The following is a 57,671-nucleotide window of genomic DNA, read 5'->3' as shown; positions in this document are numbered from 1 at the left end:
GACCCTCGAAGTACGCCCGCAGCTGGCGTATCGGCTCGGCGAGCCGACCGGTCGCCGTCTCGACCGGTCCGGCCCCGAGCCGGTCCGCCAACTGCTTCAGCGCCCGATCCCGCACCGCGGGCAGGGCATGGAACACCACGCTCACGAGACCGTCGCCGGTCGCCGCGAGCAGCAGCGGCCCGATGTCCGTGGCGACGACGCTCCACTCGAAGGTGTTCCTGCCGGTGGTCTTCATACGGACCACCGTACGGCCGGGCACCGACATCGACGCCGGACCGCCACCGCAGCGGCCCTCAGTCGACAGCGTCCCGTACGACGTCGGGGTTGTTGGTGATGATCCCGTCCACCCCGAAGGCGTCCACGCGCGCGGCACCCGCCGCGTCGTTCACCGTCCAGGTGTTGACCCGCAGAGGCTTGCCGTGTGCGCCGTTGAGCGCGTGGACGGCCGCGACGTACTCGGCGGTGAGGGAGGTGTGCGTGGGGTTGATCTGGTCGGTGAACGCCGCGTACGCCGGCAGATCGGCGACGGCCGGCGTACCGAGGAAGCCGGTGGTGACGTCAGGCCGCTGCTGGTGCACGGCCCTCACGCTGTCCGCGCCGAAGCTCTGGATGACGAGCCTGCCCGCCACATGCCGGCGGTCCAGCCAGCCCTCCTCGCCCAGCACCCGGAGCGTGTCCAGCTCGATGCCCGGGTACAGCTCGGGCTTCTTGATCTCCAGGAGGAGCTTCTGGTTGTTGGTGTCGACGCGGTTCAGGTACTGCTTCAGCGTGGGCACCCGCGCGCCCGCCCACGTGGCGCCGCGCCAACTACCCGCGTCGAGGCGGGCGATCTCGGCGGCGGTGAAGTCCTTCACCTTCCACGGCGCGCGGTCGGGGAAGATCCGCTCCACGTCGGTGGTCCGGGCGAGTGAATCGTCGTGCACGACGACCAGTTCGCCGTCCTTGGTGCGCTGGACGTCGTTCTCGACCCACACGAAGCCCATGCTGTCCGCGAGATCGACCGCCGCGAGGGTGTTCTCGGGGGCGTAGGCGGAGGCACCGCGGTGGGCGATCACGAGCGGTTCGTCGTGCTGCGCGGCGGTTTCGGGCGTGGCGGATGCCGAGCCGGGAGCCAGGAACGCGGCGATTCCCAGTGCGGTGGCGGCCAGGGCTGCGACGGGGCGTGCGTGCACAGGACTTCCTCACGTCGTCGGGTCACGGACGGGCCGAGAGTGACAGTCGTCGGTCAACGTGGGACAGGCGAAGTATGGCCACAACGTGAACGGATCCGCCCTCCGGAGACCACACTCCTCGCGTGTGTCGACAAATCGCTGCCCCGGCGTTTGCATCCCGTTCCCCTGGCCGTACTCTCGCCCACAACCGGACGTTCCCTCTCGATCGCGGTGGTCACAGGGGAACAGAGGGCGCGGGCACAGGGGATCACGCGTTGAAGGGCCAGGGGATGCAGGGCACGGTGGACGGTTTCGGCTACGGCCTCGTCACCCCGGTGGCGGCCTATCTCATGGCCTGCCTGGGCGGCGCCCTGGGCCTGCGCTGCACCACGCGGTCCGTGCGCCACCACGGCCGCTTCAAGGCCGGCTGGCTCGCGCTCGGCGCCACGGCCATCGGCTCCGGGATCTGGACGATGCACTTCATCGCGATGATGGGGTTCACCGTCGAAGAGGCACCCATCAGCTACCACAGGCCGACGACGTACGCGAGCCTGGCCGTGGCCGTCGTCATGGTCGGCATCGGGATATTCATCGTCGGCCACCGCGGCACGTCCGTGATGGTGCTGGTCACCGGCGGAACGCTCACAGGGCTCGGCATCGCCTCCATGCACTATCTGGGCATGGCCGGAATGCGCCTGCGGGGCACCCTCGAATACGACACCCTCACCGTGGCGCTCTCCGTGGTGATCGCCGTCGTCGCGGCGACCGCCGCGCTGTGGGCGGCGGTGTCCGTGCACGGCTTCCTGGCCAGTCTCGGTGCCGGCCTCACGATGGGCATCGCCGTGAGCGGCATGCACTACGTCGGGATGGCGGCCGTGAGTGTCCATCTGCACCCGGTGATCGACCTGACGGCCGCGGGCGAGTCCCCGGCCGGCCTCCTCGCGCCCGTCCTCGTCGGTCCCGCCGTCTTCCTGCTGCTCGCCGCCGTCGTGGTGATGTTCGACCCGCTGCTCGTGCTGGGCGAACCGGAACGGGGGTGGAGCGCCCGCGACGGGGGCCGGCGCGCGGGAGTGCCGGCCGGCCGCGGGACGGTGTCGAGCCGTCGCCCCGCCGCCTGGGCCGCCGACCGCGACCTGGCTCGTGGCCGGGCTCGTGACCGTTACCGCCGCCGGCGTCTCACGGGGCGTGCCGACGGCCGCTGAGCACCTTTCCAGGGGGCGTGGCCTACGCAGCACGGCGGGAAAGCTGCTGGTAGGCACGGGTCCTGTCGGCGATCGGGGCCTGGCGGGGGACCGGAGTCCCGGCCGTTCAGGCCCGGCTGTCAGTGGTGGGTCGTACGGTGGATTCCATGCGGCCCGTTTCCAAGATCGAACGTACGGTGGCGCCTTTCGAGGTCGTCAGCCCCTACCAGCCCAGCGGCGACCAGCCGACGGCCATCGCCGACCTGGAGCGGCGTATCCGCGCGGGCGAGAAGGACATCGTCCTGCTCGGCGCGACGGGCACCGGCAAGTCGGCGACCACCGCCTGGATGATCGAGAAGCTCCAGCGCCCCACCCTGGTGATGGCGCCGAACAAGACTCTGGCCGCCCAGCTGGCGAACGAATTCCGCGAGCTCCTGCCGAACAACGCGGTGGAGTACTTCGTCTCGTACTACGACTACTACCAGCCCGAGGCGTACGTCCCGCAGTCGGACACCTACATCGAGAAGGACTCCTCGATCAACGAGGAGGTCGAGCGCCTGCGCCACTCGGCGACGAACTCACTGCTCACCCGCCGTGATGTGGTGGTCGTCGCCTCCGTTTCCTGCATCTACGGCCTCGGCACGCCGCAGGAGTACGTGGACCGCATGGTCCAGCTCAATGTCGGCGACGAGATCGACCGGGACCTGCTGCTGCGCCGCTTCGTCGACATCCAGTACACGCGCAACGACGTGGCCTTCCAGCGCGGCACCTTCCGGGTGCGCGGTGACACCATCGAGATCTTCCCGGTCTACGAGGAGCTCGCGGTCCGCATCGAGATGTTCGGCGACGAGATCGAGGCCCTGTCCACCCTCCACCCCCTCACCGGCGAGATCCTCACCGAGGACCAGTCGCTGTACGTCTTCCCCGCCAGTCACTACGTGGCCGGCCCCGAGCGCATGGAGAAGGCGGTCAACGGGATCGAGGCCGAGCTGGAGCAACGCCTCGCGGAGCTCGACAGGCAGGGCAAGCTGCTGGAGTCCCAGCGGCTGCGCATGCGTACGACGTACGACATCGAGATGATGCGCCAGATCGGCTCCTGCTCGGGCATCGAGAACTACTCGATGCACTTCGACGACCGTGAGCCCGGCTCCCCGCCGAACACCCTCCTCGACTACTTCCCCGAGGACTTCCTGCTCGTCATCGACGAATCGCATGTGACGGTCCCGCAGATCGGCGCGATGTACGAGGGCGACGCCTCCCGCAAGCGCACGCTGGTGGACCACGGCTTCCGGCTGCCGTCCGCACTCGACAACCGTCCGCTGAAGTGGGAGGAGTTCAAGGAGCGGATCGGCCAGACCGTCTACCTGTCCGCCACTCCGGGTGCCTACGAGCTCTCGCGCGGCGACGGCTTCGTGGAGCAGATCATCCGTCCCACCGGTCTCGTCGACCCGGAGGTCGTCGTCAAGCCCACCGAGGGCCAGATCGACGACCTGGTGCACGAGATCCGGCTGCGCACGGAGAAGGACGAGAGGGTCCTCGTCACCACGCTCACCAAGAAGATGGCCGAGGACCTCACGGACTACTTCCTCGAGCTGGGCATCCAGGTCCGTTACCTCCACAGCGACGTCGACACCCTGCGCCGCGTCGAGCTGCTGCGCGAACTGCGCGCGGGCGAGTACGACGTCCTCGTCGGCATCAACCTCCTGCGCGAGGGCCTCGACCTCCCCGAGGTCTCGCTGGTGGCGATCCTGGACGCCGACAAGGAGGGATTCCTGCGCTCCGGGACCTCCCTGATCCAGACCATCGGCCGCGCGGCGCGCAATGTCTCCGGCCAGGTCCATATGTACGCGGACAAGATCACAGCCGCGATGGAGAAGGCCATCGAGGAGACCAACCGCCGCCGCGAGAAGCAGATCGCGTACAACACGGAGAGGGGCATCGATCCGCAGCCGCTCCGCAAGAAGATCAACGACATCGTCGCGACCATCGCGCGCGAGGAGGTCGACACCGAGCAACTGCTGGGCTCCGGCTACCGCCAGGCGAAGGCCGAGAAGGCGGGCAAGGCCGCCAAGGCCCCCGTTCCGGCTCTCGGCACGTCGGGCGGCAGGAAGGGCGAGGTGCTCAGCGACCGTCCCGCGGCCGAACTGGCCGGAATCATCGAGGAGATGACCGAGCGGATGCGGGCCGCCGCGGCAGAGCTGCAGTTCGAGGTGGCCGCACGACTGCGCGACGAAGTGAGCGAGTTGAAGAAGGAGCTCCGCCAGATGAAGGAGGCGGGTCTCGCGTGAAGCAGCCGGGACGCTGTGTTGCAAGACCGACACAAAATCGGGCGGACGGTCCTGCTCCGCCGTCATGACTGCGTAGGGTGCAGGTCAACCGCACATTTGGGCGGTGGCAATTCTCAAGAAGGGGACAGCGCGTGACGGTCAACATGACCAAGGGCCAGGCCATCAGCCTGCAGAAGAGCGACGGGGGCACCCTCACTGCTGTGCGGATGGGGCTCGGCTGGCAGGCGGCGCCGCGCCGCGGTCTGTTCGGCTCGCGCACCCGCGAGATCGACCTCGACGCGTCGGCGGTGCTGTTCGCCGACAAGCAGCCGGTGGACGTGGTCTTCTTCCGCCACCTCGTCAGCGACGACGGCTCCGTCAAGCACACCGGTGACAACCTGGTCGGCGGCGCCGGTTCCGGCGGGGACGACGAGGCGATCCTCGTCGACCTGCAGCGGGTGCCGGTGCACATCGACCAGATCGTCTTCACGGTGAACTCCTTCACCGGCCAGACGTTCCAGGAAGTGCAGAACGCGTTCTGCCGCATCGTCGACGAGACCAACGGTCAGGAGCTCGCCCGTTACACGCTCGACGGCGGCGGCCAGTACACGGCGCAGATCATGGCCAAGGTGCACCGCGCCGGTGCCGGCTGGCAGATGACCGCCTTGGGCAATCCGGCCAACGGCCGTACGTTCCAGGACCTGATGCCGGCGATCCTGCCGCACCTGTAGGCGTTCACCGCAGGCACGGACCGTATCGACGGACCCGCAGCTCCCGGAGGCATCGCCGCCGGGAGCTGCACCGCTTGCACCACACGGCACCGCCGGCCACCCGCACACCGGCAACCGTGCACCGGCCGCCTGCGCACCGGCAACCGTGCACGACGCACACACCACGAGTACCGCACAGCACTGAGGGGACAGAGCGATGACGGCCGAGCTGGTCCGGGGGCAGAACCACCCGCTGCCGCACACCCGCCTGGACGTACGGGTGTCGGCCGGTCATCCGGTCGTGGCCTGCGCGAGCTACGTCGACGACCGCGGCGTCGCACGCGAGGAGTGGATCGCCCATCCCGGCGCCCGCACGCGGCCCGGGATAGAAGTACCGGAACGGGCCGAGCGGACGCCCCGGTTCACGCTCCACCTCGACGCCGTGCCCGAGGCGGCCCAGCAGATCAATGTGCTCCTCGCACTCACCGGGGCCGGCGGCCCCGACCGGTTCGGCGCCACCGCGGCGCCGTTCGTCGCCGTCGTCGGCGAAGACGGCGACGACATCGCCAGCTTCACCGTCACCGGACTGGACACCGAGACCGCGCTCGTGGCGGTCGAGGTCTACCGGCGTCAGGGCGCCTGGAAGATCCGCGCCGTGGGCCAGGGGTACGAGGGCGGGCTCGCGGACCTCCTGGCCGACCAGGGCCTCGCCCGGGCACGGCAGATCGCCGCGGACATACACGCGACCGCCGCTCCCGCCCCACGCACCGAGCCCGCGAGGCTGGGCACGGGCGCCGACGCGGGGTCGGCCGCTCCCACCGCGCCCGGCCCCGACCAGCCCGCCACCCCGGACACGACCACGTCCGGCGGCCGTTCGCGCCCCGACGGCCTCTCCGTGCCCGCGGCCCAGGCCGCGGCGGCCTCGTCGGGGCCGCAGCAGACCCCCGGCCCCGACGCACCGCAGGTGCCCGGCGGCCCCGTCAACTACTCCCACCCCCGGCGGCAGTCGGCGCCTCCGACACCGCCCCCGGCCGCACCACCCGGTGAACCCGGCCGCCCCTCCGCGCCCGTCGCGGGCGACGCCACCGGCTGGTCCATGGAGGAGCGCCTCTACAACCAGATCTGGGGTATGTTCGAGGATCTGGCCCGGACCGTCGCCGCGTACCGCAGCGCCGTCGAGTTCGCCGAGTCCCGCATGGACAAGGAGCTCGACCGGGTCCTGTCCGACCCGCGCAGCCGTATCGGCAGCGGCGGCGACGCCGCCAGGGCAGCCGCGCGCGCCAAGTACGAGGAGCTGACCGACCAGGCCCGGCAGGTCCTCGACCGCGACCTGGCCCAGCTCACCGCTGAGGCGGAAGTCGTGGAGCCCGCGCTTCCGCCGGCCTTCGCGCGCTGGGACAATCCGGCCTGGCACGCCTACCGCGTCCCGATGGAGATCCCCATGGCGCTGCGCATCGGGGACATCCACCTGCCCGAGAGCCCCGAGCTGCGCCTTCCGCTGCTCGTACGGCTCCCACTGGAGCGTGGGCTGTGGGTGGACAGCGGACGGTCCGGCTCGGACGCCGCCATGGCGCTGGACGAGGGGGTCCTGCGCCGACAAGCCGCCGACACGGCGGTCGCGCTCGCCGCCCGGCTCATCGCGGTGTATCCGCCCGGCGAGTTCACGGTGCACGTGATCGACCCCGCGGGGGCGGCGTCCGGATCGCTGGCCCCGCTGGTCGGCTCGGGCGTGCTCGCCGACCCCCCGGCGGCCGGCGCCCAGGGCGTGAGTTCCGTGCTTGCCCAACTGACCCAGCGCGTCGACCTGGTGACGATGGCGCTGCGCGGCGGCGCGGCCGACTCGCTCCCGCCGGACCTCGACCGGGGCGAGCATCTGCTGATCGTCAACGACTTCCCGCACGGCTTCGACGACCGCGCGGTCACCCAGCTGCGGTATCTGGCCGATGAGGGCCCGGCGGTCGGCGTCCATCTGCTGATGGTCGCCGACCGCGAGGACGCCTCCGCCTACGGACCGGTGCTCGATCCCCTGTGGCGCTCGCTCCTGCGGATCACGCCCGTGCCCGACGACCATCTCGCCGACCCGTGGGTGCGGCATGCATGGACGTACGAGCCGCTGACCGTGCCGCCCGACAGCGCCGTTCTGCGTCAGGTGCTGGACCAGGTGGCCGATGCCCGCCGCTCATGGGGCCGCTGACCTGGCCACTTGGTGCGACTTTCCTTTCCCTTTACCTTTCCTTGGTCTTTCCTGTACTCTTCTTCGAGCGGAGGGGAGTACTCCCGACTCGCGGCGTGCTCGTCAGTACGGACCCACAGAGAAGGTCCCGGGGCGCCGGCCCGTGGTGCGGCACGACGCCGCGCGGGTGGAGGAGACCTCCGGCAGCGACGACGCTGATTCAGTAGCCGTACGAAGCCGGAGGCACAGTGGACGTTTCCCTGACCCTGTGGGTGCTGACCATTCTCGGTCTCAGCGCCCTGATCGCGATCGACTTCTTCATCGGGCGCAAGCCCCATGACGTGTCGATCAAGGAAGCCGGTATCTGGACCGTCGTCTGGATCGTGCTGGCCGCGCTCTTCGGCCTCGGCCTGCTCGTCGTTGGTGAGAGCCAGGCCTCCGGCGAGTTCTTCGCGGGCTTCATCACCGAAAAGTCATTGAGCGTCGACAACCTCTTCGTCTTCGTCCTGATCATGGCGAAGTTCTCGGTGCCCTCGCACCTTCAGCAGCGGGTACTGCTGATCGGTGTGCTGATCGCGCTGGTGCTCCGGGCGATCTTCATCGCCGCCGGCGCCGCGATCATCGCCAGCTTCTCGTGGGTGTTCTACATCTTCGGCGCCTTCCTCATCTACACCGCCTGGAAGCTCATCCAGGAGGCGCGCTCGGACGAGGAGGATGAGGAGTTCGAGGAGAACAGGCTCCTCAAATCCGTCGAGAAGAAGTTCGGTGTCGCCGACAGGTACCACGGCACCAAGCTCTTCATACAGAACAACGGCAAGCGCGTCCTGACCCCGCTGATGGTCGTCATGCTCGCCATCGGCACCACCGATGTGCTCTTCGCGCTGGACTCCATCCCCGCGATCTTCGGCCTCACCCAGGACCCGTACATCGTCTTCACGGCCAATGCCTTCGCGCTGATGGGTCTGCGCCAGTTGTACTTCCTCATCGGGGGGCTGCTGAAGAAGCTGGTCCACCTCAGCTACGGCCTGTCGGTGATCCTCGGCTTCATCGGCGTGAAGCTGGTGCTCCACGCACTGCACGAGAGCGGGGTGCATGTCCCCGAGATCTCCATCCCGTTCTCGCTGACCGTCATCTGCGGCGTGCTGGTCATCACGACGATCACCAGCCTCATCGCTTCGAAGAGGCAGGCCGAGAGGGAAGCCGCCGAGTCCGGCGAGAAGACCGGCGTCGAGGTCTGACGCCCCGTGCCCGATGGCCGGCCCGGAGCGCGCTCCGGGCCGGCCTCGCGCTACCAGCCGCGTTCGCGCCACTCCGGCAGCTTCGGCCGCTCGTCGCCCAGCGTCGTGTCCTTGCCGTGGCCGGGGTAGACCCACGTCTCGTCGGGCAGCTGACCGAAGAGCTTCTCCTCGACACCGTTCAGCAGGTCCGTGAACGCCTTCGGATCGTCATGGGTGTTGCCCACACCACCGGGGAAGAGGCAGTCCCCGGTGAACACATGGGGATGCCCGTGCGGGTCGTCGTAGACCAGGGCGATCGAGCCCGGGGTGTGGCCCATCAGGTGACGGACGGTCAGTTCGACGCGGCCGACCCGGATCGTGTCCCCGTCCTCCACCGGCACATCGGTGGGGACGGGGATGCCCTCGGCGTCGTCACGGCCGGCGTAGGTGCGGGCGCCCGTCGCCGCGACCACGTCGGCGAGCGCCTGCCAGTGGTCGCCGTGGCGGTGCGTGGTGACGACCGACGCGATCGAGTCGTCACCGATCAGGCGCAGCAAGGTGTCCGGCTCGGCGGCGGCGTCGATGAGCAACTGCTCGCCCGTGGCCCGGCAGCGCAGCAGATAGGCGTTGTTGTCCATCGGGCCGACCGCGACCTTGGAGATCATCAGGTCGGTCAGTTCGTGCACATCCGCAGGGCCGCCGACCTTCACCACACCGCTGTATGTCATGTGTCTCAGCCTATAGCGGGGGCAACGCCGGAAGCGGGCCTCCCACCGTCTCAAGTGCCGCGCCGTCCCGTCGTCCCGCGAGCCAGCCCAGCACGTCCGCCGGGGTACCGGAGACCGTCACCCCGGGGGCTTCGGTACCGCCCGTGCGCCACTCGCCGCCGGAGGTGACAATCCGGGTCGGCGGGACGCCCGCGGCCCCGGTGAACCGCTGGGCGAGGAACTCGGTCTCGCGCTCGGTGAAGTCCTTGGGCAGATCCTCCAGTTCGTAGCCGATGCCGAGATCGACATGGTGCAGCTCCACCTCCACGAGGCGGCGGAACGGCACCCGCGCCGCCCGGTCCTTCACGCCGTTGCGCAGCTCGACCGTGCGCTCCCAGTCGGCCGGTGCGGAGCCGGCGTCCTGGAAGCGCGCGGCGCTCGTGCGCAGGTCGTCGAGCTGTCCGGCGAGGGGGCGGGGTGCGTCCCGCTCGATGTCGGCGTCGCGCGCCTCGCCGCTGACGTACATGGCACGGCCCTCGAGAACATTCACGAGCGCGTCGGCGTTACGACAGAGGTGGGCCAGCACATGGCCGCGGGTCCAGCCCGGCAGTCGTGAGGGTCCCGCCACGGCGGCGTTGTCCAACGCGGCGACCGCCGTGAGGAGCCGCTCGGTCGCCTCGCGCACGGAGCGCAGGTCGCTGTGAGGATCGATCATGAGGCCGACCCTAGCCCTCGGCACTCGATCGGGTGAAGGAATCGGCAGGCGTCAGTAAATCGAATGCGCGTGCTATACGCTCGGTGGAGGCATCCTTGAAAGTCAGGCATTCATCCTTCCGGCGGCCCCCCTAGGCTTGGCACAGTCTGGGACGGGGGCCGTGCCCCCGCTTCTCTCAAGAAAGGTGCGGACCGGCGTGGCCGACCGTCTCATCGTCCGTGGCGCGCGCGAGCACAATCTGAAGAACGTCTCGCTCGACCTCCCTCGTGACTCCCTCATCGTCTTCACCGGGCTCTCGGGGTCGGGGAAGTCGTCCCTCGCGTTCGACACGATCTTCGCCGAGGGGCAGCGCCGCTACGTCGAGTCCCTCTCCTCGTACGCCCGGCAGTTCCTCGGCCAGATGGACAAGCCGGACGTGGACTTCATCGAGGGCCTTTCGCCGGCCGTCTCGATCGACCAGAAGTCGACCTCGCGCAATCCGCGCTCCACGGTGGGCACCATCACGGAGGTCTACGACTACCTCCGTCTGCTGTTCGCCCGCATCGGCAAGCCGCACTGCCCCGAGTGCGGCCGCCCCATCTCGCGCCAGTCGCCGCAGGCCATCGTCGACAAGGTGCTGGAGCTGCCCGAGGGCAGCCGCTTCCAGGTGCTCTCGCCGCTGGTGCGCGAGCGCAAGGGAGAGTTCGTCGACCTCTTCTCCGACCTCCAGACCAAGGGCTACAGCCGCGCCAGGGTCGACGGGAAGACGATCCAGCTCGCCGAGCCGCCCACGCTCAAGAAGCAGGAGAAGCACACCATCGAGGTGGTCGTCGACCGCCTCACCGTCAAGGACAGCGCCAAGCGCCGGCTGACCGACTCCGTCGAGACCGCGCTCGGCCTCTCCGGCGGCATGGTCGTGCTCGACTTCGTCGATCTCCCCGAGGACGACCCCGAGCGCGAGCGGATGTACTCGGAGCATCTGTACTGCCCGTACGACGACCTGTCCTTCGAGGAGCTGGAGCCCCGTTCCTTCTCGTTCAACTCACCGTTCGGCGCCTGCCCCGACTGCACCGGCATCGGCACGCGCATGGAGGTCGATCCCGAGCTGATCGTCCCCGACGAGGAGAAGTCCCTCGACGACGGCGCGATCCATCCCTGGTCGCACGGCCACACCAAGGAGTACTTCGGGCGCCTGATCGGCGGGCTCGCCCAGGCGCTCGGCTTCTCGACCGACATGCCCTGGGCCGGACTGCCGCAGCGCGCCAAGAAAGCCCTGCTGTTCGGTCACAAGACCCAGGTCGAGGTCCGCTACCGCAACAGGTACGGGCGCGAGCGGGCGTACACCACACCCGCCTTCGAAGGCGCCGTCCAGTTCGTGAAGCGAAGGCACTCCGAGGCTGAGAGCGACTCCAGCAGGGAGCGCTTCGAGGGCTATATGCGCGAGGTTCCCTGCCCGACCTGTGAGGGCACCCGCCTCAAGCCGATCGTCCTCGCGGTCACCGTGATGGAGAAGTCCATCGCCGAGGTCTCCGCGATGTCGATCAGTGACTGCGCCGAGTTCCTGGGCCGCCTCACGCTCAGTGCCCGCGACAAGAAGATCGCCGAGCGCGTCCTCAAGGAGGTCAACGAGCGGCTCCGCTTCCTCGTCGACGTCGGCCTGGACTACCTCTCCCTCAACCGCGCCGCCGGCACCCTCTCTGGCGGCGAGGCACAGCGCATCCGGCTCGCCACCCAGATCGGCTCCGGACTGGTCGGCGTGCTGTACGTGCTGGACGAGCCGTCCATCGGCCTTCACCAGCGCGACAACCACCGCCTGATCGAGACGCTGGTGCGCCTGCGGGACATGGGCAACACCCTGATCGTCGTCGAGCACGACGAGGACACGATCAAGGTCGCCGACTGGGTCGTGGACATCGGCCCCGGCGCGGGTGAGCACGGCGGCAAGGTCGTCCACTCCGGCCCGCTCAAGGAACTGCTGGGCAACAAGGAGTCCATGACCGGGCAGTATTTGTCCGGCAAGCGGTCCATCCCCACGCCCGAGCTGCGCCGCCCGATGGACCCGACGCGCCGGCTCACGGTGCACGGCGCCCGGGAGAACAACCTGCGGGACATCGACGTCTCCTTCCCGCTCGGTGTGCTCACCGCGGTCACCGGTGTCTCCGGTTCCGGAAAGTCGACCCTGGTCAACGACATCCTCTACACCCACCTCGCTCGTGAGCTGAACGGCGCGAAGTCGGTGCCGGGCCGGCACACCCGTGTCGACGGCGACGACCTCGTCGACAAGGTCGTGCACGTCGACCAGTCGCCCATCGGCCGCACGCCGAGGTCGAACCCGGCGACGTACACCGGCGTCTTCGACCACGTCCGCAAGCTCTTCGCGGAGACGATGGAGGCGAAGGTCCGCGGCTACCTGCCGGGCCGTTTCTCCTTCAACGTCAAGGGCGGCCGCTGCGAGAACTGCTCCGGCGACGGCACCATCAAGATCGAGATGAACTTCCTCCCGGACGTGTACGTCCCGTGCGAGGTCTGCCACGGCGCGCGGTACAACCGCGAGACCCTGGAGGTCCACTACAAGGGCAAGTCCATCGCCGAGGTGCTGGACATGCCGATCGAGGAGGCGCTGGAGTTCTTCGAGGCCGTCCCCACGATCTCGCGCCACCTGCGCACGCTCAACGAGGTCGGCCTGGGATACGTCCGGCTCGGCCAGTCCGCGCCGACGCTGTCCGGCGGTGAGGCCCAGCGGGTGAAGCTGGCCTCCGAGCTCCAGAAGCGTTCCACCGGCCGGACGGTCTACGTGCTGGACGAGCCGACGACCGGTCTGCACTTCGAGGACATCAGCAAGCTGATCAGCGTGCTGTCCAACCTGGTCGACAAGGGCAACACGGTGATCGTCATCGAGCACAACCTCGATGTCGTCAAGACGGCCGACTGGGTCGTCGACATGGGCCCGGAGGGCGGCAGCGGCGGCGGACTGGTCGTCGCCGAGGGCACCCCGGAGCAGGTCGCGGGCATCCCGGCGAGCCACACCGGCAAGTTCCTGCGGGACATCCTGGACGCGGAGCGGATCAGCGACGCGGTGTCCGTACCGGCGGCGCGGAAGCCGGTACGGAAGGCGGCGCCGAAGAAGACGGCGACGGCGCGGGCGCGCCGCGCCTGACGGGCAGGGGAAGGCGGGGTACGGGCCCGGTTCCGGGGACTCCGAACCTCCGCCTCTCCTCCGCGTACGGCGGACTCCGAGCCTGGTCTCAGGCCGGCTCCGCCGCGTGCCCGGCCTCCGCGCCTGGTCTCAGGCCAGCTCCGCCGCGTACGGCGGCTCCGCTCCTGTACGGGAGCACGTCACGGCCGCCGCCCGCGCGGCGAACGCCAGCACCTCGGTCCAGGTCTCCGCGTCCAGCGACGACAGCGCGGCGGGGGAGAGCGCGTCCCGGGTCGCGAGGACGTGCAGCAGCGCCGCGTTCACCGTGTCGCCCGCCCCGATCGTGTCCACGACCGTCACCGGCGCGGCCGGGACCGAGACGTCGACACCGGACCGGGTCCGCACCGTCAGCCCCGCGCCGCCCCGCGTCAGGACCACCGCCTGGGGGCCCTCGGGCACGCCGCCCAGCCAGTCGGCGTCGTCCTCCGAGAGCTTCAGCAGCGTGACGAACGGCAGCCAGCCCGCGAAGCGCGCCCGATAGGCGTCCGCGTCGGGGATCAGACCGGCCCGGATGTTCGGGTCGAGGAGGGTGAAGACCCCGCGGCCGGCCTCCCGCCGCAGCAGCGCCTCGTACGCGCTCGCGCCGGGCTCCAGCACCAGCGAACACGTGCCGAGCGCCAGCGCCCGCACCTCCTCGGGAAGCGCGCCGGGAAGGCTGAAGAGGCGGTCCGCACTGCCCTCCGCGTAGAAGCCGTACCCGGCCGAGCCGGCCGAGCCGATCGCGGCCACCGCCAGCGTCGTCGGCTCGGGGCCGCGCTGCACCAGTGAGACGTCGACACCGGCCGCGCGCAGCCCGCCCAGCAATGCCTCGCCGAAGGCGTCGGTCGACACCCGTGAGCAGAACGCCACCGGGGAGCCCAGCCGGCCGAGAGCCACCGCCGTGTTGTAGGGGCCGCCACCGAGGCGCGGCAGCAGCGGGGGCAGGGGAGTGCCGGCCCCCTGGGGGACCAGGTCGATCAGCGACTCACCGGCGATGACGATCACGGCCCAGAACGTAGCCCATGGCGCAGTGCGCCGACCAGGGAGCCCGCCCAGGGCACCACAGGTCTGCGCCGGTATCGTCGTTTCCGTCACCAGCACGCGCCCTCGGACGCACCCGACGCCCTTGAACTGTGGAGTTCCCATGCCCGGCCAGCCGCCCGCCCGCCGTACCGTCCTGAAGGGCGCCGCCCTCGCCGGGGCCGCGGGGCTGGGCGTCGCCGCCTGCTCCACCGAGTCCAAGGTCGGCCATGCGGAGAACCCCACGCCCACCGCGCCCGTCGACCTCGGCGCCGCCGACGCCGTCCCCGTCGGCGGTGCGAAGCTCTACCGCGAGCAGCGGCTGGTCGTGCACTGCCCGGCGAAGGGGCAGTACAAGGCGTTCAGCGCTCAGTGCACCCACGCCGGCTGCGTACTCGACAAGCTGGAGGGGACGGAGGGCAACTGCCCCTGCCACGGCAGCCGCTTCGACGTGACGACCGGCAAGGCGCTCGTGGGCCCGGCAACCGTGCCGCTTCCGGAGGTCCCGATCACGGCGGAGGGCGGCAGGCTCGTCGCGGGCCCGGACGCCTAGACCACGCCTAGACCGCCTGAATCGGTGAGCTCGGTGAGCCCGGGCCGTCAGTCCCAGTCCCAGTCGATCCCGAGGATCCCCGGCCGCACCCCCTGCTCCACCAGATGCACCGTGCGATGGCGCCCGAGCGTCAGATCCGTACGGGCGCCGCGCGGTGCGCCCGTCGTCGCCCGGGCGAACCGGTGGCAGCGCACCGGCAGCGCGCTCTCGTCGAACCGCACCTGGAGCATGTACTGCCCGCCCGCGAGGCCGAAACCGCGCACGTACTCACTGCTCCGGCCGCCGGTGCCGTCCACGAAGCCGTAGCCGAAGACATATGTCTCGCCGACGCGCAGCCGTGTGTCGAAGAGGAGCTCTGCGACCACCACGCGGGAGTCGGTGTCCCACCGCACGCGGCCCGTACGGCAGTTCTCCAGCGCGTTCACCCGCACGCGAGCCGGATCACAGCCCGGATCGCCGTGGTGTACGGCCAGGTAACGGTCGATGCCGTCCCGCTGGGCGCGTACGACGTGGTGCGAGTCCCGCCCCGCGAGGCGCCGGTCGGCGCTGATGCGCACCCGCTCCTGGTGTCCGACCGTGTGCAGTCCGCCGTCGGCAGGCGGCGTGAGACCGGCGAAGAGCCGTTCCACCGTGCCGGAGGTCTCCACGAGCGAGCGGTAGGAACGCGCGCCGGGACGGTCGGCGTCTGTGTGGGCGCTGTCCGTCCCGGGGCCGAGCAGCCGGACCAGCGACTGCGCGGGCAGCTCCAGCACCTCCTCCAGAGCGCGCACGGCCCGCAGCGACTCGGGACGCTGAGGGCGGCGCGCGCCCTGCTGCCAGTAACTGAGGCTGGTCACCCCGACCTTGATCCCCCGGTGTGCGAGGTGGTGCTGGACGCGCTGGAGTGGCAGACCGCGCACCGCGAGGGCGGCGCGCAGGGCCAGGTGGAACGGGCCGCTGTTCAGCGCCTGTGCCAGCTCTGCCTGGGTGTGGCCCATGGACTCCTCCGGGGGCTCATGGCGTGCGGTGGACGATCACGTGGCGGGGGACGCCGCTGGGGGTGGGCGGCGGCATTCCGGGCGGGGAAGGACGGAGGTCTTCACATCCGGGCCGTACCGATCACAGCGCCGCGTCACCCCGCATTGAAGCGTGTTGATCTTCCCGCGACAAGGAGGGATGCAGGGGTGGAGGCCGAGATCCGGCCTCCACGGCCGGCTTCCCGGGACCGTGCCCGGCCTCCACGGCCGGCTTCCCGGGACCGTGCCCGGCCTCCACGGCTGGCCTCCGGCCCTCCACAAGCAGCCCGTACCGCGCCGGTCTCCGCAGCCGGCAGCACGTACCGGCCTCCAGCCCTCCGCACAGGCAGCCCGCACCAGCAGCGTGTCCCGGCAGGCCGTCCTCCACCCCCGCGCCCGGCCGGCACCCCGGTCGGACTGATCATGTCCCTGTCCGGAGATGACCACGCTGTCACCGCCCGCAAGTAGGGTGGTTGGCATGGCAGACCCCTCCAGCTACCGCCCCAAGCCGGGACAGATCCCCGACTCACCGGGGGTCTACAGGTTCCGCGACGAGCACCGCCGGGTGATCTACGTCGGCAAGGCCAAAAGCCTGCGCCAGCGCCTTGCCAACTACTTCCAGGACCTGGCGGGCCTCCACCCGCGCACCCGCTCCATGGTCACCACCGCCGCCTCCGTGGAGTGGACGGTCGTCTCCACCGAGGTGGAGGCGCTTCAGCTGGAGTATTCCTGGATCAAGGAGTACGACCCCCGGTTCAACGTCAAGTACCGCGACGACAAGAGCTACCCGTATCTCGCGGTCACGCTGAACGAGGAGTTCCCCCGCGTCCAGGTGATGCGCGGCGCCAAGCGCAAGGGCGTGCGCTACTTCGGGCCGTACGCGCATGCGTGGGCGATCCGCGAGACCGTCGACCTGATGCTGCGCGTCTTCCCCGTCCGCACCTGCTCGGCGGGCGTGTTCAAGAACCACGTGCAGAAGGGCCGGCCCTGCCTGCTGGGCTACATCGGCAAGTGCTCCGCCCCCTGCGTCGGCCGGGTCACCCCCGAGGAGCACCGCGAACTGGCCGAGGAGTTCTGCGACTTCATGGCCGGCCGCACCGGCACCTACATCCGCCGCCTGGAGAAGCAGATGATGGCGGCCGCCGAGGAGATGGAGTACGAGAAGGCCGCCCGGCTTCGCGACGACATAGAGGCGCTCAAGCGCGCCCTGGAGAAGAACGCGGTGGTGCTCGCCGACGCCACCGACGCGGACCTGATCGCTCTTGCCGAGGACGAGCTGGAAGCCGCCGTGCAGATCTTCCACGTCCGCGGCGGCCGGGTGCGCGGCCAGCGCGGCTGGGTCACCGACAAGGTGGAGAACGTGGACACCGCCGGCCTGGTCGAGCACGCGCTCCAGCAGCTGTACGGCGAGGAGAGCGGCGACGCCGTCCCCAAGGAGGTCCTCGTCCCCGCGCTGCCCGAGGACGACGGCGCGGTCACCCAGTGGCTGAGCGGCCGCCGCGGTTCCGCCGTCTCCCTGCGGATCCCGCAGCGCGGCGACAAGAAGGCGCTGATGGAGACCGTCGAGCGCAACGCCCTGCAGGCCCTCGCGCTCCACAAGACCAGGCGCGCCAGCGATCTGACCACCCGCTCGCGGGCCCTGGAGGAGATCGCCGAGGCCCTCGGTCTCGACTCGGCGCCGCTGCGCATCGAGTGCTTCGACATCTCCCACCTCCAGGGCGAGGACGTGGTGGCGTCGATGGTGGTCTTCGAGGACGGCCTGGCGCGCAAGAGCGAGTACCGCCGCTTCCAGATCAAGGGTCGTGTCGGAGACACGCAGATCTGGCACGGCGAGGGCCAGGACGACGTCCGGTCCATGCACGAGGTGATCACCCGGCGCTTCAAGCGGTACCTCGCCGAGAAGGACAGGACGGGGGAGTGGATCGGCGGCGACGACCCCGAGACCCAGGTCCCCGAGGACGACGGCCGCCCCAAGAAGTTCGCCTATCCGCCGCAGCTCGTCGTCGTCGACGGCGGTCGGCCCCAGGTCGCCGCCGCCCAGCGCGCCCTGGACGAGCTGGGCATCGACGACGTCGCCGTATGCGGCCTCGCCAAGCGCCTGGAAGAGGTCTGGCTGCCGCATGACGACGACCCGGTCGTGCTGCCCCGCTCCAGCGAGGGCCTGTACCTCCTGCAGCGGGTCCGCGACACGGCTCACGACTTCGCCATCCGCTACCAGCGCTCCAAGCGGACGAAGCGCATCAGGATCAGCCCGCTGGACGCCGTCCCCGGCCTGGGGGAAACGCGGAAACAGGCTCTGATCAAGCATTTCGGCTCGGTGAAGCGGCTGCGGCAGGCGACAATCGAGCAGATCTGTGAGGTCCCGGGCATGGGCCGCAAGACGGCCGAGTCGGTCGTCGTGGCTCTCGCCCAGGCGGCCCCGGCCGCACCCGCCGTGAACACGGCGACAGGAGAGATCATTGAAGAGAACGACGGGGGCAGGGCGACATGACTGAGCACGACGGAGACGGAGCAGCAGACGTGAGTACGGGCAATACGGCCGAGCCTGCCGACGCCGCCGGCGACGTGGCCATCCCGGAGCTGGTGATCATCTCCGGCATGTCCGGGGCCGGCCGCAGTACGGCGGCGAAGTGCCTGGAGGACCTCGGCTGGTTCGTGGTGGACAACCTGCCGCCCGCGCTGATCCCCACCATGGTGGAGCTCGGCGCCCGGTCGCAGGGCAATGTCGCGCGCATCGCCGTCGTCGTGGACGTGCGCGGCCGGCGCTTCTTCGACAATCTCCGCGAATCCCTCGCCGACCTCGACGCCAAGCAGGTCACGCGCCGGATCGTCTTCCTGGAGTCCTCGGACGACGCCCTCGTGCGCCGCTTCGAGTCGGTCCGCCGCCCGCACCCGCTGCAGGGTGACGGCCGGATCGTCGACGGCATCGCGGCCGAGCGCGATCTGCTGCGCGAGCTGCGCGGCGACGCGGACCTGGTGATCGACACCTCCAGCCTCAACGTGCACGAGCTGCGGGCCAAGATGGACGCCCAGTTCGCCGGCGACGAGGAGCCGGAGCTGCGGGCGACCGTGATGTCGTTCGGGTTCAAGTACGGACTGCCCGTCGACGCCGACCTCGTCGTCGACATGCGCTTCCTGCCGAACCCGCACTGGGTCCCCGAGCTGCGCCCCTTCACCGGCCTGAACGAAGAGGTGTCGAACTACGTCTTCAACCAGCCCGGTGCCAAGGAGTTCCTGGACCGCTACACCGAGCTGCTCCAGCTGATCGCCTCCGGTTACCGCCGCGAGGGCAAGCGGTACGTGACCATCGCCGTGGGCTGCACGGGCGGCAAGCACCGCTCGGTCGCCACGTCCGAGAAGCTGGCAGCACGACTGTCCTCCGCCGGCGTCGAGACCGTGGTCGTGCACCGGGACATGGGGCGCGAGTGACCGGACGGACTCTCCGTCTGCGTCGGCTGCGCAGGTCCACGCGCACGCCCTCGACACGGAAGCGCGGCGCACAGCCCAAGGTCGTCGCCCTCGGCGGCGGCATGGGGCTGTCCGCGTCGCTCGCGGCCCTGCGCCGCATCACCGGTGACCTCACCGCGGTCGTCACGGTCGCCGACGACGGCGGCTCCAGCGGCCGCCTCCGCGAGGAGCTCGGCGTGCTGCCGCCGGGCGACCTGCGCAAGGCACTCGCGGCCCTGTGCGGGGACGACGCCTGGGGCCAGACCTGGGCCCGCGTCATCCAGCACCGTTTCCAGTCACAGGGCGAACTGCACGAGCACGCGGTGGGCAATCTGCTGATCGTGGCGCTGTGGGAGCAGTTCGGCGACCATGTGCAGGCCCTGGACCTGGTGGGCAGGCTGCTCGGCGCTCACGGCCGTGTGCTGCCCATGTCGGCCGTGCCGCTGGAGCTCCAGGCGCTCGTGCGCGGGCACGATCCGGCGCGCCCGGACGAGCTGTCCACGGTGCGCGGTCAGGCGACCGTCGCGCTCACCCCGGGCGAGGTGCAGTCGGTGCATCTCGTGCCGAACGACCCGCCAGCCGTCCCGGAGGCCGTCGAGGCCGTCCTGGACGCCGACTGGGTGGTTCTCGGACCCGGCTCCTGGTTCTCCTCGGTCATACCGCACCTGCTGGTGCCCGAGCTGCTGGATGCCCTGGTCGAGACCAAGGCACGGCGGGTCCTCTCCCTCAACCTCGCGCCGCAGCCGGGCGAAACAGAAGGCTTCTCTCCGCAGCGTCATTTGGAGGTTTTGGGACGACACGCGCCTAAACTCGCCCTGGACGTGGTGCTGGCCGACGAGGCCGCCGTGCCCGACCGCGAGTCCCTCGACGACGCCGCGCAGCGGCTCGGCGCCGCGGTCGAGCTGGCGCCCGTGGCCTCGCCCGACGGCGTTCCGAAGCACGACCCGGAGCTGTTGGCCGCCGCGTACGACCGTATTTTTCGGATGCATGGAAGGATCGGCCCATGGCGATGACGGCAGCGGTGAAGGACGAGATCTCCCGGCTTCCCGTCACCCGGACCTGCTGCAGAAAGGCGGAGGTCTCGTCGATCCTGCGGTTCGCGGGCGGTCTGCATCTGGTCAGCGGCCGCATCGTGATCGAGGCGGAGCTCGACACCGGGATCGCGGCGCGCCGCCTCAAGCGCGACATCCTGGAGATCTTCGGCCACAGCTCCGAGCTGATGGTGATGGCCCCCGGCGGGCTGCGCCGCGGCTCCCGCTTCGTCGTGCGGGTCGTGGCGGGCGGTGACCAGCTGGCGCGGCAGACCGGGCTCGTCGACGGCCGCGGCCGCCCGATCCGCGGCCTGCCGCCCCAGGTCGTCTCCGGCGCCACCTGCGATGCCGAGGCCGCCTGGCGTGGCGCGTTCCTGGCCCACGGCTCGCTGACCGAGCCCGGCCGGTCCTCGTCGCTGGAGGTCACCTGCCCGGGCCCGGAGGCCGCCCTGGCTCTGGTCGGTGCCGCACGCCGGCTCTCGATCGCCGCGAAGGCGCGCGAGGTCCGCGGCGTGGACCGCGTGGTCGTCCGGGACGGTGACGCGATCGGCGCGCTGCTGACCCGCCTCGGGGCGCATGAGTCGGTGCTGGCCTGGGAGGAGCGGCGGATGCGCCGCGAGGTGCGGGCGACCGCCAACCGCCTGGCGAACTTCGACGACGCCAACCTGCGCCGCTCCGCCCGCGCCGCCGTCGCTGCCGGGGCCCGCGTGCAGCGTGCCCTGGAGATCCTCGGCGAGGAGGTGCCCGAGCACCTCGCCGCCGCCGGCCGGCTGCGCATGGAGCACAAGCAGGCGTCCCTGGAGGAGCTGGGGGCGCTCGCCGACCCACCGCTGACGAAGGACGCGGTCGCCGGGCGCATCCGGCGGCTGCTGGCGATGGCCGACAAGCGGGCGCAGGACCTGGGCATTCCGGGTACGGAGTCCAATTTGACCGAGGAGATGGCCGAGGGACTCGTCGGCTGAGCCCTCCCCGGCATGCAGCTCAAAAGCTTTGCTGCCGACGCCCGTTGGGGCGTCGGCAGCGGCGTTTCCGGAGGGCCGCCGGCCCATCCGATGCCCTATTGACATGATCATGGAGAGTCATGAGCCTTGCGCGTGTCCATTCACCGGGCAGACCACAGCAAAAAGGGGGGCGTATGAGACGCAGGGCGAGAACGATCCTCGCAGCGGCTTCACTGCTCGTCGCGGGACTGGCGGCGCCGATCGCGCAGGCCGAACCGGGTGGAGACGACAGTGACGAACTGTCGGTATGGCATGCGGAAGTCACCAGGGCCCAGGTGCCGCTGATCCTGGCGGCGGGCGCCGACGGCCACGAGCTCACCGAGCAGGTGCCGGAGAAGGGCACCGCCACGGTCGAGCTGTACCTCACCGAGCGTCAGGCGGACGAACTGCGCGGCCAGGGCGTCGGCGTCACCGAGCACACCGTCCCGCCCGCGGCCGAGCGCCGCGTCGCCGCCGCGGGTGACGGCGTCTATCGCCCGTACAGCGGCGAGGGCGGTCTCATGAGCGAGATCCTGGCGACCGCCGCCGCCCACCCCACGCTCACCAAGCCCGTCAGCATCGGCAAGACCGTCAAGGGCAAGGACATCCTCGCCCTCAAGATCTCCAAGAACGCGGACAGCGTCCGGGACGGCAGCAAGCCGGCCACCCTCTACCTGTCCAACCAGCACGCCCGGGAGTGGATCACGCCCGAGATGACCCGGCGCCTGATGCACCACTACCTCACGAACTACGGCAAGGACCCCCGGATCACGAAGATCGTGGACTCCACCGAGCTGTGGTTCGTGCTCTCCGCCAACCCGGACGGCTACGACTACACCTTCACCGGGACCGCCGAGCGCCAGTGGCGCAAGAACATGCGCGACAACAACGGCGACGGGAAGATCGCCCCCGGCGACGGCGTCGACCTCAACCGCAACTTCGCCTACAAGTGGGGCTACGACAACGAAGGTTCCTCCCCCGACCCGTTCGACGAGACCTACCGTGGCACCGGCCCCGCCTCCGAACCCGAGACCCGCGCACTGGACTCCTTCCAGAAGCGCATCGGCTTCGAGTTCGGCATCAACTACCACTCGGCGGCCGAGCTGATCCTTTACGGGGTCGGCTGGCAGGTCGCCACCCCCACGCCCGACGACGTCCTGTACAGGTCGTTGGCCGGCACGCCCGAGAAACCGGCCGTCCCGGGCTACCGCCCCCAGGTCTCCTCCGAGCTGTACACCACCAACGGCGAGTCCGACGGCCACGCGGCCAACGTCAACGGGATGATGATGTACACCCCCGAGATGTCGACCTGCGCCACCGCGTCCCGCATCGACCCCGACGACCCCTGGAACGCGGCCGACTGCGCCTCCGTCTTCACCTTCCCCGACGACGAGAAGCTGATCCAGCAGGAGTTCGCGAAGAACATTCCCTTCGCGCTCTCCGTCGCCGAGGCCGCGGCCCACCCCGACCGGCCGTCCTCCTCGATCGGCCTCGACGCCGCGGACTTCACCCCCGACACCTTCACGACCTCCTACGCCCGCGGCGGCGACCAGGAGGTGTCCGTCGTCGCCCGCAAGTCGCTGCGGGACAAGGAGCTCAAGTACCGCGTCAACGGCGGTACCACGCACGATCAGGCGCTGCGCCCCTGGAAGGGCGGCGAGACCTTCGGAGGCCACGACAACATCCGCTTCGACGAGTACCGCGCGCTCGTGCAGGACGGCGACGTCGGCGACAGCGTCGAGGTCTGGTTCACCGGCCGTACGGCAAGCGGAGAGAGCACCTCCAGCGAGCACTTCACCTACCGGATCGCCGAACGGCCCCGGGCCTCCACGCTGGTGGTCGCGGAGGAGGGCGGCAGCGGACCCGCCCAGCACACCGCCGCATACACCGGGGCACTCGCCGACAACAAGCGGCGCAGCGCAGTCTGGGACGTCGCGACCCAGGGCGTCCCGCACCCGCTCGCGGTGCTCGGCCACTTCGACACCGTTCTCTGGTACACCGGCGCGAAAGCGCCGTCCTGGGCCACCACGCAGGCGGTTCGCGCCTATCTCAACGAGGGCGGGAAGCTCGTCACCACCGGTGAGCGCGCAGGCGGCGACGCGGACCTCGGCCGGGCCCTGAGCGACGACTTCGCCCAGTACTACCTCGGCGCGTCGGGCCGCGCCTCTCTCGCCGGAGCCGGCGCCTTCCTCGGCACCGGGCGCCTCGCCGGCGCCTCGGGATCCCTCGCCGCGGCGCCCGGCAACGCGCTGGACGCGGCCGGTGCGTACACCATCACGTCCGACACCCTGCCACCCGACGACTTCCCGCAGTTCCGCAGCGCGCCGGCGGGCGACTACCCCGGGGTGCGGATGCCCTTCTCGCCGTACGAGGGCGACTGGTACGCGGCGGCGGGCCACCGCAACGCCTCCTGGATGCGGCTCTCGCGCACCATCGACCTGAGCGGTACGAGCGCGGCCGACGCGCCTGCGCTGAATCTGCAGCTGAGCTTCAACACCGAGCCCGGCTACGACAACGCGGTCCTGGAGGTCCACACCGTCGGCCAGGACGACTGGACGACCCTGCCAGACGCCAACGGGGCCACCTCCACCCGCGTCCCCACCCAGTGCGACGGCGGTTTCTACGTCGCCATGCACCCCTTCCTGAAGCACTACCTCACCGTCGGTCCCGACGGGTGCACGGCCAGTGGCACGACCGGCGCCTGGAACTCCTTCACCGGGGCGTCCGACGGCTGGCGCGCCGCCTCCTTCGACCTCAGTGCCTACGCCGGCAAGCGGATCGAGGTAGCCGTCTCCTCCATCACCGACCCGGGCGACGGCGGCCGCGGCATCTTCGTCGACGACACCCGTCTGGTGACGGCCGGGGGGTCGCAGGGCGCCGAGGGCTTCGAGACCTCGCTCGGCCCCTGGACCGTCACGGGGCCGCCGCAGGGCAGCCCCGCCCTGCGGGGGAACTGGGTACGCAGCGAGGACCTGTACCCCTCCGCGTCGGCGGTCACCACGCGTGACAGCGTGCTGATCGGTTTCGGTCTCGAGCACGTGCCCGCCGCCACCGACCGGGCGCGGATCATCGGCAGGGCGCTCGCCGCCCTGCGGCGCTGACCGGCACGAAAGGGCCCGTACCGGGCCGATGAGCAGCCCGGTATCCGGACAGAACGAGGCGGTCCGTACTCCTACTGGCGGGTACGGGCCACCTTGTCGCAGACGTGCCCCTCTCGATGTCACCACGAGCACGTCGGAGGGGTAGGGTCGTAGGCGGTCGGGGACATCCCATACAGCTCGCCGGCGTCGAAACCGGCGTACCAACGAGGAGATCGGTTCGTGACGATCCGCGTAGGCATCAACGGCTTTGGCCGCATCGGTCGTAACTACTTCCGCGCGCTGCTGGAGCAGGGTGCAGACATCGAGATCGTGGCTGTCAACGACCTGGGTGACACTGCGACCACGGCCCACCTGCTGAAGTACGACACCATCCTCGGCCGTCTCAAGGCCGACGTGACCCACACCGCCGACACCATCACCGTCGACGGCCACACCATCAAGGTGCTCTCCGAGCGCAACCCCGCCGACATCCCGTGGGGTGAGCTGGGCGTCGACATCGTCATCGAGTCGACCGGCATCTTCACCAAGAAGGCCGACGCCGAGAAGCACATCGCCGGCGGTGCCAAGAAGGTCCTGATCTCGGCTCCGGCCACCGACGAGGACATCACCATCGTGATGGGCGTCAACCAGGACAAGTACGACGCGGCCAACCACCACGTCGTCTCCAACGCCTCCTGCACCACCAACTGCGTGGCGCCGATGGCCAAGGTCCTGGACGAGAGCTTCGGCATCGTCAAGGGCATGATGACGACGGTCCACGCGTACACGAACGACCAGCGCATCCTGGACTTCCCGCACAAGGACCTGCGCCGCGCCCGTGCCGCCGCGGAGAACATCATCCCGACCTCGACCGGTGCCGCCAAGGCCACCGCTCTGGTCCTCCCGCAGCTCAAGGGCAAGCTGGACGGCATCGCCATGCGCGTCCCGGTCCCCACCGGCTCCGTCACCGACCTCGTCCTGGAGCTGGACCGCGAGGTCACCAAGGACGAGATCAACACCGCCTTCCAGAAGGCCGCCGAAGGCCAGCTGCAGGGCATCCTGGAGTACACCGAGGACCCGATCGTCTCCTCGGACATCGTGAACTGGCCGGCCTCCTGCACCTTCGACTCCTCCCTGACCATGGTCCAGGGCACGCAGGTCAAGGTCGTCGGCTGGTACGACAACGAGTGGGGCTACTCCAACCGCCTCGTCGACCTCACGGTCTTCGTCGGCAACCAGCTCTGATCCGTACCTTCTGATCCGAACTGCAACGAGAGCACCACGATGTGAGCGACAGGGCTCGGGCAGCGCAATGTGGCGCCGTTCGAGCCCTGTCGCGCGTGCAGTCCCCCGAGGAGCCGTAAATCACCATGAAGACCATCGACCAGCTGCTGGCCGACGGGGTCGCGGGCAAGCGGGTATTTGTCCGCGCCGACCTCAATGTGCCGCTCGACGGCACCACCATCACCGACGACGGCCGCATCCGCGCCGTCCAGCCGACGATCGCGAAACTGGCCGAGGCCGGCGCGCGGGTCGTCGTCGCCTCCCACCTGGGCCGCCCCAAGGGCAGCCCGGACCCCGCCTTCTCCCTCGCGCCCGCCGCCGAGCGGCTCGGGCAGCTGCTGGGCGCCGACGTCGCCTTCGCGACCGACACGGTCGGCGAATCCGCGCAGGCCGTCGTCGCGGGTCTGGCCGACGGCCAGGTCGCCGTTCTGGAGAACCTCCGCTTCAACGCCGGTGAGACCGCCAAGGACGATGCCGAGCGCGGCGCCTTCGCGGACCGGCTCGCGGCCCTCGCGGACGTCTACGTCGGCGACGGCTTCGGCGCCGTGCACCGCAAGCACGCCTCCGTCTTCGACCTCCCGGCCCGGCTGCCGCACGCCGCCGGTTATCTCATCGCCACCGAGGTCGGCGTGCTGAAGAAGCTCACCGAGGACGTCAAGCGGCCGTACGTCGTCGTCCTCGGCGGTGCCAAGGTCTCCGACAAGCTCGCCGTCATCGACCAGCTGCTGGCCAAGGCCGACCGCCTCCTGATCGGCGGCGGCATGGCGTACACCTTCCTCAAGGCCAAGGGCTACGAGGTCGGCATCTCCCTCCTCCAGGAGGATCAGATCCCGATCGTGACCGAGTACATGGAGCGCGCCGAGAAGAACGGCGTCGAGCTGGTGCTTCCGGTCGACATCCTGGCCTCGGGCGAGTTCCCCGACCTGAAGACCAAGGCTCCCGCCGACGTCATCACGGTCGACGCCGACAAGATCCCCTCCGACAAGGAGGGCCTGGACATCGGCCCCAAGACCCGCGAGCTGTACGCCTCCAAGATCGCCGACGCCGAGACCGTCTTCTGGAACGGCCCCGTCGGCGTCTTCGAGCACCCCGACTACGCCGGCGGTACCCGCTCGATCGCCCAGGCGCTCGTCGACAGCTCCGCTTTCACCGTCGTCGGCGGCGGCGACTCGGCCGCCGCCGTCCGCACGCTCGGCTTCGACGAGAACGCATTCGGCCATATTTCGACCGGCGGCGGCGCGAGCCTCGAATACCTCGAGGGCAAGACGCTTCCCGGCCTCGCCGCACTGGAGGACTGACCCCCATATGAACACCCGCACCCCGCTGATGGCGGGCAACTGGAAGATGAACCTCAACCACCTCGAGGCCATCGCCCACGTCCAGAAGCTCGCCTTCGCCCTGGGCGACAAGGACTACGACGCGGTCGAGGTCGCCGTCCTGCCGCCCTTCACCGACCTGCGGTCCGTGCAGACCCTGGTCGACGGCGACAAGCTCAAGATCAAGTACGGCGCCCAGGACCTCTCGGCGCACGACTCCGGCGCCTACACCGGCGAGATCTCGGGCCCGATGCTGGCCAAGCTGAAGTGCACCTACGTCGCCGTGGGCCACTCCGAGCGCCGTCAGTACCACGCCGAGACCGACGAGGTCTGCAACGCCAAGGTGAAGGCCGCCTACCGGCACGGCCTGACCCCGATCCTGTGCGTCGGCGAGGGCCTGGAGATCCGCAAGGCCGGCAAACAGGTCGAATACACGCTCGCCCAGCTCGACGGCGGTCTCAAGGACGTCCCGGCCGAGCAGGCCGAGTCCATCGTGATCGCCTACGAGCCGGTGTGGGCCATCGGCACCGGTGAGGTCGCCACGCCCGAGGACGCGCAGGAGGTCTGCGGGGCGATCCGCGGCCGTCTCGCGGAGCTGTACAGCCAGGAGCTGGCCGATAAGGTCCGCATCCAGTACGGCGGCTCGGTGAAGGCCGGGAACGTCGCCGCGATCATGGCTCAGCCCGACGTCGACGGCGCCCTGGTCGGCGGCGCGGCACTGGACGCGGACGAGTTCGTCAAGATCGTCCGCTTCCGCGACCAGTGAGTATGCGCTAGCGCGGATCCGGCGTACCCTTGCGGGGGCCGAGGCTCACAGCACCAATACGCGGCTCCGCCGCGTGGTGAGCCCGGCCCCCGCAGTACATGTCGGTATCAGTTCTGATCAGTCCGAGGAAGTTGGTCCAGCCGTGGTTATGGGGTTCTCGATCGCCCTGATCGTCTTCAGCCTGCTGCTGATGCTGCTGGTGCTGATGCACAAGGGGAAGGGCGGCGGCCTCTCCGACATGTTCGGTGGCGGCATGCAGTCGTCCGTCGGTGGCTCGTCGGTCGCCGAGCGCAACCTCGACCGCATCACCGTCGTGATCGGTCTGCTGTGGTTCGCGTGCATTGTCGTACTTGGTCTGCTGGTGAAGCTCGACAGCTGACCCACCTCCTTCCCGTCCCGACCTGGGGTGTAACTCCAATCACTGGACGAGCGTTGGGCCTTACGTAGACTGGGGCACTCGCGGCGCAGCCGCTGTGAGACGCTGTGCAGCACCATCACGCAGGGAGTTACGACCGTGGCAAGTGGCAACGCGATCCGGGGAAGCCGGGTCGGAGCGGGGCCGATGGGTGAGGCAGAGCGGGGCGAGTCAGCACCGCGCCTCCGCATCTCCTTCTGGTGCTCCAACGGGCACGAGACGCAGCCGAGCTTCGCCAGTGACGCACAGGTCCCCGACACCTGGGACTGCCCGCGCTGCGGGTTCCCGGCCGGCCAGGACCGGGACAATCCGCCGGACCCGCCCCGCATCGAGCCGTACAAGACGCACCTGGCGTATGTGCGCGAGCGGCGCAGTGACGCGGACGGCGAGGCGATCCTCGCGGAGGCGCTCGCCAAACTGCGGGGCGAGATCTAGGCGTTGAGTCCGGCCGGACACCTGATGGGGTGCCGGCCGGACTTCGTCGTTCCGGGATCGCCCGGCTGCTTCTCGCCGTCCCGCGGCCCGCTGGCACGTCATCCATCCGCCTGATCAATTAGGTTGGAGACGCAGCGGGGCATGCAGGCAGGTACGAGAAGAAGTGGGCTGATGTCCGAGATGAACGCAGAACGTCCTACGAGGCTCCACCAGATGTCGCCATGGGTCGCTCTCGGCAAGCATCGCGAGCAGTTGGGCGACACCCACCTGCGGGAGCTGTTCGCCGCCGACGCCGGGCGCGGCAGCGGATACACGCTGCGGGTCGGCGATCTGTACATCGACTACTCCAAGCACCTCGTCACCGACGAGACGCTCGCGCTGCTGCGTGAGCTGGCCGAGGCCACCGGTGTGTACGCCCTGCGCGACGCCATGTTCCGCGGCGAGAAGATCAACACCACCGAGGACCGGGCGGTCCTGCACACCGCGCTGCGCGCCCCGCGCGACGCCGTCATCGAGGTCGACGGCGAGAACGTGGTCCCCGCCGTGCACGCCGTGCTCGACAAGATGGCCGCCTTCTCGGACCGGATCCGCTCCGGCGAGTGGATCGGCCACACCGGCAAGCGCATCAGGAACGTGGTCAACATCGGCATCGGGGGCTCCGACCTCGGCCCCGCGATGGCGTACGAGGCGCTCCGCTCCTACACGGCGCGCGACCTGACGTTCCGTTTCGTCTCCAATGTCGACGGCGCCGATCTGCACGAGGCCGTACGCGACCTCGATCCGGCCGAGACGCTGTTCATCATCGCCTCCAAGACCTTCACCACGATCGAAACGATCACCAATGCCACCTCCGCGCGCAACTGGCTGCTCACCGGGCTCCGCGCGGACCAGGAGGCCGTCGCCAAGCACTTCGTCGCCCTGTCGACGAACGCCGAGAAGGTCGCCGACTTCGGTATCGACACGGCGAACATGTTCGAGTTCTGGGACTGGGTCGGCGGGCGGTACTCGTACGACTCCGCCATCGGCCTCTCGCTGATGATCGCCATCGGCCCGGACCGTTTCCGGGAGATGCTGGCCGGCTTCCGCCTCGTCGACGAGCACTTCCGCACCGCGGCTCCCGAGGCCAACGCACCTTTGCTGCTCGGTCTGTTGGGCGTCTGGTACGGGGCGTTCTTCGACGCCCAGTCGCACGCGGTCCTGCCGTACTCCCACTATCTGTCCAAGTTCACCGCGTACCTCCAGCAGCTGGACATGGAGTCCAACGGCAAGTCCGTGGACCGCGACGGCAACCCCGTCGACTGGCAGACCGGCCCCGTCGTCTGGGGCACGCCCGGCACCAACGGCCAGCACGCCTACTACCAGTTGATCCACCAGGGCACGAAGGTGATCCCGGCGGACTTCATCGGCTTCGGCCGGCCGGTCGACGACCTGCTGCCCGGCCTCGTCGCCCAGCACGACCTGCTCATGGCCAACTTCTTCGCGCAGACGCAGGCCCTGGCCTTCGGCAAGACGCCCGATGAGGTGCGGGCGGAAGGCGTCGCGGAGGAGCTCGTGCCGCACAAGACCTTCCGCGGGAACCACCCCACCACCACGGTCCTCGCCGACGAACTCACCCCGTCCGTGCTGGGCCAGCTGATCGCGCTGTACGAGCACAAGGTCTTCGTCCAGGGCGCGATCTGGAACATCGACTCCTTCGACCAATGGGGTGTCGAGCTCGGCAAGGTGCTCGCCAAGAAGATCGAGCCCGTGCTGACCCAGGGCACCGGCGGCGAGCAGCTCGACAGCTCGACCGCCACGCTGGCGGCCCAGTACCGCGCGCTGCGCGGCCGCTGAGCCGATGCGGGGGGAGAACGCGGTGCGGCTGCGGCCGCCGCAGAACCGGCTGAACGAACGCGCCGTCGGCTGGTGGCGCACTCAGTGCCTGCTGACGACAGCCGTTCCCGTGGCCGTACTGGCCGTGCTCGGCACGCTCATCGAGCCCGCACGCGCTTGGTTGTGGGGCCCGGCCGCCGCGGTGGCCGTCATCGGCCTCGCCGGCGCCGCGTTCTTCCCCGCCTGGTGGTACCGGGTCCACCGCTGGGAGGTCACCGACGAAGCGGTGTACGTCCGCACCGGCGCGCTGTGGCAGGAGTGGCGGATCGCCCCGATGTCGCGCATCCAGACCGTGGACACCGTGCGGGGCCCGCTGGAGCAGGCGTTCCGGCTCGCCACGGTGACCGTCACGACCGCCTCGTCCAAGGGGGCGATCAGGATCGAGGGGCTCGACCACGAGCTCGCGGCGGAGCTCGCCGAGCGGCTGACCCGGATCACGCAGGCGACGCCGGGGGACGCGACATGAGCGAGGCCGACGGGTCGGCGGGCTCGGGCGGCTCGGACGGTGTCCCGCCGGGTCCGGCCGCCGCGGACCCTGGCATACCGGACTGCGCCGGCGGCCCCGGCGGCCCCGGCGGCCCCAGCGGTGCTGGCGGACCCGAAGTTGCTGGCGGCTGTGGCGGCCCTGGAGACGGCGGCCAGCGCGGGCCCGGCGGCTCTGGTGGTCCCGGTGAACCCGGTGGTCATGCCGGTCCCGGAGGAACTGGCGTACCGGACGGTCCTGGTGGTCCAGGCGGTCCCGGCCGCCAGGGCGGAACCGGTGGCCCGGGGGAAAAGGCCCAGGCGCTTCCGGGCCATGACCACGAGTGGCGTCGGCTGGACGGGCGTACGGTCCTGGTCAACGCCGTCGTCATGGCGGGCGTCGCCGGAGGAGCCGGACTGCCCACGCTGTTCGGCCTGCTCCGCGGCATGCCCCTGTGGCAGGCCCTCGGCTGGGTGCTGGCCGGCGCCGTCCTGTTCGTCGCCGCCGCCACCGGCGCCGACTACGTCCGCTGGCGCCGCACCCGCTACCGCATCGGACCCGAACGCGCCGAACTCCGCACCGGACTGCTGCTCGTCAAGCGGCGCTCCCTGGCCCGCGAGCGTATCCGCAGCGTCGACCTGACGGCCAACGTTCTGCTGCGGGTCCTCGGCCTCGTCCAGGTGCGGATAGGCACCGGTGAGCAGACCGCCGGTGGCGAGTCGACGCTCGAACTCGATGCCGTCTCCAAGGCGGAGGCCGAGCGGCTGCGCACGCAATTGCTGGCCCGTACGGCGCCGTCCGCCGGTCCGGGGGAGGCCACGGACGGCGTCCTGGCCGCCCTCGCCCCCGCCTGGATCCGCTACGCGCCGGTGTCCTTCGTCGCCCCTCTGCTCGGCGGCGCGGCCGTCGGCGCCGTGATGCAGGTCAGCGAGTGGTTCGGCGCCCGGGCCGAGGTCATCGACTGGATATGGGGCCGCTTCAGGGACACCCCGCTGATATGGATGATCGTCGTGCTGGCAGGGGCGGCGATGGCCACGGGCGTCGTGGGCGCGCTCGGCCTGTGGATCGAGATGTGGTGGAACTACCGCCTGGAGCGGGAACCGGGCGGCACCCTGCGGGTGCGGCGCGGCTTGCTCACCGCCCGCTCGACATCGATCGAGGAACGGCGCCTGCGCGGAATCGACCTCGTCGAGCCGCTGGGAGTACGGCTGGTCGGCGCGGCACGGCTGGATGCGGTGGCCACGGGACTCGTCAAGGACGGCGAGGACGAGCACGCCGACCGCAAGACCCTTCTCCCGGCGGTGCCGCGCGCCCTGGCCGACGATGTCGCGGCGCGCGTGCTGCGTGAAACCGCTGCCCCGACCGCGGCTTCGCTGCTGACCCCGCACCCGCCGACCGCCCGTGGCAGGCGCCTGCGCTGGGCGCTGACGGCGGCGCTGCTCCCTGCCCTGCTGCTCGCTCTGCTGGGGTGGTGGCTCACGCCGGTGCTGCTGTGGACCGCGCTCGGCTGCGCGGTGGTCGTGGTCCCGGTGGCGGTCGCGCTCGGACTCGACGCGTACCGGAGCCTGGGCCACGGCATCACGGGCGCCTACCTGCTGAGCCGCTCGGGCACCGTACGGCGCAGCACCGTGGCGCTGCAGAGGTCCGGGGTGATCGGCTGGACGGTGCGGCAGTCCGTCTTCCAGCGCCGGGCGGGCCTGATCACGGTGACGGCGACGACAGCGGCGGGCGCGGGCGCGTACGACGTTCCCGACGCGGGGGAGTCGCAGGGGTTGACCTTCGCGGCGGAAGCCGTGCCGGGCCTGCTGGAGCCGTTCCTGATCCGCGACGACGGGATGCGTACGGGCGGCTGACGGCGCGACAATCGCGCCATGAGCGCAGCCGGGTACGCGGGTACGCCTCTGGCCGGGAAGATCGGCATCAGGGCGGGCGACCGTGTGGTGCTGCGTCACCGCCCCGACGACTGGGAGGTCCCCGGGCTCCCCGAGGGAGCCAGCCTCACCGAACGGGCCTCGCGCACCGCCGATGTGACGCTGACCTTCCACCGGACCCGCCGCGAACTGGCCCGCGAGGCGCCGGGCCTCGTCGAGCGGCTGGCGGACCGGGCGATGCTCTGGGTCGTATGGCCGCGCAAGGCCGCTGGGCACGACAGCGACATCACCGAGAACGTGCTGCGGGAGGTGTTCCTGCCACTGGGCGTGGTGGATGTGAAGGTGGCGGCGCTGGGGGAGGACTGGTCTGCCCTGAAGTTCGTCCGCCGCGCGGAGAACCGGGCGGATTGACTTCCGCTCCCCGCCTCGAGAAGGCATCTCATTTGGCGTTACCGGGGTCCGGGCGCAGCCCCGGGTAAGGGCGAGGAGGGCGAACCGCCCCCCAACACCTACGCCGACGCCGGCGGGTACAGCGCCCGCGGCAGCTGCGACGCCGCCGCCGAATCCAGCAGCCACAGCGTGCGGGCCCTGCCGTACGCCCCCGCCGCCGGCGCCTGGACCTCGCCCGCGCCGGACAACGCGATCTGGACCGCCTTCGCCTTGTCCTCGCCCGCCGCGAGCAGCCACACCTCGCGCGCCGCCCTGATCGCGGGCAGCGTGAGCGAGACACGCGTCGGTGGAGGCTTCGGCGCCCCGTGGACGCCGACGACGGTGCGCTCGGTCTCGCGGACGGCGGGCAGCTCCGGGAAGAGCGACGCCACATGCGTGTCGGGGCCCACCCCCAGCAACAGCACGTCGAATGTCGGCACCGGGCCGTGGTCCTCCGGGCCGGCCGCTGCGGCCAGCTCGGCCGCGTAGGCCGCAGCCGCGGCGTCCACGTCCGAGCCGTACGGACCGTCCGACGCCGGCATGACATGCACCCGCGCCGAGTCCACCGGCACGGTGTCCAGCAGGGCCGCACGGGCCTGCGTGACATTTCGCTCGGGGTCGCCGTCCGGCAGGAAGCGCTCGTCGCCCCACCACAGGTCGAGCCGCGACCAGTCGATCGCATCCCGCGCCGGGGCCGAACTCAACGCCGCCAGCAGGCCGTTGCCGTTGCGGCCGCCGGTGAGGACCACCGAGGCCGAACCGCGGGCGGCCTGGGCGTCCACGATCCTCGTGATCAGCCGGGCCGCCGCGGCCTGCGCCATCAGCTCCTTGTCGCGGTGCACGACCACCTGCGCAGCGCTCACTTCGTCGCCGCCTTCTTCGCCGGAGCGGCCTTCTTCGCGGCCACAGCCTTCTTCTCCGCCGACGCCTGCACGGCGCCGGCCGCCTGGTCAGCCGGCTCGCCCACCGCCACCGCCGTGTCGCTCAGCCGGTCGACCCCGTACCGCAGCGCCGAGGCGTAGGTGTCGTCGGGGTCGAGCCGCCGCAGTTCCTCCGCGATCAGCTCGGCCGTCTCACGCCGCTTGAGCGCCACCGCGCGGTCGGGCTGGCCCTGGATGGACAGGGTCGCGAGCGACCCGTCCGGCCGGTCCAGCACGATCGGTCCGCACGTGGACTCCATCCGCACCGAGGTGAGTCCCGGGCCCGCGGACGCCGACCGCTTCACCGGGACGTCCAGCCGGTCCGCGAGCCACATGGCCAGCAGCTCGCAGCTCGGGTTGAACTCCTCGCCCTCCACCTCGACCGAGGTGACCTTGCACGTGACCTGGTCCAGTGCGGCCGCGAGCATCGAGCGCCACGGCGTGATCCGGGTCCAGGACAGGTCCGTGTCGCCGGGGCTGTACGCCTCGGCGCGGGCGGCGAGTTCCCGCACCGGCTGCTCGGCCGCGTACGTGTCGGTCACGCGGCGCTGCGCCAGCACGCCCAGCGGGTCGGCCGCCGGGTCGGTCGGTGCGTTCACCGGCCACCAGACGACGACGGGGGCGTCGGGCAGGAGCAGCGGGAGCACCACGGACTGGGCGTGCTCGATGATCTCTCCGTACAGCCGGAGGATCACCGTCTCGCCGGTGCCCGCGTCGGCGCCCACGCGGACCTCGGCGTCGAGACGCGCCTTGGCGCGGTCGCGCGGGGAGCGCGAGACACGCTTGACGACGACGAGGGTGCGCGAAGGGTGCTCGCGCGAGGCCTCGTTGGCGGCCTTGAGCGCGTCGTAGGCGTTCTCCTCGTCGGTGACGATGACGAGGGTGAGTACCATGCCGACGGCCGGGGTGCCGATCGCACGACGACCCTGCACCAGCGCCTTGTTGATCTTGCTGGCCGTGGTGTCCGTAAGGTCGATCTTCATGGCCGGCGCCAGCTCCGTCCGTCTCGTGCGAGCATCTCGTCCGCCTCGGTGGGCCCCCAGGTACCGGCGGGGTACTGCGCGGGCTTGCCGTTGATGTCCCAGAACTGCTCGATCGGGTCGAGGATCCTCCAGGACAGCTCGACCTCCTCCACGCGCGGGAAGAGGTTGGAGTCGCCGAGCAGGACGTCGAGGATCAGCCGCTCGTACGCCTCCGGACTGGACTCCGTGAACGACTCGCCGTAGGCGAAGTCCATCGACACGTCCCGTACCTCCATGGAGGTGCCGGGCACCTTGGAGCCGAAGCGCATGGTGACGCCCTCGTCCGGCTGGACCCGGATGACCAGGGCGTTCTGCCCCAGTTCCTCTGTTGCCGTGGAGTCGAACGGGGAGTGCGGGGCGCGCTGGAAGACGACCGCGATCTCGGTGACCCGGCGGCCGAGGCGCTTGCCGGTGCGCAGGTAGAAGGGGACGCCCGCCCAGCGGCGGTTGTCGATCTCCAGCTTGATCGCGGCATAGGTGTCGGTCTTGGAGGCCGCGTCGATGCCGTCTTCCTGGAGGTAGCCGACAGCCTTCTCGCCACCCTGCCAGCCCGCCGCGTACTGTGCGCGGACCGTGCTGAGGCCCAGGTCCTTCGGCAGCTTCACCGCGCCCAGCACCTTCGTCTTCTCGGCCGCCAGCGCGTCGGCGTCGAAGGAGGCGGGCTCCTCCATGGCGGTCAGCGCCAGCAGTTGGAGGAGGTGGTTCTGGATGACGTCCCGGGCGGCGCCGATGCCGTCGTAGTAGCCGGCCCGGCCGCCGATGCCGATGTCCTCGGCCATCGTGATCTGCACATGGTCCACGAAGGACCGGTTCCAGATGGGTTCGAAGAGGGTGTTGGCGAAGCGCAGCGCCAGGATGTTCTGGACGGTCTCCTTGCCCAGGTAGTGGTCGATGCGGAAGACCTCGTTGGGCGGGAAGACCTCATGGACGACCTGGTTGAGCTCCTTGGCGGAGACCAGGTCGTGACCGAACGGCTTCTCGATGACCGCGCGGCGCCAGGAGCCTTCCGTCTGGTCCGCCAGACCGTGCTTCTTCAGCTGCTGCACGACCTTGGGGAAGAACTTCGGCGGCACGGACAGGTAGAACGCGAAGTTGCCACCCGTTCCCTGCACCTTGTCCAGGTCCTCGATGGTCGCCTTCAGCTGCTCGAAGGCGTCGTCGTCGTCGAAGGTGCCCTGTACGAAGCGCATGCCCTGGCTCAGCTGCTGCCAGACCTCCTCGCGGAACGGCGTGCGCGCGTGCTGCTTGACCGCGTCGTGGACCTCCCGCGCGAAGTCCTCGTCCTGCCACTCGCGGCGGGCGTATCCGACGAGCGAGAACCCCGGCGGCAGAAGCCCCCGGTTGGCGAGATCGTAGACGGCGGGCATCAGCTTCTTGCGGGACAGGTCCCCGGTGACGCCGAAGATGACCAGGCCCGACGGCCCCGCGATACGCGGGAGCCGTCGGTCCGCAGCATCACGGAGCGGGTTGGCTCCGCCAATACCGGACAAGGTAGGTCAGCCCTCCGACGGTGCGAGGCGCTTGAGCTCTGCCTCGGTCGACTTCAGCAGGTCGTTCCAGGATGCCTCGAACTTGTCGACGCCCTCGTCCTCCAGCAACTGGACGACGTCGTCGTAGGCGATGCCCAGCTTCTCGACCGCGTCGAGCTCGGCCCGGGCCTGCTCGTAAGTGCCGCGGACCGTGTCGCCGGTGATCTCGCCGTGGTCGGCCGTGGCGTCGAGGGTTGCCTCCGGCATGGTGTTGACCGTGCCCGGGGCGACCAGCTCGTCGACGTAGAGCGTGTCCTTGTACGCCTTGTCCTTGACACCAGTCGAAGCCCACAGCGGACGCTGCTTGTTGGCCTGTGCCTTGTCGAGCGCGGCCCAGCGGTCGCTGCTGAACACCTCTTCGAACGCCTGGTAGGCGAGGCGGGCGTTGGCCAGCGCGGCCTTGCCGCGGGCCTCCTTGGCCTCCGGGGTGCCCAGGGCGTCCAGGCGCTTGTCGATCTCGGTGTCCACGCGGGACACGAAGAACGACGCCACCGAGTGGATCCTGGACAGATCCAGGCCGCGCTCCTTGGCCTTCTCCAGGCCGGCCAGGTAGGCGTCCATGACCTCGCGGTAACGCTCCAGCGAGAAGATCAGCGTCACGTTCACGCTGATGCCGAGGCCGATGACCTCGGTGATCGCCGGCAGACCCGCCTTGGTGGCCGGGATCTTGATGAGCGTGTTCGGGCGGTCCACCAGCCAGGCCAGCTGCTTGGCCTCGGCCACCGTTGCCTTGGTGTTGTGCGCCAGGCGCGGGTCGACCTCGATGGAGACCCGGCCGTCCTGGCCGTCCGTCGCGTCGAAGACCGGGCGCAGGATGTCCGCGGCGTCACGCACGTCCGCCGTCGTGATCATGCGGAGGGCTTCCTCGACCGTCACCTTGCGGGCGGCGAGGTCCGCCAGCTGCTGGTCGTAGCCGTGACCCTCCGAGATCGCCTTCTGGAAGATCGACGGGTTGGTGGTGACACCGACGACGTGCTGCTGGTCGATCAGCTCGGCGAGGTTGCCGGAGGTGATCCGCGTGCGGGACAGGTCGTCCAGCCAGATCGCCACGCCTTCGTCGGAGAGGCGCTTGAGTGCGTCCGTCATGAGAGTTGCATCTCCTACTTGTCGTATACCGGCGTCAGCGCGCGGCGGCTTCGATCGATTCCCGCGCGGCGGCGGCGACCGCGTCGGCGGTGAAGCCGAACTCGCGGAAGAGGACCTTGCCGTCGGCCGACGCACCGAAGTGCTCCAGCGAGACGATGCGTCCGGCGTCGCCGACGTAGCGGTGCCAGGTCAGGCCGATACCTGCCTCGACCGCGACACGAGCCTTGACCGACGGGGGAAGCACGGCGTCCCGGTACCCCTGCTCCTGCTCCTCGAACCACTCGACCGACGGCATCGACACCACACGGGTCGGCACACCGGCGGCCTGGAGCTGCTTGCGGGCCTCGACGGCCAGCTGCACTTCGGAGCCGGTACCGATCAGCACGACCTGCGGCTCGCCGCCGTCGGCCTCGAACAGCACATAGCCGCCCCTGGCCGCGTCCTCGTTGCGCTCGTACGTCGGCACGCCCTGGCGGGTCAGCGCGAGGCCGTGCGGGGCGCCCTTGCCGAACTCCTTGGTGTACCGCTTGAGGATCTCGCGCCAGGCGATGGCGGTCTCGTTGGCGTCCGCGGGGCGCACGATGTTCAGGCCGGGGATCGCACGCAGCGAGGCCAGGTGCTCGACCGGCTGGTGGGTCGGGCCGTCCTCGCCGAGGCCGATGGAGTCGTGCGTCCACACGTAGGTGACCGGCAGGTGCATCAGCGCGGACAGGCGCACGGCGTTGCGCATGTAGTCGGAGAACACCAGGAAGGTGCCGCCGTAGATGCGGGTGTTGCCGTGCAGGGCGATGCCGTTCATCACCGCGGCCATGGCGTGCTCGCGGATGCCGAAGTGGATCGTGCGGCCGTACGGATCGGCCTCCGGCAGCGGGTTGTCCGCGGGGAGGAACGACGACGTCTTGTCGATCGTCGTGTTGTTGGAGCCGGCCAGGTCCGCCGAGCCGCCCCACAGCTCGGGCACGACCGCGCCCAGCGCCTGGAGGATCTTGCCCGACGCGGCACGGGTGGCGACACCCTTGCCGGTTTCGAACTCGGGGAGCTTCTCCTCCCAGCCCGCCGGCAGCTCACCGGCCCGGATGCGGTCGAACTCCGCGGCGCGCTGGGGGTTGGCCGTGCGCCACGCGGCGAACGCCTTCTCCCACTCGCCGCGCGCCTCGCGGCCGCGGTCCAGCGCCTTGCGGGTGTGCGCGATGACCTCGCCCGCGACCTCGAAGTGCTGCTCCGGGTCGAAGCCCATGACGCGCTTGGTGGCCGCGATCTCCTCCTCGCCCAGCGCCGAGCCGTGCGCGGCCTCGGTGTTCTGCGCGTGCGGGGCCGGCCAGGCGATGATCGAGCGCATCGCGATGAAGGACGGGCGGTCCGTGACGGCCTTGGCGGCCTCGATCGCGGCGTACAACGCGGCCGGGTCCAGGTCGCCGTTCTCCTTGGGCTCCACGCGCTGCACGTGCCAGCCGTAGGCCTCGTACCGCTTCATGGTGTCTTCGGAGATCGCGGTCTCGGTGTCGCCCTCGATCGAGATGTGGTTGTCGTCCCACAGCAGGATCAGGTTGCCGAGCCTCTGGTGGCCGGCGAGCGAGGACGCCTCCGCGGAGATGCCCTCCTGGAGGCAGCCGTCACCGGCGATCGCGTACACGAAGTGGTCGAACGGCGAGGTGCCCTGGGCGGCCTCGGGGTCGAACAGGCCGCGCTCGTAGCGGGCGGCCATGGCCAGGCCCACGGCGTTGGCGACACCCTGGCCGAGGGGGCCGGTCGTCGTCTCGACACCGGTGGTGTGCCCGTACTCCGGGTGGCCCGGGGTCTTGCTGCCCCAGGTCCTGAACGCCTTGAGGTCGTCCAGCTCCAGACCGAAGCCGGCCAGGTACAGCTGGATGTAGAGGGTCAGGGACGAGTGGCCCGCGGACAGCACGAAGCGGTCACGCCCGGTCCAGTCGGCATCCGCCGGGTCGTGCCGCATCACCTTCTGGAAGAGGGTGTATGCGGCCGGTGCCAGGCTCATGGCCGTACCAGGATGGCCGTTGCCGACCTTCTGTACGGAATCCATGGCCAGGACGCGGACGGTGTCGACTGCCCGCTGGTCCACTGCGGTCCACTCGAGGTCTGTGGTGGTCGGCTTGGTGCTCACCCTGAGTCAGGGCTCCTCTCCACATGTCGAATCCCGGCGACGAGGGGTGCACCGGGCGCTGTCGAGCCTACCCTCGCAGCAACCCGCCCCTTTTCGAGTGCGTGTCTCACGAGATGGGTCGGACATTGTCAGAGTGCGGGTCCCGGGCCCCGGGTGCCGTTCGCCTGTCAGGGATGTATACGCGCTGTGCCGGGGGCGGGCTCAACACGAGCCACCCCCGCGAAGATCGGCGTATGGGCAACGTCTAGAGTGGCGTGGTACGCGCAAGTCTTCACGGGTCTTCGCTCCCCCATAGCCTCTCGGCATGGGAGGTACCTCCAGAAGCTTGCTGGGATTTCTCTGTCAGGGGTGTGCGTGACGGCCGTCGAGTCCCGACCCGCGGGGGTCGTCTTGGCTACCGGCCCGGGGGGCCATCGGCCGTTCGGGGCCCGCGTCAAGGCATTCGTGGCGCTGACCAAGCCGCGGATCATCGAGCTGCTGCTGATCACCACCGTGCCGGTGATGTTCCTGGCCGAACAGGGCGTTCCGGACCTGTGGCTGGTGCTCGCGACCTGTCTCGGCGGCTACCTCTCCGCCGGCGGTGCCAACGCGCTCAACATGTACATCGATCGCGACATCGACGCCCTGATGGACCGCACGTCCCAGCGTCCGCTCGTCACCGGCATGGTCTCGCCGCGGGAGGGGCTGGTCTTCGGCCTCGCCCTCGCCGTGATCTCCACGATCTGGTTCGGCCTGCTCGTCAACTGGCTGTCCGCCGCCCTGTCCCTCGGTGCGCTGCTGTTCTACGTCGTGGTCTACACGATGATCCTCAAGCGCCGCACCGCGCAGAACATCGTCTGGGGCGGCATCGCCGGCTGCATGCCGGTGCTGATCGGCTGGTCCTCCGTCACGAACTCGATGTCGTGGGCCGCCGTCATCCTCTTCCTCGTCATCTTCTTCTGGACGCCGCCGCACTACTGGCCGCTGTCGATGAAGGTGAAGGAGGACTACGCGCGCGTCGGCGTGCCGATGCTGCCTGTCGTCGCGGGCAACAGCGTCGTGGCCCGGCAGATCGTCGCCTACAGCTGGGTGATGGTCGCCGTCTCGCTGCTGCTGACCCCGCTCGGCTACACGGGCTGGTTCTACACGGCGGTGGCGCTCGCGGCGGGCGGCTGGTGGCTGTGGGAGGCCCACGGGTTGCAAAGCCGCGCGAAGAGCGGGGCGACGGGCGGCAAGCTCAAGGAAATGCGGCTGTTCCACTGGTCGATCACCTATGTGTCGCTGCTGTTCGTGGCCGTGGCGGTGGACCCCTTCCTCCGCTAGGGCCTCGCGTGCGCCGACACGCTGTTTCACGCCCGCCGGGCGTGGGGCACGCCACTCGTCCCGACGTCGCCAAACGATCTACTCGCCGGTAGCATCCTGACCATGGCAGACACCCAGGTTGACACGAGCGCGCAGGACGCCGGCCGGGCCGCGAAGGCCGAGCGCAGGGCGGCGAAGCTCGCCAAGCAGATCCGGTCGTTCTCCAAGGCGCACGGCGGCGCCGAGGGGCAGCTCGCCTACATCGGACAGATGGGAACGCGCATCGTCCTCGTCGGTGAGGACGGTGACTGGGGCGACCTCGTCGCGCCGTCCCACTCCGTCGCCGTCAGCGCCGCCGAGAAGGCCGGGATCACGCTCCACGAGTCCTTCGACGGCGACTTCGCGGCAAAGGTCCGCACCGGCCCGTACGAGTGGACCCGCATGGCGGGCATCCAGCTCGGCGGCCCGTCCAACGCCTGAGCAACACCTCGCACGGGGCTCACCCGTTAGGTCTGTGGAAGCACGGTCCTAGACAGGGAGCTCCCGATGATCGACGCCGCGTCCTCGGTGCGCCTGGTCGACCAGTACTGCCACGGGGTGCTCCGTACGGAACTGGGCCTCGGCACCTTCGAGGCACACCTCGGCCCCGGCACCGGGACACCGGCCTCCGGCACCACGTTCTTCGACACCCAGACCGGCTTCGCCGTACGGCGCTGGTGCCCGCCACTGCTCGGCCTCGAAGCCCACTGCCCGCCCGCCCACTATCTCGCCCGCCGACGCGAGCTGGGAGTGATCGAGGCGGGCAGACGGCTGCTCAGGGGTACGGGCATCGACACCTACCTGGTCGACACCGGTCCACCCGGGGACCTCGCGGGGCCGCTGGAGATCGCCGCGGTGGGCGCTGCCGACGCACGGGAGATCGTCCGCCTGGAACTCCTCGCCGAACAGGTCGCCGACACCTCCGGCACGGTCGCGTCCTTCCTCGCGAACCTCGCCGAGGCGGTGCACGGAGCGGCAGGATCGGCCGTCGCCTTCACCACCGTCGCGGGCGCGGCGGGCGGCGCAGCGCGCGATCCGAAGCCGCCGGGACCGGGGGAGGTGCGCTGGGCCGCGGACCGCTGGATCGCCGCGCGCCACGCGGGCGATCCGCTGACCGATCCGGTGCTGCTGCGCCATCTGCTGTGGATCGCGGTCGCGTCGGGCCGGCCGCTGCAACTGCATCTGGGCGCCGACGACCCCGTGCTGCTCGCGGCGTTCGCCGCGGCGACGGCGGGCCTCGGCACGGACCTGGTGCTGCTGCACGGCTATCCGCACCACCGCAGCGCCGCCCGGCTGGCGAGTGAGTACCCGCATGTGTACGCCGACCTGGGGCCCGCGGTGACGCGGACGGGCGCGCGGGCGGCGGCGGTGCTCGCGGAGATCCTGGAGCTGGCCCCGTTCGGCAAGCTGCTGTTCTCGAGCGGCGCGCGCGGCCTGCCGGAGCTGCACGTGGTGGGCGCCCGCACCTTCCGCGACGCGGTGAGCAGGGTCCTCGGCGGCTGGGTGGACGAGGGCGCGTGGGCGCGCTCGGACGCGGAACGGGTGGCGGGGATGCTGGCGGCCGCAAACGCGCGCCGGGTCTACGGGCTCACCGCACCGTGAGTGTCCCGGGGCCCACGGGCCCGGAGCGGCAGCTCAGACCGGGGAGAGCGCGTCGTCCGTCCGGGAGAGGGCCGGTGCCTCCGACACCTGACGCTCGCGCAGACTCAGCGCGAGGCGCAGCACCGCGATCCACATCAGCGACGAGCCCAGCATGTGCAGGCCCACCAGGACCTCGGGGACGTGGGTGAGGTACTGGACGTAACCGATAACGCCCTGCGCCAGGACCACCAGCAGCAGGTCGCGCGCCCGGGCCCGGGTGTCGTCCGGGGCGTCCACCACCCGCAGCACCAGCCACATCGCCACGGCCAGCGCGCACACGACCCAGGCAGCGATCGCGTGGACGTGGGCGGCGGCCGTCCAGTCCCACGGCATACGCGGCACATCGCTGCTGTCACCCGCGTGCTTGCCGGAGCCCGTCACCGACGTCCCCAGCACGATCAGCACCGCCGACGCCGTGACGATCGCCCACGACAGCTTGCGCACCGGACGCGGCACGCGGGGCCGGGGTGCGGCGTCGCCCTCGCCGGTGCGCACCCAGGTCAGGGTCGCGGCCGTGAGGAGCGCGTTGGCGAGCACGAAGTGGCCGGCGACGGTCCACGGGTTCAGGCCCGCCCACACGGTGATGCCGCCGACGACGGCGTTGCCCATGACGATCCAGAACTGCAGCCACGTCAGCCGCGTCAGACCGCGCCGCCACGGCTTGGTGGAGCGCACCGCGATGATGGCCCAGCCGACCGCGGCGGACAGCACGTACGTCAGCATCCGGTTGCCGAACTCGATCGCGCCGTGGAGTCCCTGCTCGGACGTGGCGACCAGGCTGTCGTCCGTGCACTTGGGCCAGGTGTCGCAGCCGAGACCGGAGCCCGTCAGCCGGACGGCGCCGCCCGTGACGATGATCAGGACGCTCATCACGACGGCGGAGAGCGCCGCACGTCGCAGGGCTTTGGGCGACGGTGTCCAGCGCTGGGCGATATAGGCGAGGGGGGTCTGCACGGGCCCTATCGTAGGCGGGGGCTTGTGCACGGTTTCACGAGGGGTCCGGCGAGGGCGTGAACGTCATCCGGAAGCGCGCCCCGTCCAGGTGCCCCTCCTCCTCCCACCACAGGGCGAACCGCCACCCCGTCCCGTCCGCCGGGCGGTCCGGCGAGTGCAGGAAGGCGTCCGTCAGATCGGCGGCGACCTCCGCGGCGCTCCAGTCCGTCACCGCGTCCGTGCCGCGCCAGGGATACGCCATCGGCGTGTATGCCCCCTCGTCGGCGCGCACGTCGAACCGCCACACCGCCCGCCACGAGCGCGCCCGCAGGATCCGCCGCACCTCGGACCCGCCCAGCGCGAGCCCCTCCGCGATCGCGTCCTTCGCCACGCCTTCGATCCGCCCCGCCAGGACCGCCAGCGGCACCAGCCGCTCGGGCAGCAGCTCGCGCTTGTGCAACTGGGTGAGCCCGCCCTCGAAGGGACAGCGCCGCAGCCGGCGCGTCAGCTGGTCCCCGAGATGCTCCAGTACGGCCGCGTGCGCGCGCTCCGCCGGGACAGGCGGCGCCCAGGCCGTGTGGAACGCCCGCTCGGCCCGTACGGCCCACTCCGCCGCGTCGACCGGGCGGCCGAGCTCCTCCAGCCGGTCGCCGAGGAAGGCGTAGGCCTGGGCCAGCCCCTCCTGGTTGCGCGGATCACCCTGGTCCAGCCTCTCCCAGACGGCGATCGCCCGGTGGGTGGCCTCAACGGCGGCGAGACCCGCGAGCCGGTGCTCGGCCGAGGGCTGCTCGCCTCGCGGACGAAAGGCGTAGCGCGGCAGTCCCATCTCGTCGCTGAGCGGTTCCGCGAGGTAGACGGCCTGGTTGATCAGGGCCCTGGCATACCAGCGGGCGTGCTCGTCGTCGTGCCGCGCGGGCTCGGCGCAGTGGCGAACGGCCGCGTCCACCGCGGCCAGTGCGTCCGAACGTCTGCCGATGTCGAAGTGGTGTCGCGCCAGGTCGCCGTACCGCAGGCTCAGCCTGGCGGTGAGGGACAGATCGTCCGTAGCGTGCGGGGCGAGCGCAGCGATGAGATCCGTCAGCATGCGCTCGCGCCGACGGGGCGAGGCGCCGGGCCGGCCACCTCTGACCTTCGTCCACTCCGCGTCCAGTCGCAGTGCGGCATCCCGCTCCATCCAGACCTCCAGTTGTGCGGGTCCGACGGGAGCATCCTGGCGCGCCCCTCACTCCCAGCGGAAGAGCCGGGCGGCCGCCCCCAGTCCGAGCAGTGCCCATACGGAGAGGATTCCTAGATCGCCCCAGGGCATGCCGGCGCCCTGCTGCAGAACGTCGCGCAGCCCGTCCGACAGCGCCGAGATCGGCAGCAGCCCCAGGACCGACGCGACACCGGCGGGGAACCTGTCCAGCGGCACGATCACCCCGCCGCCCACCAGGAGCAGCAGGAAGACCAGGTTCGCGGCGGCCAGGGTGGCCTCGGCCCTGAGCGTCCCGGCCATCAGCAGCCCCAGCCCGGAGAAGGCCGCGGTGCCGAGGACGAGCAGCAGGAGCACGGCGAACGGATTGCCGTGCGGCGACCACCCGAGCGCGAAGGCGATCACGGTCAGCAGCACGATCTGGAGCACCTCGGTGACCAGCACCGAGAGCGTCTTGGCGCACATCAGCGCCCAGCGCGGGATGGGCGAGGCGCCGAGCCGCTTGAGCACCCCGTAGCGCCGCTCGAAGCCGGTCGCGATGGCCTGGCCGGTGAAGGCGGTGGACATCACGGCGAGCGCGAGGACGCCGGGCGCGAGGAAGTCGACGGCCTTGCCGTCGCCCGTGTCGACGATGTCCACCGTGGAGAACAGGACGAGAAGCAGCGACGGGATGATCACGGTGAGCAGCAGCTGCTCGCCGTTGCGCAGCAGCATTCTGGTCTCGAAGGCGGCCTGCGCCGCGATCATGCGGGTCAGCGGTGCGGCGCCCGGCTTCGGTGTGTACGTACCGGCGCTCACCCGCGCAGCTCCTTGCCCGTCAGCGTAATGCCGTGTCCTCCCGGGGGACGCCCCCCGGACCCCCGGCCGGTGCCGGTGCCGTGCCGCCTCATCCCCGCAGCTCCTTGCCCGTCAGCGTAAGAAAGACGTCCTCGAGCGTGTGGCGTTCGACCGAGATGCCGTCCGGCATCACTCCGTGCTGGGCGCACCAGGTCGTGACCGTCGCCAGCAGCTGCGGGTCGACCTGGCCGCTGATCCGGTACGCGCCAGGGGTGAGCTCCGCCGCGGCCGAGCCGTCCGGGAGCGCCTTGAGCAGTGAGGCGAGGTCGAGGCCGGGGCGGCCGGTGAAGCGCAGGGTGTTCTCGGCGCCGCCGCGGCAGAGCTCCTCCGCGGTGCCGCTGGCGATCACCCGGCCCGCGTCCACGATGGCGACGTCGTCCGCCAGCTCCTCGGCCTCGTCCATGAAGTGCGTGGTCAGCACGGTGGTGACGCCGTCGGTGCGCAGTTCGCGCACGAGCTCCCAGGTGGCGCGGCGGGCCTGCGGGTCGAGCCCGGCCGTCGGCTCGTCGAGGAAGACGAGCTCGGGCCGGCCGACGACGGCCATGGCGAGCGCGAGCCGCTGCTGCTGACCGCCGGAGAGCCGGCGATAGGTGGTGCGGCCGCAGCTGCCGAGGCCGAGCCGTTCCATCAGCGCGTCCACATCCAGCGGATGCGCGTGCAGCTTCGCCATGTGCCGCAGCATCTCGTCGGCACGGGCGCCCGAGTACACGCCGCCGGACTGGAGCATCACGCCGACACGGGGCCTCAGCCGTGCCGCGTCGGCGACCGGGTCGAGGCCGAGAACGCGTACCGTGCCGGCGTCGGCGCGGCGGTAGCCCTCGCAGGTCTCGATCGTGGTGGTCTTGCCGGCTCCGTTGGGGCCGAGCACGGCGGTCACGGATCCCGCGGCGACATCGAGGTCCAGGCCGTCCACCGCGGTCTTCGATCCGTACCGTTTGACCAGGCCCCGGATCTGGACGGCCCACTCGTTGCTCATGCGGGAAGTCTAAGGACCCGCCCAGGCCGCTCCGGCCGCGCCCCCGGCCCCGCCGGGCGCACCGGCCGATGGCCTGGTCACCGGCCGCCCCCTCACCCGGGCCGTGGTGTGTCCGGGCGGGGGCCGTTGGTGGTTGCTGTCCGGTGGTGGTTTCCTCGGGGCCGGCCCCCTCACCCGGGCCGTGGTTTGTCCGGGCGGGGGCCGTTGGTGGTTGCTGTCCGGTGGTGGTTTCCTCGGGGCTGGTCTCGGGGCAGGCCTCGGGGCGGCCGCGGTGAGGCGGCGGTAACGGGGAAGGATCAGCGTATGCCCGTACTCATCGGCACCTCCGGGTGGCAGTACCGGGACTGGCGTGGCGCCCTCTACCCCGAGGGCCTGCCCCAGCGGCTCTGGCTGGAGGAGTACGCGCGGCACTTCGTGACCGTCGAGAGCAACAACGCCTTCTACCGCCTGCCCGAGCGCAGGACCTTCGCCGACTGGCGCGACAGAACCCCTGACGACTTCGTCATGGCGGTGAAGGCCAGCCGCTTCCTCACGCACATCAAGCGGCTGAAGGATCCCGAGGAGCCCGTCGAGCGGCTCATGGGCCGTGCCGAAGCGCTGGGTGAGCAGCTGGGGCCCGTACTGCTCCAGCTGCCGCCGACCCTCCGCGCCGACGCCGCGGCACTGGACACGGTGCTCGACTGCTTCCCGCGCCATGTGCGCGTGGCGGTCGAGCCGCGGCACGAATCGTGGTGGACCGAGGAGATCGCCGGGGTTCTGGCGGCGCGGGGTGCGGCCCTGTGCTGGGCGGACCGCGGCTCGCGGCCGGTGACCCCGCTGTGGCGGACGGCCGACTGGGGATATCTGCGCTTCCACGAGGGCCGGGCGAAGCCCTGGCCGGGCTACGGGCGCCAGGCGCTCGCCGCCTGGGCGGGGCGAGCCGCGGACGCATGGTCCGACCGGGCCGACGTCTACGCGTTCTTCAACAACGACCCGGGTGGCGCGGCCGTCCGGGACGCGGTCTCGTTCGCCCGTGCGGTGGCGTCCGGGGGCCGCACGGTGCCACGTCCGACGGCGGCCGCGGCCCCCGGCGGGCACCCGCGCGGACCTGCGAAGCACGTGTCCCAGTGATCATTTCCGCAGGTCAGCTTAGGTATGCCTAAGTGATGTACGGCACCGCGTGGTGATTCGGACGCGGCTTGTCACTCTCCGAGGAATTACGCAACAATGGCGTTGTGAAAAACGTTGGCGAGGCTCCCCACGAGGAACTCGCGACCGGTGAGCGCTCCACGCGCAACCGCGTCGCGCGCTCCATCCTGGACCACGGCCCGTCCACCGTGGCCGACCTGGCGGGCCGTCTCGGACTCACGCAGGCGGCCGTCCGCCGCCATCTCGACTCCCTTGTCTCCGACAACGTCGTGGAGGCGCGCGAGCAGCGCGTCTACGGCGCGCGCACGCGCGGCCGCCCGGCCAAGGTGTTCGCCCTGACCGACTGCGGCCGGGATGCCTTCGACCAGTCGTACGACACGCTGGCCGTCGACGCCCTGCGCTGGATCGAGAAGAACGCCGGAGGGGAAGCGGCCGTCGCCGCCTTCGCCCGGGACCGGTTCGAGGCGCAGGCCGAGGCCTACCGCGCAGCCGTCCAGGCCGCGGCCCCCGAGGAGCGCACCGAAGCGCTTGCCAGGGCCCTCAGTGCCGACGGGTACGCTGCTACGGCCCGTACCGCGCCGGTCGGCGAACAGCTCTGCCAGCACCACTGCCCGGTCGCCCACGCGGCCGAGAAGTACCCGCAGCTGTGCGAGGCGGAGACCGAGTTCTTCTCGAAGCTCCTCGGGACGCATGTGCAGCGGCTCGCCACCATCGCCCACGGCGACGGCGTCTGCACCACGTTCATCCCGCGCGGCTCGCCCCAGAGCAGCGCCGCACAGACCACCACATCACCAGCATCTGCAAGCACGGCCGGGAGGAACCCCGCATGACTCTCCCCACGGAGACTGCCCACCCCGAACTCGAGGGTCTGGGTAAGTACGAATTCGGCTGGGCCGACTCCGACGCGGCAGGCGCCGCGGCCAAGCGCGGTCTCTCCGAGGAAGTCGTCCGCGACATCTCCGCGAAGAAGAACGAGCCGGAGTGGATGCTGAAGCTGCGGCTGAAGGGTCTGCGCCTCTTCGACAAGAAGCCGATGCCGAGCTGGGGCTCGGACCTGTCGGGCATCGACTTCGACAACATCAAGTACTTCGTGCGCTCCACCGAGGCGCAGGCCGCCTCGTGGGAGGAGCTGCCCGAGGACATCAAGAACACCTACGACAAGCTCGGCATCCCGGAGGCGGAGAAGCAGCGCCTGGTCGCCGGTGTCGCCGCCCAGTACGAGTCCGAGGTCGTCTACCACCAGATCCGTGAGGACCTGGAGGAGCAGGGCGTCATCTTCCTGGACACCGACACCGCGCTGAAGGAGCACCCGGAGCTCTTCCAGGAGTACTTCGGCACGGTCATCCCGGTCGGCGACAACAAGTTCGCGTCCCTGAACACCGCCGTGTGGTCCGGCGGATCGTTCATCTACGTCCCCAAGGGCGTCCACGTGGACATCCCGCTGCAGGCCTACTTCCGTATCAACACGGAGAACATGGGCCAGTTCGAGCGGACGCTGATCATCGTCGACGAGGACGCCTACGTCCACTACGTCGAGGGCTGCACCGCCCCGATCTACTCCTCGGACTCGCTGCACAGCGCCGTGGTCGAGATCATCGTCAAGAAGGGCGGCCGCTGCCGCTACACGACCATCCAGAACTGGTCGAACAACGTCTACAACCTGGTCACCAAGCGCGCTGTGGCGTACGAGGGCGCGACCATGGAATGGGTCGACGGCAACATCGGCTCCAAGGTGACGATGAAGTACCCGGCCGTCTACCTGATGGGCGAGCACGCCAAGGGCGAGACCCTGTCCATCGCCTTCGCGGGCGAGGGCCAGCACCAGGACGCCGGCGCCAAGATGGTCCACATGGCCCCGAACACCTCGTCGAACATCGTCTCCAAGTCGGTGGCGCGAGGCGGCGGCCGCACCTCGTACCGCGGTCTGATCGAGATCGGCGAGGGCGCGCCGGGCGCCAAGTCCAACGTCCTCTGTGACGCGCTGCTGGTCGACACGATCTCCCGCTCCGACACCTATCCGTACGTCGACGTCCGCGAGGACGACGTCTCCATGGGCCACGAGGCGACCGTCTCGAAGGTCTCCGAGGACCAGCTCTTCTACCTGATGAGCCGCGGTCTGACCGAGTTCGAGGCGATGGCGATGATCGTGCGCGGCTTCGTCGAGCCGATCGCCAAGGAACTCCCCATGGAGTACGCGCTGGAGCTCAACCGGCTGATCGAGCTGCAGATGGAAGGCGCGGTGGGCTAGACCGCCGCCGGATCACGTCCCTGGGGCTCACCCGGTGAGCCCCGTGAGCGGACCCCGGACAGACCGCCGCAGCGGGAGTCGAAAGGCTCCGGCCCGCAGCGGCCCCGTGGGCGAGCGCACGCACCTGAACGCAGAAAGCGAGCAGACCGACAGCCATGGCTGAGGCTCAGAACTCCCCCAAGGACCTCCGCAGGACTCCGGTCCAGGGGGGACCCCCGCCGGTGGGCTCCACCACCGCCGGTTCGATCGCGGTGGCCGCCGAGTCGACCGTCGCCACCCGTATGAGTGCGCCCCCGTCGTTCGACGTGGCGGACTTCCCGGTCCCGCACGGCCGCGAGGAGGAGTGGCGCTTCACTCCGCTGGAGCGCCTCGCCGGCCTGCACGACGGCACCGCCGTCGCCACCGGCACCGGCGTCAAGATCGCGATCGACGCCCCCGACGGCGTCGTCGTCGAGACCGTAGGCCGCGACGACCCACGGCTCGGCAAGGCGGGCATCCCGGTGGACCGCGTCGCCGCCCAGGCGTATTCCTCCTTCGAGCAGGCCTCGGTCGTCACCGTGCCCAAGGAGACGGTCCTCACCGAACCCGTGCGGATCGCCGTGCACGGCGAGGGCGGCGTCGCCTTCGGCCACCAGGTGATCGAGCTCGGCGCGTTCGCCGAGGCCGTCGTGGTCATCGACCACGACGGTGACGCGGTGCTCGCGGCCAATGTCGACTACATCCTCGGCGACGGCGCCAAGCTCACCGTCGTCTCCGTCCAGGACTGGGACGACAAGGCCGTCCACGTCGCCCAGCACAACGCGCTGGTCGGCCGTGACGCCTCCTTCAAGTCGGTCGTCGTCACCTTCGGCGGCGATGTCGTCCGCCTCCACCCGCGCGTCCAGTACGCGGGGACCGGCGGCGAGGCCGAGCTCTTCGGTCTGTACTTCACCGACGCCACCCAGCACCAGGAACACCGTCTGCTGGTCGACCACAACACTCCGCACTGCAAGTCGAACGTCGCCTACAAGGGCGCGCTGCAGGGCCAGGACGCGCACGCCGTGTGGATCGGCGACGTCCTCATCGAGGCCAGGGCCGAAGGCACCGACACCTACGAGATGAACCGCAACCTCGTCCTCACGGACGGCGCGCGGGTCGACTCCGTCCCGAACCTGGAGATCGAGACCGGCGAGATCGTCGGCGCCGGGCACGCGAGCGCCACCGGCCGCTTCGACGACGAGCAGCTCTTCTACCTGATGGCCCGCGGCATCCCGGAGTCCGAGGCCCGCCGTCTCGTCGTCCGCGGCTTCTTCGCCGAGCTGGTCCAGCAGATCGGTCTGCCGGACGTCGAGGAGCGCCTCATCGCCAAGATCGAGGCCGAGCTGGAGGCTTCCGTCTGATGGCCTTCGTCCGAGCCTGTGGGCTGAGCGAGCTGGAGGAGGACACCCCGAAGCGGGTGGAACTCGACGGCACGCCCATCTCCGTCGTCCGCACCGAGGGTGAGGTGTTCGCGATCTACGACATCTGCTCGCACGCGAACGTCTCCCTCTCGGAGGGCGAGGTGGAGGACTGCCAGATCGAGTGCTGGCTCCACGGCTCCGCCTTCGACCTCCGCACCGGCAAGCCGTCCGGCCTTCCCGCGACGCGTCCCGTGCCCGTATACCCCGTAAAGATCGAAGGGGACGATGTGCTCGTCTCCGTCACCCAGGAGAACTGAAGTCCCCATGGCAACGCTTGAAATCCGCGACCTGCGCGTCTCCGTCGAGGCCGACAACGCCACCAAGGAGATCCTCAAGGGCGTCGACCTGACCGTGAACCAGGGCGAGACCCACGCCATCATGGGCCCCAACGGCTCCGGCAAGTCGACCCTCGCGTACTCCCTGGCTGGTCACCCCAAGTACACGATCACCGGCGGCACCGTGACCCTCGACGGCGAGGACGTCCTCGAGATGTCCGTCGACGAGCGCGCCCGCGCCGGCGTCTTCCTCGCCATGCAGTACCCGGTCGAGGTCCCCGGCGTCTCGGTCTCCAACTTCCTGCGCACCTCCGCCACCGCCATCCGCGGCGAGGCCCCCAAGCTGCGCACGTGGGTCAAGGAGGTCAAGGAGTCCATGGAGCGTCTGCACATGGACCCGTCCTTCGCCGAGCGCAACGTCAACGAGGGCTTCTCCGGTGGTGAGAAGAAGCGCCACGAGATCCTCCAGCTGGAGCTCCTCAAGCCGAAGATCGCGATCCTCGACGAGACCGACTCCGGCCTGGACGTCGACGCGCTGCGCATCGTCTCCGAGGGCGTCAACCGCGTCCGCGAGACCGGCGAGGTCGGCACCCTGCTGATCACGCACTACACGCGCATCCTGCGCTACATCAAGCCGGACCGCGTCCACGTCTTCTCCGGCGGCCGGATCGTCGAGTCGGGCGGCCCGGAGCTGGCCGACAAGCTGGAGGCCGAGGGCTACGAGTCCTACACGAAGGGTGGCGTATCCGCGTGACACAGCTGCCGGGCCTCCTCGACACCGAGGCGATCCGCAAGGACTTCCCGATCCTCGACCGGGTGCTCCACGACGGCAAGAAGCTCATCTACCTGGACAACGCGGCGACGTCACAGACGCCGCGCCAGGTGATCGACGTGCTCAGTGAGTACTACGAGCAGCACAACGCCAACGTCCACCGCGGCGTGCATGTGCTCGCCGAGGAGGCCACGGCGCTGTACGAGGGCGCGCGCGACAAGGTCGCCGCCTTCATCAACGCGCCGAGCCGCAACGAGGTGATCTTCACCAAGAACGCCTCCGAAGCGCTCAACCTCGTCGCCAACATGCTCGGCTGGGCCGATGAGCCCTACCGGGTGGACAGCGACACCGAGGTCGTCATCACGGAGATGGAGCACCACTCCAACATCGTTCCGTGGCAGCTGCTGTCCCAGCGCACTGGCGCGAAGCTGAAGTGGTTCGGCCTCACCGACGACGGCAGGCTCGATCTGTCGAACATCGAAGAGATCATCACCGAGAAGACGAAGATCGTCTCCTTCACGCTGGTCTCCAACATCATGGGCACCGTCAACCCGGTCGAGGCGATCGTCCGCCGCGCCCAGGACGTCGGCGCGCTGGTGCTGATCGACGCCTCGCAGGCCGCCCCGCACATGGTGCTGGACGTGCAGGCACTGCAGGCCGACTTCGTGGCCTTCACCGGTCACAAGATGTGCGGCCCGACCGGCATCGGTGTCCTGTGGGGCCGGCAGGAGCTGCTGGAGGACCTGCCGCCGTTCCTCGGCGGCGGCGAGATGATCGAGACCGTCTCGATGCACTCGTCCACCTACGCCCCCGCGCCGCACAAGTTCGAGGCGGGTACGCCCCCGATCGCGCAGGCCGTCGGCCTCGGCGCGGCCGTGGACTACCTCACCTCGATCGGCATGGACAGGATCGCCCAGCACGAGCACGCGCTCACCGAGTACGCGGTGAAGCGGCTCCTGGAGGTCCCCGACCTCCGGATCATCGGGCCCACCACGGCCGAGGACCGCGGCGCCGCGATTTCCTTCACGCTCGGTGACATCCACCCGCACGACGTGGGTCAGGTCCTCGACGAGCAGGGCATCGCCGTCCGCGTCGGCCACCACTGCGCGCGGCCGGTCTGCCTGCGGTACGGAATTCCTGCGACCACGCGGGCGTCGTTCTATCTGTACTCCACGCCGGCAGAGGTCGACGCTCTGGTCGACGGCCTGGAGCACGTCCGGAATTTCTTCGGCTAGGGGACGCTGTGAAGCTGGATTCGATGTACCAGGACGTCATCCTGGACCACTACAAGCACCCGCACGGGCGGGGCTTGCGGGACGGTGACGCCGAGGTGCACCACGTCAACCCGACGTGCGGCGACGAGATCACGCTGCGAGTGAAGTACGACGGCACGCGTATCGCGGACGTGTCGTACGAAGGCCAGGGCTGCTCCATCAGCCAGGCCTCCGCCTCCGTGCTGAACGAGCTCCTCGTCGGCAAGGATCTCGCCGAGGCACAGAAGATCCAGGGCACCTTCCTGGAGCTGATGCAGTCCAAGGGGCAGATCGAGCCGGACGACGCGATGGAGGAGGTGCTGGAGGACGCGGTCGCGTTCGCCGGCGTCTCCAAGTACCCGGCCCGTGTGAAGTGCGCGCTGCTGAGCTGGATGGCGTGGAAGGACGCGACGGCCAAAGCGCTGTCCGAAGGGAAGACCGCATGAGTGAGAACGAGATGGTGACGACCAAGCCGGCCTCCGAGGAGGAGGTCCGCGAGGCGCTGTACGACGTCGTGGACCCCGAGCTGGGGATCGACGTGGTCAACCTCGGCCTGATCTACGGCATCCACATCGATGACTCGAACGTGGCCACCCTCGACATGACGCTGACGTCCGCGGCCTGCCCGCTGACCGATGTCATCGAGGACCAGGCGAAGGCGGCGACGGACGGCATCGTCAACGAGCTCAAGATCAACTGGGTCTGGATGCCGCCGTGGGGCCCGGACAAGATCACGGACGACGGCCGCGAGCAGCTGCGCGCGCTGGGGTTCAACGTCTGATCCGTCGTGAGCCGCGATCAGTCGCGACGAGCAACCCGTGACGCGCGATCCGTCGCGGTGAGCAAGCCACCGTGACGCGCGATCCGTCGTGAGGAGCAACGGCCGTCCCCGCCAGGCAGACTGGCGGGCACGGCCGTTTCTCTGTATCAGATCGCCGTCTCCTGTCACGACGCCGGCGCGCTCGCGCGGTTCTGGACGCAGGTTCTCGACCGGCGGATTCGCTGCGAGGACCCTGACGAGAACGTCATCGGGGCCGGCGCCGGCGCTCGCCCGGCATCGTGTTTCTGACCGTGCCCGAGGCGAAGACCGTCAGGAACCGCCTGCACATCGACCTCAGCCCGGACGACCAGGGATGCCGAGGTGAGCCGGATCATCGCGCTCGGGGCGCGGCGTACGGACGTCGGGCAGAGGGATGACGTCACCTGGGTGGTCCTCGCCGACCTGAACGCGTCCAACTAGCACTTCTGGAGTATCGGCAGGTCAGCGGCTCCACGAAGGCCCCGCCCTTACGCCGGGGGAGACGCACTGACGGGGCTGGCTCAAGGCCTCACACAGCCCAGGAGTCCGCCGGGTCGTCCAGCCACGCCCGTTGTCCCTCCGGCGTGACAGTGAGGCCGAACCGGGTGTGGTCCGGTTCGCCACGGTCGACCCACCACCGGTAGGCCGCCTCCACCTCATCCCACAACCGGCGCGGTCCCGACTGCCACACGTTTGCCTCCGCCTCTCCATCGCGGAACATCACGCACGCCCAGGACCGGTCACTCAGTCCGTAGAACCACACCGGTCGTGCGCCCTCGCGCTTGTCTGCGACGGCCTGAGTGCAGTCCCGTACGCGGAGCCCCAGCGCGAACGGAACGGCGGTGTACTTCCCAGTGACGAACTGCGCTTCGGTCACCGTGGTCGTGGACGTATCGGCGCTCTCCATCGCCTCCGCCGGGGCGTACTCGCCGTGGTCGGCCAGGGATAGCCGCTGTGCACGCAGCTTCATGAACTCCACGGGGCGGGTGAAGTGTCCTGATGCTGTCCCGTCCCTCACCACCAGTCGGGCCACGGCATCCGCGTTGGAATAGTGCGTGCCCCAAGGGGCGACGATGAGACCGCCCGGACGGGTCTGCTCGATCCACGCCCCCGGGCTCTCCCGGAGTCCGACGGTTGCCAGGATGCGGTCATACGGCGCGTGGCCCGCGTAGCCCTTGAACCCGTCGCCCAGAACAACCTCGGGGTACAGTCCCGCCGCGCAAAGCCGTTCACGGGCCCGGCCCGACACGGAACGGTCCACCTCGATCGTGACGGTGTTCCGACCGCCGAGGCGGTACGTCAGGGCCCCAGCCGTCTCGCCCGTACCCGTGCCAACGTCGAGTGCCCGCATGCCCTCCTCCAAGGCCAGTGCCTGGAGCATCGCGTACACGACGGAGGGCATGGAGGAGGAGCTGGTGGACACCTTCCCCGGCGCGGTCCCGATGTGCTTGCCGTCGTCCCACTGCGTCACGATGGGGACGTTGCTGTCCGCTGCGACATACCAAGCATCAGGGTCGGCGGTCCGGTCCACGGCGACGCTCGCACCCTTGTCCATGTCGAACGGCCACATCAGATCGGGCAGGAAAGCGGCCCGGTCCACGGCCGCGAATGTCGGAGCCCAGTCCGACGTCATCGAATGCGTCTCCAGGAGGACACGCCCCAGCTCGTTTCGGCTGGGGCGGCCCACCTGCTCAGAGTTGATCGTCACTTGCGGTGCGTCCCGTCCCCGGGCGGGGTGTCGCCGTCGGGGGACGGCGGCTCCTGGGGCGGCGTCCACGGGGTGCCGGGGTGTCCGTCGCCTCCGCCTCCACCGTGTCCTCCACTATCGGCAGCGGTGACGATCTGCACGTTCCTCACGTCGTGCTCCTCTCGCTCCGAGTTGTGCCAGTGATGCCGCTCGGGCCACCGTCCGGGGATGGCGGCGTCGGAGGAACGGGCCACGGTTCGCCGGGGGTCGTGCTGAGCGTATGCAGCATGCTGCCCTCTCCTTCATTCGGTTGGGTCGTGCACTGCTCTTACCAACCCGTCCCGGACAGGACTCCGGGTCAACCACCCGGGACAGGAGCCTAGTTACGAATTGACCAGCCACAGGGGGACGCCGACGACGACCACCGCCACCAGGACCAGGCCCACGGAGAACAAGCGCTGTAACAAGCTCACTCCGCCGCCTTGTCCCGAATCGTGGGCCCGACCGCCGACTCAGGACAGACAGGTCTCCCGCACGTGCATGGCCGGAAGTGCAACGGATCCTTGTTCGGAAGATCAGCCCCCTCCACCATGTCCACCGGCCGCACCGGTTCCGGGAAGGCACCACGCTGGATTCCGGCTCCGCCCAGACGATCCCGCCCCGAACGGCCGTGTATCGCCGGAGCCGTGCCAGTGCGTCACTACTCATCTGTACCGCTCCCATCGCGCTGTGTCCGTGGGTGTTTCGGTGCACGCACTACGCAACCGGACGGACACGCACAGCGGTACCGTGAGCGCAACGCCAGAACTTGAAAGCGTTGAAAGTTCCTGGAGACTCGGGGAGTTGAGCAATGGCCAAGCGTGAGCCAAACGCCTGTCTGAGTCGCCTGCTCGATGAAACCGGCTGGAGCCAAAGCCAGTTCGCCACAGCTGTGAACCGGGCAGGTACCGAACAGGGCACGCGCCTGAAGTACGACGCCTCTGCCGTGAGTCACTGGCTCACTGGGACGATTCCCAGGAAGGAGGTCCGCCCCCTCATCCTGGAGGCCCTGGCCCGCAAGTTGGCCCGGCCGATCACGCACGCGGACGCCGGGTTCCCCATGCCCGCCAATCAGAGGCAGACCGAGACAGCTACCGTTGAAGGACTGCTAGAGCTGGGGAGGCAAGACAGTGCGCCGTGGAAAGCGCATGTGGATTGTGTGGGGGTGAGAGACCTTCGCCGCTGGGCTGTCGCAGCAGCCCGGTGAAGCTGGGGGCAGCC

General features: G+C 70.1%; 50 protein-coding genes and 1 pseudogene (1 of these 51 running past the window's edge). 34 read left to right on the top strand and 17 right to left on the bottom strand.

What is annotated here, in order from left to right:
• Nucleotides 1–235, bottom strand: the 5' portion of a protein-coding gene (locus ACH5AF_RS14440; protein WP_398901982.1) for a methylated-DNA--[protein]-cysteine S-methyltransferase. The gene continues 311 nt to the left of window position 1, outside the view; 235 of the gene's 546 nt are visible here — the first part of the coding sequence; the start codon lies at nt 233–235; its stop codon lies beyond the left edge, outside the window.
• 58 nt (nt 236–293) lie between these two features.
• Nucleotides 294–1,172 (bottom strand): glycerophosphodiester phosphodiesterase, encoded by an 879-nt coding sequence (locus ACH5AF_RS14435; RefSeq protein WP_398901981.1) that lies wholly within the window; start codon nt 1,170–1,172, stop codon nt 294–296.
• Nucleotides 1,173–1,441: 269 nt separating this feature from the next.
• Here ACH5AF_RS14435 and ACH5AF_RS14430 point away from each other — a divergent pair, with 269 nt between their 5' ends.
• From ACH5AF_RS14430 to ACH5AF_RS14410, 5 genes are all read left to right on the top strand, one after another.
• Nucleotides 1,442–2,353: an MHYT domain-containing protein gene (locus ACH5AF_RS14430; RefSeq protein ID WP_398901980.1), complete on the top strand. Its 912-nt coding sequence runs from the start codon at nt 1,442–1,444 to the stop codon at nt 2,351–2,353.
• Between the two features lie 146 nt (nt 2,354–2,499).
• On the top strand, nt 2,500–4,620 hold the full coding sequence (gene uvrB / locus ACH5AF_RS14425; protein ID WP_398901979.1) for an excinuclease ABC subunit UvrB: 2,121 nt from the start codon (nt 2,500–2,502) through the stop codon (nt 4,618–4,620).
• 131 nt (nt 4,621–4,751) lie between these two features.
• A complete protein-coding gene (locus ACH5AF_RS14420; protein ID WP_147990386.1) occupies nt 4,752–5,330 on the top strand; it encodes a TerD family protein in 579 nt (192 codons plus the stop codon).
• 196 nt (nt 5,331–5,526) lie between these two features.
• Nucleotides 5,527–7,503 (top strand): TerD family protein, encoded by a 1,977-nt coding sequence (locus ACH5AF_RS14415; protein WP_398901977.1) that lies wholly within the window; start codon nt 5,527–5,529, stop codon nt 7,501–7,503.
• A 227-nt stretch (nt 7,504–7,730) separates the two neighbouring features.
• The gene (locus ACH5AF_RS14410; protein WP_398901975.1) at nt 7,731–8,720 is read left to right on the top strand and encodes a TerC/Alx family metal homeostasis membrane protein; all 990 of its coding nucleotides are present in this window, start codon (nt 7,731–7,733) and stop codon (nt 8,718–8,720) included.
• Between the two features lie 50 nt (nt 8,721–8,770).
• Here the strand turns inward: ACH5AF_RS14410 and ACH5AF_RS14405 are convergent, their stop codons facing one another.
• Nucleotides 8,771–9,427 (bottom strand): MBL fold metallo-hydrolase, encoded by a 657-nt coding sequence (locus ACH5AF_RS14405; protein ID WP_398901974.1) that lies wholly within the window; start codon nt 9,425–9,427, stop codon nt 8,771–8,773.
• A 10-nt stretch (nt 9,428–9,437) separates the two neighbouring features.
• Entirely contained in the window at nt 9,438–10,121 is a 684-nt protein-coding gene (locus ACH5AF_RS14400; RefSeq protein ID WP_398901972.1) for a maleylpyruvate isomerase family mycothiol-dependent enzyme, read from the bottom strand.
• A 196-nt stretch (nt 10,122–10,317) separates the two neighbouring features.
• Between ACH5AF_RS14400 and uvrA the strand changes: the two genes are divergently transcribed.
• A complete protein-coding gene (gene uvrA / locus ACH5AF_RS14395) occupies nt 10,318–13,257 on the top strand; it encodes an excinuclease ABC subunit UvrA (protein ID WP_398901970.1) in 2,940 nt (979 codons plus the stop codon).
• Between the two features lie 129 nt (nt 13,258–13,386).
• On the opposite strand, the gene ACH5AF_RS14390 is transcribed toward uvrA, so the two are convergent.
• The gene (locus tag ACH5AF_RS14390) at nt 13,387–14,280 is read right to left on the bottom strand and encodes a carbohydrate kinase (protein ID WP_398901969.1); all 894 of its coding nucleotides are present in this window, start codon (nt 14,278–14,280) and stop codon (nt 13,387–13,389) included.
• Between the two features lie 139 nt (nt 14,281–14,419).
• Here ACH5AF_RS14390 and ACH5AF_RS14385 point away from each other — a divergent pair, with 139 nt between their 5' ends.
• Nucleotides 14,420–14,848 (top strand): Rieske (2Fe-2S) protein, encoded by a 429-nt coding sequence (locus ACH5AF_RS14385; RefSeq protein WP_215181244.1) that lies wholly within the window; start codon nt 14,420–14,422, stop codon nt 14,846–14,848.
• Between the two features lie 47 nt (nt 14,849–14,895).
• Here the strand turns inward: ACH5AF_RS14385 and ACH5AF_RS14380 are convergent, their stop codons facing one another.
• On the bottom strand, nt 14,896–15,825 hold the full coding sequence (locus ACH5AF_RS14380; RefSeq protein ID WP_398901967.1) for a hypothetical protein: 930 nt from the start codon (nt 15,823–15,825) through the stop codon (nt 14,896–14,898).
• A gap of 496 nt (nt 15,826–16,321) precedes the next feature.
• Here ACH5AF_RS14380 and uvrC point away from each other — a divergent pair, with 496 nt between their 5' ends.
• The 14 genes from uvrC to ACH5AF_RS14310 all read left to right on the top strand — a co-directional run bounded on the left by uvrC (nt 16,322) and on the right by ACH5AF_RS14310 (nt 33,214).
• Nucleotides 16,322–18,334, top strand: a complete 2,013-nt coding sequence (gene uvrC / locus ACH5AF_RS14375) for an excinuclease ABC subunit UvrC (RefSeq protein ID WP_398901966.1) — start codon at nt 16,322–16,324, stop codon at nt 18,332–18,334.
• Nucleotides 18,331–19,272, top strand: a complete 942-nt coding sequence (gene rapZ, locus ACH5AF_RS14370; protein ID WP_398901965.1) for an RNase adapter RapZ — start codon at nt 18,331–18,333, stop codon at nt 19,270–19,272. The genes uvrC and rapZ overlap by 4 nt, the downstream gene beginning before the upstream one ends.
• Nucleotides 19,269–20,303 carry a uridine diphosphate-N-acetylglucosamine-binding protein YvcK gene (gene yvcK / locus ACH5AF_RS14365; protein WP_398901963.1) on the top strand — a complete coding sequence of 345 codons (1,035 nt, stop codon included), beginning with the start codon at nt 19,269–19,271 and terminating at the stop codon, nt 20,301–20,303. The genes rapZ and yvcK overlap by 4 nt, the downstream gene beginning before the upstream one ends.
• A complete protein-coding gene (whiA, locus tag ACH5AF_RS14360; RefSeq protein WP_215181253.1) occupies nt 20,294–21,283 on the top strand; it encodes a DNA-binding protein WhiA in 990 nt (329 codons plus the stop codon). Before yvcK ends, whiA begins: the two co-directional genes overlap by 10 nt.
• Nucleotides 21,284–21,456: 173 nt before the next feature.
• Nucleotides 21,457–24,402 (top strand): M14 family zinc carboxypeptidase, encoded by a 2,946-nt coding sequence (locus tag ACH5AF_RS14355; protein WP_398901962.1) that lies wholly within the window; start codon nt 21,457–21,459, stop codon nt 24,400–24,402.
• A gap of 219 nt (nt 24,403–24,621) precedes the next feature.
• A complete protein-coding gene (gene gap, locus ACH5AF_RS14350) occupies nt 24,622–25,626 on the top strand; it encodes a type I glyceraldehyde-3-phosphate dehydrogenase (protein ID WP_398901961.1) in 1,005 nt (334 codons plus the stop codon).
• A gap of 125 nt (nt 25,627–25,751) precedes the next feature.
• Nucleotides 25,752–26,963, top strand: a complete 1,212-nt coding sequence (locus ACH5AF_RS14345; RefSeq protein ID WP_398901960.1) for a phosphoglycerate kinase — start codon at nt 25,752–25,754, stop codon at nt 26,961–26,963.
• Nucleotides 26,964–26,970: 7 nt separating this feature from the next.
• Nucleotides 26,971–27,747: a triose-phosphate isomerase gene (gene tpiA, locus ACH5AF_RS14340; protein WP_398901959.1), complete on the top strand. Its 777-nt coding sequence runs from the start codon at nt 26,971–26,973 to the stop codon at nt 27,745–27,747.
• A gap of 148 nt (nt 27,748–27,895) precedes the next feature.
• Nucleotides 27,896–28,126 carry a preprotein translocase subunit SecG gene (secG, locus tag ACH5AF_RS14335; protein WP_215181569.1) on the top strand — a complete coding sequence of 77 codons (231 nt, stop codon included), beginning with the start codon at nt 27,896–27,898 and terminating at the stop codon, nt 28,124–28,126.
• A 135-nt stretch (nt 28,127–28,261) separates the two neighbouring features.
• Nucleotides 28,262–28,597: an RNA polymerase-binding protein RbpA gene (locus tag ACH5AF_RS14330; protein ID WP_398901958.1), complete on the top strand. Its 336-nt coding sequence runs from the start codon at nt 28,262–28,264 to the stop codon at nt 28,595–28,597.
• 171 nt (nt 28,598–28,768) lie between these two features.
• Nucleotides 28,769–30,430 carry a glucose-6-phosphate isomerase gene (gene pgi, locus ACH5AF_RS14325; protein WP_398901956.1) on the top strand — a complete coding sequence of 554 codons (1,662 nt, stop codon included), beginning with the start codon at nt 28,769–28,771 and terminating at the stop codon, nt 30,428–30,430.
• Between the two features lie 4 nt (nt 30,431–30,434).
• Nucleotides 30,435–30,935 (top strand): PH domain-containing protein, encoded by a 501-nt coding sequence (locus ACH5AF_RS14320; RefSeq protein WP_398901954.1) that lies wholly within the window; start codon nt 30,435–30,437, stop codon nt 30,933–30,935.
• Nucleotides 30,936–31,321: 386 nt separating this feature from the next.
• Nucleotides 31,322–32,785 (top strand): PH domain-containing protein, encoded by a 1,464-nt coding sequence (locus ACH5AF_RS14315; RefSeq protein WP_398901953.1) that lies wholly within the window; start codon nt 31,322–31,324, stop codon nt 32,783–32,785.
• A gap of 18 nt (nt 32,786–32,803) precedes the next feature.
• Nucleotides 32,804–33,214 (top strand): DUF3052 domain-containing protein, encoded by a 411-nt coding sequence (locus tag ACH5AF_RS14310; protein ID WP_398901951.1) that lies wholly within the window; start codon nt 32,804–32,806, stop codon nt 33,212–33,214.
• A 98-nt stretch (nt 33,215–33,312) separates the two neighbouring features.
• On the opposite strand, the gene pgl is transcribed toward ACH5AF_RS14310, so the two are convergent.
• Genes pgl through tkt form a run of 5 tightly spaced genes read right to left on the bottom strand, consistent with a single transcriptional unit; the run spans nt 33,313 to nt 39,911 of the window.
• Nucleotides 33,313–34,095 (bottom strand): 6-phosphogluconolactonase, encoded by a 783-nt coding sequence (gene pgl / locus ACH5AF_RS14305; RefSeq protein ID WP_398901950.1) that lies wholly within the window; start codon nt 34,093–34,095, stop codon nt 33,313–33,315.
• The gene (opcA, locus tag ACH5AF_RS14300) at nt 34,092–35,135 is read right to left on the bottom strand and encodes a glucose-6-phosphate dehydrogenase assembly protein OpcA (RefSeq protein ID WP_398901948.1); all 1,044 of its coding nucleotides are present in this window, start codon (nt 35,133–35,135) and stop codon (nt 34,092–34,094) included. Before opcA ends, pgl begins: the two co-directional genes overlap by 4 nt.
• A complete protein-coding gene (gene zwf / locus ACH5AF_RS14295) occupies nt 35,132–36,655 on the bottom strand; it encodes a glucose-6-phosphate dehydrogenase (protein ID WP_398902274.1) in 1,524 nt (507 codons plus the stop codon). Before zwf ends, opcA begins: the two co-directional genes overlap by 4 nt.
• 15 nt (nt 36,656–36,670) lie before the next feature.
• Nucleotides 36,671–37,789: a transaldolase gene (tal, locus tag ACH5AF_RS14290; protein WP_398901947.1), complete on the bottom strand. Its 1,119-nt coding sequence runs from the start codon at nt 37,787–37,789 to the stop codon at nt 36,671–36,673.
• Between the two features lie 34 nt (nt 37,790–37,823).
• Nucleotides 37,824–39,911 carry a transketolase gene (tkt, locus tag ACH5AF_RS14285; protein WP_398901946.1) on the bottom strand — a complete coding sequence of 696 codons (2,088 nt, stop codon included), beginning with the start codon at nt 39,909–39,911 and terminating at the stop codon, nt 37,824–37,826.
• Nucleotides 39,912–40,259: 348 nt separating this feature from the next.
• Between tkt and ACH5AF_RS14280 the strand changes: the two genes are divergently transcribed.
• The 3 genes from ACH5AF_RS14280 (at nt 40,260) to ACH5AF_RS14270 (ending at nt 42,833) form a co-directional block, all read left to right on the top strand.
• Entirely contained in the window at nt 40,260–41,213 is a 954-nt protein-coding gene (locus tag ACH5AF_RS14280; RefSeq protein WP_398901945.1) for a heme o synthase, read from the top strand.
• A gap of 102 nt (nt 41,214–41,315) precedes the next feature.
• Entirely contained in the window at nt 41,316–41,672 is a 357-nt protein-coding gene (locus ACH5AF_RS14275) for a hypothetical protein (RefSeq protein WP_398901944.1), read from the top strand.
• A 66-nt stretch (nt 41,673–41,738) separates the two neighbouring features.
• Nucleotides 41,739–42,833 carry an amidohydrolase family protein gene (locus tag ACH5AF_RS14270; RefSeq protein WP_398901943.1) on the top strand — a complete coding sequence of 365 codons (1,095 nt, stop codon included), beginning with the start codon at nt 41,739–41,741 and terminating at the stop codon, nt 42,831–42,833.
• Between the two features lie 33 nt (nt 42,834–42,866).
• Here the strand turns inward: ACH5AF_RS14270 and ACH5AF_RS14265 are convergent, their stop codons facing one another.
• The 4 genes from ACH5AF_RS14265 to ACH5AF_RS14250 form a co-directional block, all read right to left on the bottom strand.
• A complete protein-coding gene (locus ACH5AF_RS14265; protein ID WP_398901942.1) occupies nt 42,867–43,856 on the bottom strand; it encodes a heme A synthase in 990 nt (329 codons plus the stop codon).
• 4 nt (nt 43,857–43,860) lie between these two features.
• Nucleotides 43,861–44,979 (bottom strand): hypothetical protein, encoded by a 1,119-nt coding sequence (locus tag ACH5AF_RS14260; protein WP_398901941.1) that lies wholly within the window; start codon nt 44,977–44,979, stop codon nt 43,861–43,863.
• Between the two features lie 48 nt (nt 44,980–45,027).
• Nucleotides 45,028–45,795 carry an ABC transporter permease gene (locus ACH5AF_RS14255; protein WP_398901940.1) on the bottom strand — a complete coding sequence of 256 codons (768 nt, stop codon included), beginning with the start codon at nt 45,793–45,795 and terminating at the stop codon, nt 45,028–45,030.
• An 88-nt stretch (nt 45,796–45,883) separates the two neighbouring features.
• Nucleotides 45,884–46,810 carry an ABC transporter ATP-binding protein gene (locus tag ACH5AF_RS14250; RefSeq protein ID WP_398901939.1) on the bottom strand — a complete coding sequence of 309 codons (927 nt, stop codon included), beginning with the start codon at nt 46,808–46,810 and terminating at the stop codon, nt 45,884–45,886.
• 303 nt (nt 46,811–47,113) lie between these two features.
• Between ACH5AF_RS14250 and ACH5AF_RS14245 the strand changes: the two genes are divergently transcribed.
• The 10 genes and pseudogenes from ACH5AF_RS14245 (at nt 47,114) to ACH5AF_RS14200 (ending at nt 55,165) form a co-directional block, all read left to right on the top strand.
• Nucleotides 47,114–47,920, top strand: a complete 807-nt coding sequence (locus ACH5AF_RS14245) for a DUF72 domain-containing protein (protein WP_398901938.1) — start codon at nt 47,114–47,116, stop codon at nt 47,918–47,920.
• Between the two features lie 104 nt (nt 47,921–48,024).
• Nucleotides 48,025–48,768, top strand: coding sequence for a helix-turn-helix transcriptional regulator (locus tag ACH5AF_RS14240; protein ID WP_398901937.1), 744 nt, complete (start codon nt 48,025–48,027; stop codon nt 48,766–48,768).
• Entirely contained in the window at nt 48,765–50,186 is a 1,422-nt protein-coding gene (gene sufB, locus ACH5AF_RS14235) for a Fe-S cluster assembly protein SufB (protein WP_215181296.1), read from the top strand. Before ACH5AF_RS14240 ends, sufB begins: the two co-directional genes overlap by 4 nt.
• Nucleotides 50,187–50,341: 155 nt before the next feature.
• Nucleotides 50,342–51,565, top strand: a complete 1,224-nt coding sequence (sufD, locus tag ACH5AF_RS14230) for a Fe-S cluster assembly protein SufD (RefSeq protein WP_398901936.1) — start codon at nt 50,342–50,344, stop codon at nt 51,563–51,565.
• Nucleotides 51,565–51,882, top strand: a complete 318-nt coding sequence (locus ACH5AF_RS14225; protein ID WP_215181298.1) for a non-heme iron oxygenase ferredoxin subunit — start codon at nt 51,565–51,567, stop codon at nt 51,880–51,882. Before sufD ends, ACH5AF_RS14225 begins: the two co-directional genes overlap by 1 nt.
• Nucleotides 51,883–51,889: 7 nt before the next feature.
• On the top strand, nt 51,890–52,654 hold the full coding sequence (sufC, locus tag ACH5AF_RS14220; protein WP_398901935.1) for a Fe-S cluster assembly ATPase SufC: 765 nt from the start codon (nt 51,890–51,892) through the stop codon (nt 52,652–52,654).
• Nucleotides 52,651–53,907, top strand: coding sequence for a cysteine desulfurase (locus tag ACH5AF_RS14215; RefSeq protein ID WP_398901934.1), 1,257 nt, complete (start codon nt 52,651–52,653; stop codon nt 53,905–53,907). Before sufC ends, ACH5AF_RS14215 begins: the two co-directional genes overlap by 4 nt.
• Nucleotides 53,908–53,915: 8 nt before the next feature.
• The gene (sufU, locus tag ACH5AF_RS14210; protein ID WP_398901933.1) at nt 53,916–54,371 is read left to right on the top strand and encodes a Fe-S cluster assembly sulfur transfer protein SufU; all 456 of its coding nucleotides are present in this window, start codon (nt 53,916–53,918) and stop codon (nt 54,369–54,371) included.
• Complete coding sequence (locus ACH5AF_RS14205; protein ID WP_398901931.1) at nt 54,368–54,706, top strand: metal-sulfur cluster assembly factor; 339 nt, start codon at nt 54,368–54,370, stop codon at nt 54,704–54,706. The genes sufU and ACH5AF_RS14205 overlap by 4 nt, the downstream gene beginning before the upstream one ends.
• Nucleotides 54,707–54,826: 120 nt before the next feature.
• Nucleotides 54,827–55,165: pseudogene (locus ACH5AF_RS14200) on the top strand (VOC family protein).
• Nucleotides 55,166–55,253: 88 nt separating this feature from the next.
• Here ACH5AF_RS14200 and ACH5AF_RS14195 read toward each other — a convergent pair.
• The gene (locus ACH5AF_RS14195) at nt 55,254–56,432 is read right to left on the bottom strand and encodes a protein-L-isoaspartate(D-aspartate) O-methyltransferase (protein ID WP_398901930.1); all 1,179 of its coding nucleotides are present in this window, start codon (nt 56,430–56,432) and stop codon (nt 55,254–55,256) included.
• On the bottom strand, nt 56,429–56,581 hold the full coding sequence (locus ACH5AF_RS14190; RefSeq protein ID WP_398901928.1) for a hypothetical protein: 153 nt from the start codon (nt 56,579–56,581) through the stop codon (nt 56,429–56,431). Before ACH5AF_RS14190 ends, ACH5AF_RS14195 begins: the two co-directional genes overlap by 4 nt.
• Between the last annotated feature and the right edge of the window lie 1,090 nt (nt 56,582–57,671).

The sequence above is a fragment of the Streptomyces sp. NPDC018833 genome (assembly GCF_044390825.1).
GTDB lineage: Bacteria > Actinomycetota > Actinomycetes > Streptomycetales > Streptomycetaceae > Streptomyces.
The sequence above is the reverse complement of the archived record's forward strand: the minus strand, read 5'-3'. Positions and strand labels throughout refer to the sequence as shown.

Bases quoted from the DNA above. Each gene is read 5' to 3' on its own strand.
- ACH5AF_RS14405 (WP_398901974.1), bottom strand. From the start codon at position 9,427: ATGACATACAGCGGTGTGGTGAAGGTCGGCGGCCCTGCGGATGTGCAC.
- sufC (WP_398901935.1), top strand. From the start codon at position 51,890: ATGGCAACGCTTGAAATCCGCGACCTGCGCGTCTCCGTCGAGGCCGAC.
- ACH5AF_RS14430 (WP_398901980.1), top strand. From the start codon at position 1,442: ATGCAGGGCACGGTGGACGGTTTCGGCTACGGCCTCGTCACCCCGGTG.
- ACH5AF_RS14275 (WP_398901944.1), top strand. From the start codon at position 41,316: ATGGCAGACACCCAGGTTGACACGAGCGCGCAGGACGCCGGCCGGGCC.
- ACH5AF_RS14355 (WP_398901962.1), top strand. From the start codon at position 21,457: ATGAGACGCAGGGCGAGAACGATCCTCGCAGCGGCTTCACTGCTCGTC.
- ACH5AF_RS14260 (WP_398901941.1), bottom strand. From the start codon at position 44,979: ATGGAGCGGGATGCCGCACTGCGACTGGACGCGGAGTGGACGAAGGTC.
- ACH5AF_RS14415 (WP_398901977.1), top strand. From the start codon at position 5,527: ATGACGGCCGAGCTGGTCCGGGGGCAGAACCACCCGCTGCCGCACACC.
- ACH5AF_RS14345 (WP_398901960.1), top strand. From the start codon at position 25,752: ATGAAGACCATCGACCAGCTGCTGGCCGACGGGGTCGCGGGCAAGCGG.
- tpiA (WP_398901959.1), top strand. From the start codon at position 26,971: ATGAACACCCGCACCCCGCTGATGGCGGGCAACTGGAAGATGAACCTC.
- rapZ (WP_398901965.1), top strand. From the start codon at position 18,331: ATGACTGAGCACGACGGAGACGGAGCAGCAGACGTGAGTACGGGCAAT.
- pgi (WP_398901956.1), top strand. From the start codon at position 28,769: ATGTCCGAGATGAACGCAGAACGTCCTACGAGGCTCCACCAGATGTCG.
- uvrC (WP_398901966.1), top strand. From the start codon at position 16,322: ATGGCAGACCCCTCCAGCTACCGCCCCAAGCCGGGACAGATCCCCGAC.
- ACH5AF_RS14250 (WP_398901939.1), bottom strand. From the start codon at position 46,810: ATGAGCAACGAGTGGGCCGTCCAGATCCGGGGCCTGGTCAAACGGTAC.
- ACH5AF_RS14385 (WP_215181244.1), top strand. From the start codon at position 14,420: ATGCCCGGCCAGCCGCCCGCCCGCCGTACCGTCCTGAAGGGCGCCGCC.
- ACH5AF_RS14315 (WP_398901953.1), top strand. From the start codon at position 31,322: ATGGCGGGCGTCGCCGGAGGAGCCGGACTGCCCACGCTGTTCGGCCTG.
- secG (WP_215181569.1), top strand. From the start codon at position 27,896: ATGGGGTTCTCGATCGCCCTGATCGTCTTCAGCCTGCTGCTGATGCTG.
- tal (WP_398901947.1), bottom strand. From the start codon at position 37,789: ATGACGGACGCACTCAAGCGCCTCTCCGACGAAGGCGTGGCGATCTGG.
- ACH5AF_RS14380 (WP_398901967.1), bottom strand. From the start codon at position 15,825: ATGGGCCACACCCAGGCAGAGCTGGCACAGGCGCTGAACAGCGGCCCG.
- sufB (WP_215181296.1), top strand. From the start codon at position 48,765: ATGACTCTCCCCACGGAGACTGCCCACCCCGAACTCGAGGGTCTGGGT.
- ACH5AF_RS14270 (WP_398901943.1), top strand. From the start codon at position 41,739: ATGATCGACGCCGCGTCCTCGGTGCGCCTGGTCGACCAGTACTGCCAC.
- ACH5AF_RS14400 (WP_398901972.1), bottom strand. From the start codon at position 10,121: ATGATCGATCCTCACAGCGACCTGCGCTCCGTGCGCGAGGCGACCGAG.
- ACH5AF_RS14320 (WP_398901954.1), top strand. From the start codon at position 30,435: ATGCGGGGGGAGAACGCGGTGCGGCTGCGGCCGCCGCAGAACCGGCTG.
- opcA (WP_398901948.1), bottom strand. From the start codon at position 35,135: ATGAAGATCGACCTTACGGACACCACGGCCAGCAAGATCAACAAGGCG.
- uvrB (WP_398901979.1), top strand. From the start codon at position 2,500: ATGCGGCCCGTTTCCAAGATCGAACGTACGGTGGCGCCTTTCGAGGTC.
- ACH5AF_RS14225 (WP_215181298.1), top strand. From the start codon at position 51,565: ATGGCCTTCGTCCGAGCCTGTGGGCTGAGCGAGCTGGAGGAGGACACC.
- sufD (WP_398901936.1), top strand. From the start codon at position 50,342: ATGGCTGAGGCTCAGAACTCCCCCAAGGACCTCCGCAGGACTCCGGTC.
- whiA (WP_215181253.1), top strand. From the start codon at position 20,294: ATGGCGATGACGGCAGCGGTGAAGGACGAGATCTCCCGGCTTCCCGTC.
- ACH5AF_RS14310 (WP_398901951.1), top strand. From the start codon at position 32,804: ATGAGCGCAGCCGGGTACGCGGGTACGCCTCTGGCCGGGAAGATCGGC.
- ACH5AF_RS14205 (WP_398901931.1), top strand. From the start codon at position 54,368: ATGAGTGAGAACGAGATGGTGACGACCAAGCCGGCCTCCGAGGAGGAG.
- ACH5AF_RS14245 (WP_398901938.1), top strand. From the start codon at position 47,114: ATGCCCGTACTCATCGGCACCTCCGGGTGGCAGTACCGGGACTGGCGT.